The 57,316-nt window shown below is 60.0% G+C and carries 49 protein-coding genes (1 of these 49 running past the window's edge); 29 read left to right on the top strand and 20 right to left on the bottom strand.

Features of this window, described 5'->3' with window-relative positions:
• On the top strand, positions 1-864 hold the 3' portion of the coding sequence (locus FYJ85_RS13935; RefSeq protein ID WP_154419259.1) for a discoidin domain-containing protein. The gene continues 1,218 nt to the left of window position 1, outside the view; 864 of the gene's 2,082 nt are visible here — the last part of the coding sequence; its start codon lies beyond the left edge, outside the window; it ends in the stop codon at positions 862-864.
• Between the two features lie 95 nt (positions 865-959).
• Here FYJ85_RS13935 and FYJ85_RS13930 read toward each other — a convergent pair whose 3' ends face one another.
• Together FYJ85_RS13930 and FYJ85_RS13925 are read right to left on the bottom strand one after the other, a co-directional pair.
• Positions 960-4,196: a hypothetical protein gene (locus FYJ85_RS13930; protein WP_154419258.1), complete on the bottom strand. Its 3,237-nt coding sequence runs from the start codon at positions 4,194-4,196 to the stop codon at positions 960-962.
• Positions 4,197-4,207: 11 nt separating this feature from the next.
• Complete coding sequence (locus FYJ85_RS13925) at positions 4,208-4,939, bottom strand: DUF1559 family PulG-like putative transporter (protein WP_106051921.1); 732 nt, start codon at positions 4,937-4,939, stop codon at positions 4,208-4,210.
• Positions 4,940-5,172: 233 nt separating this feature from the next.
• Here FYJ85_RS13925 and FYJ85_RS13920 point away from each other — a divergent pair, with 233 nt between their 5' ends.
• A complete protein-coding gene (locus tag FYJ85_RS13920) occupies positions 5,173-6,243 on the top strand; it encodes a LacI family DNA-binding transcriptional regulator (protein ID WP_106051919.1) in 1,071 nt (356 codons plus the stop codon).
• Positions 6,244-6,402: 159 nt separating this feature from the next.
• On the opposite strand, the gene clpB is transcribed toward FYJ85_RS13920, so the two are convergent.
• Complete coding sequence (gene clpB, locus FYJ85_RS13915) at positions 6,403-8,982, bottom strand: ATP-dependent chaperone ClpB (RefSeq protein ID WP_106051918.1); 2,580 nt, start codon at positions 8,980-8,982, stop codon at positions 6,403-6,405.
• A 224-nt stretch (positions 8,983-9,206) separates the two neighbouring features.
• On the opposite strand from clpB, the gene FYJ85_RS13910 reads away from it, so the two are divergent.
• Genes FYJ85_RS13910 through mutY form a run of 3 tightly spaced genes read left to right on the top strand, consistent with a single transcriptional unit; the run spans position 9,207 to position 11,235 of the window.
• The gene (locus FYJ85_RS13910) at positions 9,207-9,536 is read left to right on the top strand and encodes a hypothetical protein (RefSeq protein WP_154419257.1); all 330 of its coding nucleotides are present in this window, start codon (positions 9,207-9,209) and stop codon (positions 9,534-9,536) included.
• Positions 9,530-10,192, top strand: coding sequence for a thiamine phosphate synthase (gene thiE / locus FYJ85_RS13905; RefSeq protein WP_106051915.1), 663 nt, complete (start codon positions 9,530-9,532; stop codon positions 10,190-10,192). Before FYJ85_RS13910 ends, thiE begins: the two co-directional genes overlap by 7 nt.
• Entirely contained in the window at positions 10,186-11,235 is a 1,050-nt protein-coding gene (gene mutY, locus FYJ85_RS13900; RefSeq protein WP_106051913.1) for an A/G-specific adenine glycosylase, read from the top strand. Before thiE ends, mutY begins: the two co-directional genes overlap by 7 nt.
• Positions 11,236-11,668: 433 nt before the next feature.
• Here mutY and FYJ85_RS13895 read toward each other — a convergent pair whose 3' ends face one another.
• Positions 11,669-13,339, bottom strand: coding sequence for a SulP family inorganic anion transporter (locus FYJ85_RS13895; RefSeq protein ID WP_106051911.1), 1,671 nt, complete (start codon positions 13,337-13,339; stop codon positions 11,669-11,671).
• Between the two features lie 322 nt (positions 13,340-13,661).
• On the opposite strand from FYJ85_RS13895, the gene FYJ85_RS13890 reads away from it, so the two are divergent.
• From FYJ85_RS13890 to FYJ85_RS13875, 4 genes are all read left to right on the top strand, one after another.
• Positions 13,662-14,216, top strand: a complete 555-nt coding sequence (locus FYJ85_RS13890; RefSeq protein ID WP_154419267.1) for a sugar O-acetyltransferase — start codon at positions 13,662-13,664, stop codon at positions 14,214-14,216.
• A 46-nt stretch (positions 14,217-14,262) separates the two neighbouring features.
• On the top strand, positions 14,263-15,009 hold the full coding sequence (locus FYJ85_RS13885) for an SAM-dependent methyltransferase (protein WP_106051910.1): 747 nt from the start codon (positions 14,263-14,265) through the stop codon (positions 15,007-15,009).
• Between the two features lie 269 nt (positions 15,010-15,278).
• Positions 15,279-15,674, top strand: a complete 396-nt coding sequence (locus FYJ85_RS13880; protein WP_154419256.1) for a hypothetical protein — start codon at positions 15,279-15,281, stop codon at positions 15,672-15,674.
• 128 nt (positions 15,675-15,802) lie between these two features.
• Positions 15,803-16,372 carry a hypothetical protein gene (locus FYJ85_RS13875; RefSeq protein ID WP_154419255.1) on the top strand — a complete coding sequence of 190 codons (570 nt, stop codon included), beginning with the start codon at positions 15,803-15,805 and terminating at the stop codon, positions 16,370-16,372.
• Between the two features lie 148 nt (positions 16,373-16,520).
• On the opposite strand, the gene FYJ85_RS13870 is transcribed toward FYJ85_RS13875, so the two are convergent.
• On the bottom strand, positions 16,521-17,348 hold the full coding sequence (locus tag FYJ85_RS13870) for a helix-turn-helix transcriptional regulator (RefSeq protein ID WP_206213191.1): 828 nt from the start codon (positions 17,346-17,348) through the stop codon (positions 16,521-16,523).
• Between the two features lie 91 nt (positions 17,349-17,439).
• On the opposite strand from FYJ85_RS13870, the gene FYJ85_RS13865 reads away from it, so the two are divergent.
• The 4 genes from FYJ85_RS13865 to FYJ85_RS13850 all read left to right on the top strand — a co-directional run bounded on the left by FYJ85_RS13865 (position 17,440) and on the right by FYJ85_RS13850 (position 20,972).
• On the top strand, positions 17,440-18,459 hold the full coding sequence (locus FYJ85_RS13865; RefSeq protein ID WP_154419253.1) for a DUF4838 domain-containing protein: 1,020 nt from the start codon (positions 17,440-17,442) through the stop codon (positions 18,457-18,459).
• 266 nt (positions 18,460-18,725) lie between these two features.
• Positions 18,726-19,328: a hypothetical protein gene (locus tag FYJ85_RS13860; protein ID WP_154419252.1), complete on the top strand. Its 603-nt coding sequence runs from the start codon at positions 18,726-18,728 to the stop codon at positions 19,326-19,328.
• Positions 19,249-20,028, top strand: a complete 780-nt coding sequence (locus tag FYJ85_RS13855) for a hypothetical protein (RefSeq protein WP_206213190.1) — start codon at positions 19,249-19,251, stop codon at positions 20,026-20,028. Before FYJ85_RS13860 ends, FYJ85_RS13855 begins: the two co-directional genes overlap by 80 nt.
• A 68-nt stretch (positions 20,029-20,096) precedes the next feature.
• The gene (locus FYJ85_RS13850) at positions 20,097-20,972 is read left to right on the top strand and encodes a hypothetical protein (protein WP_106051904.1); all 876 of its coding nucleotides are present in this window, start codon (positions 20,097-20,099) and stop codon (positions 20,970-20,972) included.
• A gap of 94 nt (positions 20,973-21,066) precedes the next feature.
• On the opposite strand, the gene dnaA is transcribed toward FYJ85_RS13850, so the two are convergent.
• Both dnaA and FYJ85_RS13840 read right to left on the bottom strand, forming a co-directional pair.
• Positions 21,067-22,464 (bottom strand): chromosomal replication initiator protein DnaA, encoded by a 1,398-nt coding sequence (gene dnaA / locus FYJ85_RS13845; RefSeq protein WP_158703713.1) that lies wholly within the window; start codon positions 22,462-22,464, stop codon positions 21,067-21,069.
• Positions 22,465-22,917: 453 nt separating this feature from the next.
• On the bottom strand, positions 22,918-24,279 hold the full coding sequence (locus tag FYJ85_RS13840) for a PHP domain-containing protein (RefSeq protein WP_154419250.1): 1,362 nt from the start codon (positions 24,277-24,279) through the stop codon (positions 22,918-22,920).
• A 189-nt stretch (positions 24,280-24,468) separates the two neighbouring features.
• On the opposite strand from FYJ85_RS13840, the gene FYJ85_RS13835 reads away from it, so the two are divergent.
• The 7 genes from FYJ85_RS13835 to FYJ85_RS13805 all read left to right on the top strand — a co-directional run bounded on the left by FYJ85_RS13835 (position 24,469) and on the right by FYJ85_RS13805 (position 29,678).
• Positions 24,469-24,855 carry a Fur family transcriptional regulator gene (locus FYJ85_RS13835; protein ID WP_106051900.1) on the top strand — a complete coding sequence of 129 codons (387 nt, stop codon included), beginning with the start codon at positions 24,469-24,471 and terminating at the stop codon, positions 24,853-24,855.
• 16 nt (positions 24,856-24,871) lie between these two features.
• Positions 24,872-25,255 carry a desulfoferrodoxin gene (locus FYJ85_RS13830; RefSeq protein ID WP_106051899.1) on the top strand — a complete coding sequence of 128 codons (384 nt, stop codon included), beginning with the start codon at positions 24,872-24,874 and terminating at the stop codon, positions 25,253-25,255.
• Positions 25,256-25,358: 103 nt separating this feature from the next.
• Positions 25,359-26,570, top strand: coding sequence for an FprA family A-type flavoprotein (locus tag FYJ85_RS13825; RefSeq protein WP_106051897.1), 1,212 nt, complete (start codon positions 25,359-25,361; stop codon positions 26,568-26,570).
• A gap of 35 nt (positions 26,571-26,605) precedes the next feature.
• Positions 26,606-26,767 carry a rubredoxin gene (gene rd / locus FYJ85_RS13820; RefSeq protein WP_106051896.1) on the top strand — a complete coding sequence of 54 codons (162 nt, stop codon included), beginning with the start codon at positions 26,606-26,608 and terminating at the stop codon, positions 26,765-26,767.
• Between the two features lie 20 nt (positions 26,768-26,787).
• Entirely contained in the window at positions 26,788-27,156 is a 369-nt protein-coding gene (locus tag FYJ85_RS13815) for a DUF3192 domain-containing protein (RefSeq protein ID WP_154419249.1), read from the top strand.
• Between the two features lie 71 nt (positions 27,157-27,227).
• Positions 27,228-27,680, top strand: a complete 453-nt coding sequence (locus FYJ85_RS13810; protein ID WP_154419248.1) for a YaiI/YqxD family protein — start codon at positions 27,228-27,230, stop codon at positions 27,678-27,680.
• 150 nt (positions 27,681-27,830) lie between these two features.
• Complete coding sequence (locus tag FYJ85_RS13805; RefSeq protein ID WP_154419247.1) at positions 27,831-29,678, top strand: hypothetical protein; 1,848 nt, start codon at positions 27,831-27,833, stop codon at positions 29,676-29,678.
• A 72-nt stretch (positions 29,679-29,750) separates the two neighbouring features.
• Here the strand turns inward: FYJ85_RS13805 and FYJ85_RS13800 are convergent, their stop codons facing one another.
• A complete protein-coding gene (locus FYJ85_RS13800) occupies positions 29,751-32,678 on the bottom strand; it encodes a fibronectin type III domain-containing protein (RefSeq protein WP_154419246.1) in 2,928 nt (975 codons plus the stop codon).
• Between the two features lie 142 nt (positions 32,679-32,820).
• On the opposite strand from FYJ85_RS13800, the gene FYJ85_RS23170 reads away from it, so the two are divergent.
• Positions 32,821-33,012 carry a hypothetical protein gene (locus FYJ85_RS23170; protein ID WP_106051889.1) on the top strand — a complete coding sequence of 64 codons (192 nt, stop codon included), beginning with the start codon at positions 32,821-32,823 and terminating at the stop codon, positions 33,010-33,012.
• A gap of 181 nt (positions 33,013-33,193) precedes the next feature.
• On the opposite strand, the gene FYJ85_RS13795 is transcribed toward FYJ85_RS23170, so the two are convergent.
• From FYJ85_RS13795 to fusA, 4 genes are all read right to left on the bottom strand, one after another.
• The gene (locus tag FYJ85_RS13795) at positions 33,194-34,534 is read right to left on the bottom strand and encodes a metallophosphoesterase family protein (RefSeq protein ID WP_177994830.1); all 1,341 of its coding nucleotides are present in this window, start codon (positions 34,532-34,534) and stop codon (positions 33,194-33,196) included.
• Positions 34,535-34,783: 249 nt separating this feature from the next.
• Complete coding sequence (locus FYJ85_RS13790) at positions 34,784-35,095, bottom strand: ferritin family protein (protein ID WP_106051887.1); 312 nt, start codon at positions 35,093-35,095, stop codon at positions 34,784-34,786.
• A gap of 88 nt (positions 35,096-35,183) precedes the next feature.
• Positions 35,184-37,034, bottom strand: a complete 1,851-nt coding sequence (locus tag FYJ85_RS13785; RefSeq protein WP_154419244.1) for a hypothetical protein — start codon at positions 37,032-37,034, stop codon at positions 35,184-35,186.
• 94 nt (positions 37,035-37,128) lie between these two features.
• Positions 37,129-39,144 carry an elongation factor G gene (gene fusA, locus FYJ85_RS13780; protein WP_154419243.1) on the bottom strand — a complete coding sequence of 672 codons (2,016 nt, stop codon included), beginning with the start codon at positions 39,142-39,144 and terminating at the stop codon, positions 37,129-37,131.
• Between the two features lie 136 nt (positions 39,145-39,280).
• Here fusA and FYJ85_RS13775 point away from each other — a divergent pair, with 136 nt between their 5' ends.
• Genes FYJ85_RS13775 through FYJ85_RS13765 form a run of 3 tightly spaced genes read left to right on the top strand, consistent with a single transcriptional unit; the run spans position 39,281 to position 41,032 of the window.
• Complete coding sequence (locus tag FYJ85_RS13775; RefSeq protein ID WP_154419242.1) at positions 39,281-39,460, top strand: hypothetical protein; 180 nt, start codon at positions 39,281-39,283, stop codon at positions 39,458-39,460.
• Positions 39,457-40,263 (top strand): histidinol-phosphatase, encoded by an 807-nt coding sequence (locus FYJ85_RS13770; protein ID WP_154419241.1) that lies wholly within the window; start codon positions 39,457-39,459, stop codon positions 40,261-40,263. Before FYJ85_RS13775 ends, FYJ85_RS13770 begins: the two co-directional genes overlap by 4 nt.
• Positions 40,208-41,032 carry a YdcF family protein gene (locus tag FYJ85_RS13765; protein ID WP_206213189.1) on the top strand — a complete coding sequence of 275 codons (825 nt, stop codon included), beginning with the start codon at positions 40,208-40,210 and terminating at the stop codon, positions 41,030-41,032. Before FYJ85_RS13770 ends, FYJ85_RS13765 begins: the two co-directional genes overlap by 56 nt.
• A gap of 25 nt (positions 41,033-41,057) precedes the next feature.
• Here FYJ85_RS13765 and tsaA read toward each other — a convergent pair whose 3' ends face one another.
• Positions 41,058-41,843, bottom strand: coding sequence for a tRNA (N6-threonylcarbamoyladenosine(37)-N6)-methyltransferase TrmO (tsaA, locus tag FYJ85_RS13760; protein WP_154419239.1), 786 nt, complete (start codon positions 41,841-41,843; stop codon positions 41,058-41,060).
• A 6-nt stretch (positions 41,844-41,849) separates the two neighbouring features.
• Positions 41,850-43,532, bottom strand: a complete 1,683-nt coding sequence (locus FYJ85_RS13755; RefSeq protein ID WP_206213188.1) for a putative manganese-dependent inorganic diphosphatase — start codon at positions 43,530-43,532, stop codon at positions 41,850-41,852.
• Between the two features lie 385 nt (positions 43,533-43,917).
• Between FYJ85_RS13755 and FYJ85_RS13750 the strand changes: the two genes are divergently transcribed.
• Positions 43,918-44,754, top strand: a complete 837-nt coding sequence (locus FYJ85_RS13750) for an MBL fold metallo-hydrolase (protein WP_106051877.1) — start codon at positions 43,918-43,920, stop codon at positions 44,752-44,754.
• Here the strand turns inward: FYJ85_RS13750 and FYJ85_RS13745 are convergent.
• Entirely contained in the window at positions 44,702-45,556 is an 855-nt protein-coding gene (locus FYJ85_RS13745) for an ABC transporter substrate-binding protein (RefSeq protein WP_206213187.1), read from the bottom strand. The two genes, FYJ85_RS13750 and FYJ85_RS13745, sit on opposite strands and share 53 nt — an antisense overlap.
• A gap of 374 nt (positions 45,557-45,930) precedes the next feature.
• Here FYJ85_RS13745 and FYJ85_RS13740 point away from each other — a divergent pair, with 374 nt between their 5' ends.
• Genes FYJ85_RS13740 through rffA form a run of 4 tightly spaced genes read left to right on the top strand, consistent with a single transcriptional unit; the run spans position 45,931 to position 51,993 of the window.
• Positions 45,931-49,233 carry a YfhO family protein gene (locus FYJ85_RS13740; RefSeq protein WP_154419236.1) on the top strand — a complete coding sequence of 1,101 codons (3,303 nt, stop codon included), beginning with the start codon at positions 45,931-45,933 and terminating at the stop codon, positions 49,231-49,233.
• Positions 49,230-50,165 carry a glycosyltransferase family 2 protein gene (locus FYJ85_RS13735; protein WP_106051873.1) on the top strand — a complete coding sequence of 312 codons (936 nt, stop codon included), beginning with the start codon at positions 49,230-49,232 and terminating at the stop codon, positions 50,163-50,165. Before FYJ85_RS13740 ends, FYJ85_RS13735 begins: the two co-directional genes overlap by 4 nt.
• Complete coding sequence (locus FYJ85_RS13730) at positions 50,162-50,863, top strand: GNAT family N-acetyltransferase (RefSeq protein WP_106051872.1); 702 nt, start codon at positions 50,162-50,164, stop codon at positions 50,861-50,863. The genes FYJ85_RS13735 and FYJ85_RS13730 overlap by 4 nt, the downstream gene beginning before the upstream one ends.
• Positions 50,863-51,993 (top strand): dTDP-4-amino-4,6-dideoxygalactose transaminase, encoded by a 1,131-nt coding sequence (rffA, locus tag FYJ85_RS13725; RefSeq protein ID WP_106055662.1) that lies wholly within the window; start codon positions 50,863-50,865, stop codon positions 51,991-51,993. The genes FYJ85_RS13730 and rffA overlap by 1 nt, the downstream gene beginning before the upstream one ends.
• On the opposite strand, the gene FYJ85_RS13720 is transcribed toward rffA, so the two are convergent.
• From FYJ85_RS13720 to FYJ85_RS13700, 5 genes are all read right to left on the bottom strand, one after another.
• Positions 51,974-53,809: an outer membrane protein assembly factor BamB family protein gene (locus FYJ85_RS13720; protein WP_206213186.1), complete on the bottom strand. Its 1,836-nt coding sequence runs from the start codon at positions 53,807-53,809 to the stop codon at positions 51,974-51,976. The genes rffA and FYJ85_RS13720 overlap by 20 nt on opposite strands.
• A gap of 29 nt (positions 53,810-53,838) precedes the next feature.
• On the bottom strand, positions 53,839-54,654 hold the full coding sequence (locus FYJ85_RS13715) for a tetratricopeptide repeat protein (RefSeq protein ID WP_154419233.1): 816 nt from the start codon (positions 54,652-54,654) through the stop codon (positions 53,839-53,841).
• Between the two features lie 57 nt (positions 54,655-54,711).
• Positions 54,712-56,310, bottom strand: coding sequence for a flotillin family protein (locus FYJ85_RS13710; RefSeq protein WP_106051868.1), 1,599 nt, complete (start codon positions 56,308-56,310; stop codon positions 54,712-54,714).
• A 207-nt stretch (positions 56,311-56,517) separates the two neighbouring features.
• A complete protein-coding gene (locus FYJ85_RS13705; protein ID WP_106051867.1) occupies positions 56,518-56,706 on the bottom strand; it encodes a hypothetical protein in 189 nt (62 codons plus the stop codon).
• A 12-nt stretch (positions 56,707-56,718) separates the two neighbouring features.
• Entirely contained in the window at positions 56,719-57,303 is a 585-nt protein-coding gene (locus FYJ85_RS13700) for a hypothetical protein (RefSeq protein WP_154419232.1), read from the bottom strand.
• Positions 57,304-57,316: the final 13 nt, after the last annotated feature.

Here is a 57,316-nt window from a genome sequence, read left to right as displayed (position 1 = left end):
GAAGCCGGCTACAGAGGACCTGTTGCCGTCAATTCGGCATTGATTGATTTCGAATGGACCGAAAAGATTCTCGGAGCCGGTGTCGGCAATGTGATCGATACGTTCAATTTGCATATTTACAAAGAACAGCCGCGATGGATCATCATGCCGGAAATGGCAGGAACATTCATGGTGAACGGGGAACGCCACTGGCCTTCCGAACAGCCGTATTCTGACTTCGGCGAAGAGTTTTCGGCATTTCGTGAACTGGTGAAGAAATTCAATCCTGATATCAATTTTCAGGTGACGGAGGCGAGCGTCAACGCCTGTGAAATTCAAAAGGGCGCAAGCGGTCCGTTCTCCGGCACATACGGGGTTTCCGAGCAAGCTCAGGCGAAATTCCTGATTCGGCTGTATCTCTACAACCAGATGCTCGATCTCGGGCCGACCTTCTGGTGGGTGCTGGAGCCGTTCATCCTCCAGACTCCGTGGGGATTGATCGACGAGCTTGGCCGGAGGAGGCCTGCGTGGTACGGGCTGCGAAATTTTTCAAGTGTTTTCGATACTTCGCTCAGACAATTGAAAAATCCCGAAAGAATCGTTTCCGTCGAAGGGAATGCTCCTGATCTTTTCTGTGCCGTTTTCGAGAAGAGTACTGGCGAATGGCTTGTCCCGCTGTGGTGCGCCGTACCGATGTGCGATGAGAACAGGGGCGAGGTTATCCATTTGACGTTTGACGGAATCGCGCTGAAGGAGGCGGAGGCTTACGATCTGCTTTCCGGTACGAAACAGCGGCTGAACTTCAGCAACGGCAGTGCGGGAGCGAAGATCGGCGATTTCATCATTCGCGATTACCCGGTCGTTTTGAAACTGCGGAGAAAATAAAGTTTTTTGCTGCCGGCCGGGCTGTCTTCGAGCAGGTTCCGGGGGAGGCACCCCCGGCCTCACACGCCTCTTCGGAAAACGCTTCGAGAGAGCGTTTATTCCCGATGCGCGCTGTTTCCTTCCTGCACGATGATGCGGCGTCCCCACGGGGCTCCTCCGAACGGCGCAATTTCAACGGAGGGGGCATACGGGCCGCCGGCGTCCGCCGCCGATTCCCATGCGGCGGAACTGCCGTCCGTATGTTCGCTGCCGTCATGCATGGTGAGTTTCAGAACCGCATGAAAGCCGCACGGCACGGCGCCCCCGTCCCAGGCTTCAAACTCCAGCAGGTTTTTTCCGGCATGCATCAGCGGAGTCAGATCGTAATGCTCGATTGAGTTCCAGCCGCCGCGGAGGTATCGGCCGGGCTCGTCACTGCCGGCCGGCCGGCCGTTCAGGCGGAAGCGGTAGAAATCGTCGGCTGTGACGTAGAGTTCCGCTTTCCGCACCTTTTCTCCGTCGAAACTGCGGCGGAAGAAGCTCCGGGAACCGGCCGGAGTTTCACATTTCCGCCAGATCCAGCTGCCGTGTTTCAGGAGCGCGCTTTCGGCATCCTCCTCCGCCGGGGCGTTGTAGGGACGCATGCCCTCTTCCCGGTAGATTTTTTCGCGCGGAGCGAACGGCTGCGGCGAAAGCACGGCGACTCCGCGGGCCGGAAGATCGAGCCGGAAGGCTCCGCCTTTCACCGGAATCTTTCTTTCGTCTTCCAGAAGCACATGCAGTTCGGCCGCTTTCGCCGGAAAACCGGCGAAGTTCGCCGAAACCGGAAGGCGTCCCTCGTTGGTTATGATGAGATAATCGTTTCCATTCAGCTTCTTATGCAGGAAACGGATGTTCGCGCAATCGGTTTTCAGCGGAGAATCGAAACAGGTATCCGCCGTAATGATGTCCGAGGCGTAATTCAGTTCGCGCGTAACCCGGCGCAAATCCCGCCAGAATTCTTCTCCCAGCACTTTCGCATACGGCAGGTAGTGGTAAATGATTCCCGTCGCGCCGTGCGTGATTGCATTGTAGGCCATGAAGCGGCTTTGTTCCCAGGTCGGATAGACCGCCTGTTCGGGCGGCAGCTCCGGATTGTGGCATTGTCCCCATGCGAATGCCTGCAGCACCATCCATACCGGTTTGCGGTGATCGACGACCCTGCGGCAGATGTCGGTGAACTTGCCTACCGCTGTAAGGCCCCGGTCCTCTTCGAGCGAACCGTGCGCTCCGCCCTCCGGGACCGGATAGATGTCGATGCCGCCGATGTCCGCCGCCTGCGAGTAGCGCCTGAGATCCCGCAGGTTGGTCACGATCGGAGCTTCGTTGATCCAGGACGGATGCCACGGGTCGACACTGCGCGTCAGCTCGTAAACCTCTTTCAGTCCGTCGAATGGAACCCCGATCCAGGCCGGTTCGTCCGCGCCGAAATAGCCGAGCAGCGCCGGGTGCGAGCTCTGCAGTTCGATATCACGCTTCAGCAGCTCGCGCATGGCGGCGCGCTGTTCCGGGGTTTTTCCGGCGATGGCGAGAGGGAGCGAACGCAGGATCTTGATTCCGTGTTTCTGCGCGGCATCGAGTATCGCCGGAGTTGCCTGAAGGGAAACGGTGTTGAATCCCGCCGCCGCGAATTCCCGGAACTCAAAGTCGAAGCCGCCGCGCCCGGTTGTTTCCGTATGGCCGATCGGGAAGAACCGTTTCCCTCCGACGACGAGATATCCGTCCCGGGTGAAGGCCACTTCGTTCGGGCGGTGCGGATAGATGTGCAGCGTTTTGGAACTGCGGGCGATTTCACCGCCTTTCTCATCGAACAGGATAAGTTCCAGCGGGAACTGCGTTTTCCCGGCAGGGGGCGTGAACTCGAATCGTTTTCCCTCCGGCTGAATACTTTTTCCGGCGGCAAGGAGGGTCCACTTTGCCGCTTTCGGGGTATTGATTTCGATTGTGCCGGAAATCTTCCGGTCCGGTGTGGTCGAAAAGATTCCGTCACGAAATGCAAACGGCAGATCCAGTTTGATTTCTCCCGGCGCTTTCCGTTCGACGACCTCTTCCAGTCTGAAATGATCGAAGGCAACGGCGGCCGGCCCGCGCACTTCCACCGCAAGCGTGATGGTCTCCCGGCGCGGCGGCACGACGAATTCGATGCTTTTGCGCTGCGGGTAGTTCATACAACTCTGGAACTGTTTTTCCGCTTCGCCGGAGGGGATTTCCTCCGGATAGACGCGGAACCAGTGGAAGGCGTTCGCGTCCCCCGCGCCCGTGCCGCGCACATCGTAGGAGATGCGGTAACGCCGGGAGGATTCGACCGGAATCGCATACTGGCGTACCCGGCGGACGACCCCATTCTCCCGGACCGCGACATGCAGTTCTCCTGCTTCGATTGCTCCGGCTTCGCCGAGCTCCCACGAAGCCGCGCCGCGCGAAAAATCGCCGTTCCGCAGTTTGCCGGGGGGAACCGGCTCCAGCCCGGTCAGCCGGACGCTTTCAAGTTCCAGTTCTCCCCGGCCGGTGAACTGGCAGACGAAATAGGAAGGCGCGTCCGGTTTTCTGAAGGTGAAATATCCGCGGAAGACCCGGCTGGAGCCGTCTCCGTCCGCTTCTGCGATCATGACATTCTGCCAGACGCCGTTCGACGCATTTTCAATGTACATCCGGTAATGGGTGCCGGGGGTGCTTCTGACCCGGACCACGCATTCGTACGGCTGCATATCTTTTACGGCGAGGTTGCCGAGCACCGCCGTTCCCGGCGCGTTCATCGTCAGTTTTCCGTCACGGATTCTGCCGCTGCCGGCCGGCTGAATTCCCCAGTCGGGAGCCGTTGTTCCGCCGAGAAATTCCCGCGGTTCGCCCGGCTTTTCCGGCGGGGCCGGCTCGATCGTCAGTGAACGCAGTTCGGCATGGCCAGCCCCGAGCAGTTGAAAGACTGCGTGCGACGGAGCTGTTTCCACGTCGTGGAATGTGAACGAGCCGCGGATTTCGCTCCACTCGCCGTCTCCTGTCGCGGGACCGAGCAGTTTGTTTTCCCATTTCTTCGGATTTTCGATATAAATCCGGAATTGCGTGCCGGGAGCGGCCTTGACCCGGGCCGTCAGAATGTAGGTGCAGCCGTTTCTGAGCCTGATTCCGCCGATGCTCGCATACGGCGTCTGTCCGGCTTCCGGCGAATCGAGGGAGAGGACTCCGTTCTGTCTGCTTCCGTATTTTTCAATCAGGAAACTCCATTTATCCAGATTCGCTTTGCCCGCATACTCGGCGGCGGCCAGAATCATGCTGCCGCCGAACAGGGCGGCGGCAATCAGAGAGATGCGCTTCACGGAAAACCTCATCAGTAATGGGACCAGAACGGATATTGCGCTTTTGCCCAGACATCGATGTACGACAGCTCCGCCCACCGGCTCTGGAGCACGGACTTCGCATGGCCGTCCAGATACAGAATATTCATGCTGCCGGTGTGGGAAAACTTGGCCCATGCCGGAAATTCGAAACAAATCCACGGCGTCGGTGCTCCTTCCGATTCAAGCAGATAACCTGCCTGGGAGGGCGATTTGACCGCCGTCAGTTTGCGGCCGCTGCCTTCCTGCCCGGCATTCCCCGTGAAATAGGCGATGTCGAGGCTGCTGTTCTGCGCATAGCTGTTCGACTGGCCGTAGCGCTGGAGATCGTCGCCGGCGACATAGGCTTCCTGCGTGCTCGACGGACAGTGGAACACCTTTTTCTTCGAGTTGGCATCGTCGATGAGCCCGCTTTCGTTTGTCCCGTAGCCGACATAGGGGGCAAGCTGCACGGTCCAGGGCCAGTAAGAGGCGGAACGCCCGGAATAGGTGATGTGGTCGCTGTTGTTCGAAGCGTAGAAGGACAAACCGACTCCGAGTTGTTTGAGGTTGCTGCGGCAGTTGCTGCCTCTGGCTTTTTCCCGGGCCAGGGTCAGTGCGGGCAGGAGCATGGCGGCCAGGATTGCGATGATCGCAACGACCACCAGCAGCTCGATGAGCGTAAAGGGTTGATGACTCCACGGATGGCATGTTCGGGGTAGGGGGATGCCGGCTTGTTTCTTCATCGCTTTCTGTAAGGACTCCTGAATTTTCTTGATAACCGTACAGAAAACTATTTTACCATTTTTTTGCCGGAAATGCAAGATTCATCCGGGAAAACTTCATTACAATCAGGCAATGTTTCTGCCTCTTCCGGTATGCTTCCCGCCTTTTACTGTAAAAATCCGGGCGGATTTTTACGCATTCCTCCTTGCAAAGCGGGGCTGGTGCATGTATACTCGCTGTCAAACGGAAGGAGATGGCAGTGTCGATTACGGAGATCGCCCGGCTGGCGGGCGTCAGCACGAGTTCGGTGTCGAACTATTTCAACCGGCCGGAGCGGGTCGGGGCGGTGACCGCCGCGCGCATCCGTGCCGTCGTCGGCCGGACCGGCTACGTGCCGGATGAACGGCGGCCCGGCCCCAAGACCGGCGACCGGATCGGTGTCCGGGCCGGCTGCGTGCTGCTGCTGGCCGTCGGCTGCGGCTCCCTGCGGGAGTTTCTGGCGCAGTCCGGCGCCGTGCCGTTTCTGGACGGTGTCCGGGAGGGGCTTCGCGCCCGGGGGCTTTCGCTCCTGATCGATTTTGCTTCCTCCGCGAACGGATTGCCCGCCGGTTTCGATTCCCGGAAGTATGACGGCCTGATTCTGTTCGGCGGTTTCGCCGATCCCGCCGATGACCGGCTGCTGGCCGGCCGGATCGGCGCGTTTCCGGCCGTGCGCTGTTTTCCGTACGGCGGCGCTTTCCCGGAGGAAATTGAACAGGTCATCTGCGACAACGGGGCGGCCGGCGGCGTCGCAGCCGGATTCCTGCACCGGCAGGGGCATCGCCTCGTCGCCGTGTTCAATCCGGACGGCGGTGCACCGGAGCTGGTCGAACGCGCCGACTGCTTCCGCCGCGCTGCGGAGGCGTTCCGGATGGAGGTCGTCGAATTCACCGTCCCCCCCTTCCGGATCATACCGCCGCGGCTGCGCGGCGTGCGCGGCCGGCTGCTGGCGGAACAGTTTCTGCGCAGTCCCGCTGTGCCGTCCGGCGCATTTTTCTGTACCGACGACTCGCTCGCCGGCGTCTGGCTGGCGATGGGAGGGCGCATGAAAAGCCTCGACCCGCGCCATCTGGTCGGCTGCGGCGCGGACGAGTGGGTTCTTTCGCTGCTCGATCCCGTCCCGGCGACCGTGGACCCCGATACGGCGGAACTCGGCCGCCGCGCGGTCGAACGAGTGACCGCGCGTCTGCGCGGGGAGCAGCTCGCACCTCCGGTCCCGGTCCGGCCGCGGCTGCTGCCGGGGCGTTTCGGCGTTTCCGAGAGAGCGTTTGCTCCCCGGAGGTAGGGCGATACCGCTTTCAGGACAAGGCCGTTTCCGCTCTTCCGGGCCGGGATGCGATGCCGGATAAGGCTGCGGCGATAAAAAAAAGCGCGGCATTCACCGCGCTTCGTTCCGCCGCCGGCAGGTCCGGTCAGGCATTCCGGCCTGCCGGCGCCCGGAAGATTATTTGTCCGTAAACGTGAGTTCGTCGCCCTTGCGGTCGATCACGAGCTTCGTATCCGGCAGGATTTCACCGCCGATGATCTTGCGGGAAACCGGCGTTTCGACCAGCCGGATGATCGCCCGCTTCAGCGGCCGGGCGCCGAACGACGGGTCGTACCCTTCGTCCGCCAGCAGGTTCTTCGCCTCGGGCGTGACTTCGAGCGCGATATCCTGGTCGGCGAGCCGCTTCGACAGGTTCCGGAGCTGGATGTCCACGATCTGCTTGATCTCCTCTTTGGTCAGGGCATGGAAGATCAGCGTTTCATCGATCCGGTTCAGGAACTCCGGCCGGAAGTGGCGCCGCAGCTCGATCATCAGGTCCTCCTTCAGCGCGTCCACATCGCCCGAGGCGGCCAGAATCCGGTCGCTGCCGATGTTGCTGGTCATGATGATGATCGTATTCTTGAAGCTGACCGTGCGTCCCTGCGAGTCGGTCACGATGCCGTCTTCGAGGATCTGCAGCAGGATGTTGAACACATCCGGGTGCGCCTTTTCGATCTCGTCGAACAGCACGACCGAATAGGGCCGGCGGCGGACCGCTTCGGAGAGCTGGCCGCCTTCCTCGTAGCCGACGTAGCCCGGAGGCGCGCCGACGAGACGGGAGACGCTGAATTTCTCCATGTATTCGGACATGTCGATGCGGACCATCGCACGTTCATCGTCGAAGAGATCCGCCGCGAGCGTCCGCGCCAGCTCGGTCTTGCCGACGCCGGTGGGGCCGAGGAAGATGAAGCTGGCGATCGGCCGGTTCGGGTCTTTGAGCCCGGCCCGGGCGCGCAGGACGGCGTCCGAGACGGCCGCGACCGCTTCGCTCTGGCCGATCACGCGCTCATGCAGCCGGCCGCTCAGCGCGAGCAGCTTCTCTTTTTCGCTCTGCACGAGCTTCGCCACCGGAATGTGGGTCCAGCGGCTGATGATCGCCGCGATGTCCTCTTCGTCGACCTCCTCCTTCAGCAGCCGCGATTCGCCGGATTCCTTGATCTTCTTTTCGGCTTCGGCGATCTGGCGCTCAATGCCCGGAATCACGCCGTGCTGGAGCTTGGCCGCCTCTTCGTAATTGTAATCGCGCGTGGCTTTTTCGAGCTTGGCGCGGGCGGTGTCGAGCGACTCGCGCAGCGTGCGCAGGTCGGTGATCGCCTTTTTCTCGTTCTCGTAACGGGCGCGCAGCGTCTTGCCCTCGGCCTTCAGCTCCGCGACTTCGGCTTCGAGGTTCTCGCGGCGCTTGACCGAAGCGGCGTCCTTCTCGTGCTTGAGCCCGGTGATCTCGATTTCGAGCTGCATGACGCGGCGCTCGTTTTCATCGAGTTCGGTCGGCGAGCTGTCGATTTCGGTCCGCAGCGCGGCGGCGGCTTCGTCGACGAGGTCGATCGCCTTGTCCGGCAGGAAGCGGTCGGAAATGTATTTGTCCGACAGCACGGCGGCGGCGACGAGTGCGCTGTCCCGCAGCTTCACGCCGTGGTGCAGCTCGTAGCGCTCCTTGAGTCCGCGCAGGATCGAAATCGTGTCTTCGACGCTCGGCGGATTGACCAGCACCGACTGGAAGCGGCGTTCGAGCGCGGCGTCCTTTTCGATGTATTTGCGGTATTCGTCGAGCGTGGTCGCGCCGATGCAGTGCAGTTCGCCGCGCGCGAGCATCGGTTTCAGGAGATTGCCGGCGTCCATCGAGCCCTCGGAGGCTCCGGCGCCGACGACGGTGTGCAGCTCGTCGATGAAAAGGATGACCTTGCCTTCGGCGGCGGTGACCTCCTTCAGCACGGCTTTCAGCCGCTCCTCGAATTCGCCGCGGTACTTCGCGCCGGCGATCAGGGCGCCCATGTCGAGTGCGACGACCTGGCGGTCCTTCAGGTTTTCGGGAACGTCGCCGCGGACCACGCGCCGGGCGAGTCCTTCGACGATGGCGGTTTTGCCGACGCCGGGTTCGCCGATCAGGACCGGGTTGTTCTTGGTCCGGCGCGACAGGATCTGGATCACGCGGCGGATTTCGTCATCGCGGCCGATGACCGGATCGAGCTTGTCCTGCATCGCCATCAGAGTGAGGTCGCGGGAATATTTTTTCAGCGCTTCGAAAGTCCCTTCCGGGTCGGCCGAGGTTACCCGCTGGTTGCCGCGCACGCTCTGGAGCGCCTGCAGCACCTTGTCGGCGGTGAGCCCGGCCTTGCTCAGCAGTTCGAGCGCGCCGGAACCGGTCGCTTGGAACATCGCCAGCAGAAGGTGTTCGACGCTGATGTATTCGTCCTGCATCGATTCGGCCTGCTTGGCCGCGTCGACGAGCAGCGTGCTGAACTCGCGCGACTGGTAGACCTGCTGTTCGCCGCCCTGGACGGTCGGCAGCTTGGCGAGCGCCTCATCGACCTGTTTGCTGAAGAGCTGGCGGCTGACGCCGAGTTTTTCGAGCAGCGACGGAACGAGGCCGTCCTCCTGGCGCATCAGGGCGGCCAGCACATGAATGTCCCGCAGCTCGGTATTGCGGTTGCCGACGGCGATGTTCTGGGCTTCGAGCAGCGCTTCGCGGCTTTTGTTGGTGAGTTTTTCCATGTTCATAATCAATTCTCCTTTTCATGCATGAAAGCAATAACGGGAATATAGCACGAAACATGCCAACAGCCGGCCTTGCAAAATACGGATTCGGGTGTACGTTATCCGGATGAAAAAGGCAGGCGCCGCCGGGACAGAATGTCCCGGTCGCCGGGACAAAGTGACACAGGAGCAACGCCATGCAATCCGGAGATTCGGTTGATTGCCCGCATTGCGGGGAAAAAACGATTGTGAAAACGAAGAACAGGAGGGACGGTTTTGCCATCGTCGGGAGCTGTCTGGTCTGCGCGCTCTGCGGCGCGGAACTCGGCGGGGCGGAACCGGCCTCCGGCGACGCCGCCGGACAGAAGGCGGCCGAACGGTTGGCCGCGCTGCTGGGGGAGGGAGCCGCGCCGGAGGCCGGGGCGGACCTGACTCCGGACGCGGATTACGGCCGCTTCTGCCGGAACTGCATTCATTTTATCGAACACCCGTTCAGAACACTTTGCGGACGCGACGGCAGAACTGCCGACCCGATGGGGGAATGCGGCCATTTCAAAAGGAAAGAGTACTTATGCTGAAATCCTGTTTCCGGACGCGCGCAGAAAAGGCGATCGCGTTCGACTCCGCCGACATTTATCCGGTGATTTCGTCCGAGTTCTGCCTCGGCCGCCCCGTGCTCGACATTTTCCGCGCGGTGGCGGAGGGGGGGGCGAAACTCGTGCAGCTGCGTGAAAAGCACCAGGGCAAACGGGTGCTTTTCGACCTCGCCGTCGCCTGCCGCCCGATTGCGAACGAGTACGGCATCCTGCTGATCATCAACGACCATGTCGATGTGGCGCTCGCGGCGAATGCGGACGGCGTCCATCTCGGGCAGGAGGATCTGCCGCTCGCGGCTGCCCGGAGCCTTTCGGATACGCTCTGGCTCGGCAATTCGACTCACAACCTCGAAGAGGCGCTGCGGGCGCAGAAGGAGGGGGCCGACTGCATCAACATCGGGCCGCTGTTCCCGACGCAGACCAAGGAAGTCGGCTGTTCTCCGCTCGGGCTGGAGACGATGAAGCAGGTTGCCGCGCAGATTGAACTGCCGTTCTCGGTCATGGGCGGCATCAAGGCGCGGCACATTCCGGAGCTCGTGCGCTCCGGTGCGAAGCACATCGCGATGGTGACCGAAATCACGCAGGCTCCGGACGTCGCGGCGAAGGTCCGCGAGCTTCGCGCGCTGTTTCGATGCTGACGGTGCCGGAAGAGGCGGTCGCGCCGCTCCTCGGCTGGTACGGTGCGAACAAGCGGTCCCTGCCGTGGCGCGATAATCCGACGCCGTACCGGGTCTGGATTTCGGAGATCATGCTCCAGCAGACCCGTGTCGAGGCGGTCAAGCCGTACTACCGGCGGTTTATGGCCGAGCTGCCTGACGTGGAGTCGCTTGCGGCGGTCGATGATGACCGGCTGATGAAGCTGTGGGAGGGGCTCGGCTATTACAGCCGCGCCCGGAATCTGAAGAAAGCCGCGCGGCTGGTGGTCGATGAGTACGGCGGAGTGTTTCCGCATTCGCGCGGGGAATTGCTGAAACTGCCCGGAGTCGGCGATTACACGGCCGGGGCGGTCGCTTCGATCGCGATGAACCTTCCCGAACCCGCCGTGGACGGGAATGTGCTGCGCGTCGTTTCGCGCCTGACCGGGAGCCGGGAGGATATCGCGAAGCCGCAGACGAAACAGGCGTTTTCGGATGCGCTGCGGAAGATTTATCCGCCCGGACGCTGCGGCGACTTCACGCAGGCGCTGATGGAGCTCGGCGCGACGGTCTGTCTGCCGAACGGCGAACCGATGTGCCTCGTCTGCCCGTGGCGGGGGCTTTGCGTCGCCTGCCGCGAGGGGAGCACGGACGAAATTCCGGTGAAGGCCGCGAAAAAAGCGCGGAGCATTGAAGAGAAAACGGTTTTCCTGCTGCGCTGCGGGGAAAAAGCCGCATTCCGCCGCCGTCCGCGGGCCGGGCTGCTGGCCGGAATGTGGGAGCTGCCGAACGTGGAAGGCGTGCTGCCGGCTGCACAGGCGTCGGCGCAGGCCGCGCAGTGGGGCGCCGAACCCCTCTGTGCCGTTCCGGCCGGAAAGGCCGTCCACGTCTTTACCCATAAGGAGTGGCATATGCAGGGCTTCCGCATCGAATGCGGCCGTGAGGCGGAAGCGTTCGCCTGGATGACCAGAAGCGAATTCGAGGCGGCCCTCGCCCTCCCGTCGGCCTTCCGGGGATTTCTCGATTTTCTGTGGCGCGGGCGATAAGAATCGGGGGCGGCAAACCATCTTATCTTTGAAACGGGAGGTCGGGGGGCATGGATATTGTTGTCGCATGTAAACGATGGGGGATCGCTTGGGCCGGAGTGTTCCTCTTCTGGCTGGCATTCATTTTTGCAGTGGAGACTGTTTCAATCTGCGATGCGGAAAGTTGGAGGCCGATCGATATTACTCTCGGGGCCGTTTTTTTCTGTTTGTTCTTGCATTCAGCTATTCCAGTTGGATTTGCCTGGAAATCAGCCGAAAGGCCGGACTCGACGGCTTGTCGGATTGCTGGAGTGCGATTATCCTGATTCCTGATGATGTCCGGGAGCAAATACCTGCGGCTCGGTATCTGCTCCATCGGATTTGCCCCTGATCTCACCACATTCGGGTGGAGGTACAGCGGACCGCTTTCATAATATTCGGAATTTGGTCCGGATCAATCGTTTTTTTCCGCCAGGATCGCGTTGACGCGGACCAGCGCTTTGTCGATGTTTTCGCAGACATTCTCGGGGCCGACCTCATTGCTCACGCCGTACTTGTGGAACTGCCGGAACGGCTGCGGGCGGACGCCGGAGAGCACGAGCGGGATGTTTTCCCGGCGGCAGCGCTCCGCGAAGTCCGAAATCACGTGCAGCCCGGTCGCGTCGATCGTCGGCACATGGCGCAGCCGCAGCACGATCAGCTTCGGGCGCCCGCTGCGGAGCATGCCGAGCGCCATCTCCTGAAAGCGGTTCACCGCGCCGAAAAAGAACGGTCCCTGCACTTCGAAAACGGCGACTCCGGCCGGAATGTGCTTCTCGCGGGTCGCGTCGGGGTCCGGCTGCTCGCTGCATCCGTCGTAGCCGAGTTCGCCGGTGATGAGCTTGATGTCCGCGGCCAGCGCCATGCGGCGGATGAAAAGCAGCGCCGAAAGCAGCACGCCGACTTCGACTGCCGCCACGAGATCGACCAGCACGGTCACGAGAAAGGTGATGACCATGACGATCCAGTCGCTTTTCGGCCCTTTGAACATCCGCACGAAGACGTGGCATTCGCTCATGTTCATGCAGACCACGATCATGATTCCGGCCAGCGCCGCCAGCGGGATCAGCTTCGCCTGGGAGCCGAACAGCAGCAAAATCACGGTCAGCGTGACGGCGTGGATGATGCCGGCCACGGGAGTCCGCGCGCCGCTGCGGATGTTCGTCGCGGTGCGGGCAATCGCTCCGGTGGCCGGGATTCCGCCGAAGAGCACCGAGCCGATGTTGCCGATTCCCTGCCCGATCAGTTCCGTGTCGGGACGGTGGCGGTCGCCGGTCATGCCGTCGGCGACGGTGGCGCTCAGCAGCGATTCGATTGCAGCCAGGAGCGCGATGGTCATCGCCGGGACGAAGAGCTGCGGCAGTTCATTCCAGCGGAAATCCGGCAGGGAAGGGGAAGGGAGCGCCTGCGGCAGTTCTCCGAACCTCATGCCGATCGTTTCGACGTCGAGGTGGAAAATGACGGCGGCGACGGTTGCCGCGAGCATTCCGATCAGCATGGCGGGAAGGCGCGGGAACAGTTTGCGGCAGCCGAGGATGACCGCCGTCGTACCGAGACAGAGCAGGAGCGCGTGAAGGTTGGTTTCCGACAGGTGTCCGGCGCAGAATTTGAGCTTTTCCAGGAATTCCGCCGGCAGATCGGCCTTGAGCCCGAGGATCTCCTTGAGCTGGGTCGAGAAGATCACGACCGCGATGCCGGAGGTGAAGCCGGTCACGACCGGGAACGGCACGAATTTGATGAGTCCGCCCATGCGGAATAACCCGAGCAGGATCAGGAATACTCCCGCCAGCAGCGTGCTGACCGCCAGTCCCCCGAGCCCGTGCTGCGCGACGATCGACGCGATGATGATGATGAATGCCCCCGTCGGCCCGCCGATCTGAACCCGGCAGCCGCCGAAGAGCGAGATCAGGAATCCCGCCGCGATGGCGGTATAGAGCCCGCGTTCCGGCGGCAGTCCGCATGCGATGGCGAACGCCATGGCCAGCGGCAGCGCCACCACACCGACGGTCAGCCCCGCGAAAAGGTCCGCGCGGAACGTCTGGAAATTGTAATGCTTGAGATCGGAGAAGAGAACGGGCCTGAACATTTGCTGCACCTTGACACCTGGCCGGGAACCAGTCCCGGAAATTAATAAAAAATAAGGTATATAATATAACCTCCGGCCGCATCATTTTCAAGGCGTTTTCTGCAGTTTCGTCCCTGAACGGCTGCCGCATGGCTTCAGGCGGCGCTTCGGCCCGGTTTCCGCTTTAACGGCGCCGGGGGAGGGGCGGCGGGGAGAAGGGACCGGAATTCGGACATTGTTCCCCTGAAATCAAATTTGCACGGCATTTCCGTTTGCATCGGTTTCATGCGAATGCTATATTCGTTACCATGCAGTTGAAAGATATCAGGAAAGGGAGAAGATGATGACGGAGAAAGAAAAATCGCATGCCGGCCTGCTGTACCAGCCCAATGATCCGGAGTTGAGCGCGGACCGCGATCTCACCGTGAAGAAACTGTACGAGTACAATCATATTCATCCGCTCGACCGCGAGGCGCGTCAGGCGGCGATCCGCAATATATTCGGAAAGGTCGGCGAGAACTGCACGGTGGAGCAGCCGCTGTTCTGCACCTACGGCTACAACACCACGGTCGGCGATCATTTTTTCCTGAATGTCAACTGCAAGCTTATGGACAGCGGGAAGATCACCATCGGCAGCCATGTATTCATCGCTCCGAATGTCTGCATCATCACCGAGGAACACGCCATGGACGTGGAGCAGCGCCTGGCCGGGCTGGAGTACACGCACCCGGTGAATATCGGCGACAATGTCTGGATCTGCGCCGGCGTCATCGTCCTGCCGGGCGTGACGATCGGGGCGAACAGCGTGATCGGCGCCGGCAGCGTCGTCACCAGGGATATTCCGCCGGACAGCCTGGCTGTCGGCAATCCCTGCCGCGTGATCCGTTCCCTGCCGTAATTCAACTGCCGCTGGAGAGAGGCGGCGCTAAACAGGAGTTTCCGCTTTGGACATCCCTCGTATTTTCACGATTACCGAAAGCGCTCATCGCATCCATAACCCGTTTACGGAGGAGAAACTGGCCACGCTCGGCGCTGTGCTGCGCCTGGCGCCGGGAACCCGCGTGCTCGACCTCGGCAGCGGTTCCGGCGAAATGCTGTGCACCTGGGCGCGCGATTACGGAATCCGCGGCCTCGGCGTCGACCTGTGCCGGTTGTTCACCGAACAGGCGAAGCTCCGCGCGGAAGAGCTCGGAGTCGCCGGCCGGGTTGAATTCATCCACGAAGACGCCGCCGGTTACGTCGCTTCCGAAAAAGCCGGGGTCGCGGCCTGTCTCGGCGCCACATGGATCGGCGGGGGAGTCGCCGGTTCCGTCGAATTGCTGGCGAAGAGCCTTCTGCCCGGCGGAATCATCCTTATCGGCGAGCCTTTCTGGCGGCAGGTTCCGCCGACGGAAGAGATTGCCCGGTCGTGCTTTGCAAATTCGATATCCGATTTTCTGACTCTTCCGGACCTTGTCGCGTCCTTCGGCGGCCTCGGCTGCGACGTCGTGGAGATGGTGCTGGCGGATCAGGAGGGGTGGGACCGGTACGAGGCGGCCAAGTGGCTCACCATGCGCCGGTGGCTCGCCGCGAATCCCGGCGACGACCTGGCGGCCGAAGTCAGGGAGCTGCTGACTTCGGAACCCGGACGCTACGTCACCTATACGCGCGAATATCTCGGCTGGGGAGTGTTTGCGCTGATGATGCGCTGACGTGGCGCATCGGAGCGGACCGGCGGGAGGCGGCTTCTGCTCCGGCTTCTGCCGTTATCCCTGCCGCCGGATTCAACCGGTCCGGCTTTCCGGCGGCAAGATATTTGCAGGATCTGATTTTCTGCGCGGCATATCTTTCCCTTCGTCTTTTTTTGTTGTTCTTTGTTAAGTCATTGATTGTTTTAATAAAATAATTTTACTTGTTGAAATATTATTATGATTGAGATATATTATATGACATGGAACACTTCATCTAATGAGGGAAATGTATGTTTCTGCTGAAAACCTTCGGCTTGATATGTGCCGCATACGGCATACTGTCGGTCTTAACCGGCTGTGATTCCACGGTGGGTTTTAAATCCCAGGTCAGAACGGAGACTTGGGAAGCTGTCGTTATTCTGGAGAATGAGCCCCGAGTGCCGGATGCGGACCAGCCGTCAATCCAGACCGCCGGTCAGGAGAATTCAATCTCCGTGCCGGATGTCGCGCTTGAAAATATGGCTGTGGATAAATCGGAGAAGACGGTGTCCCGAAAAAGCGCCGGTCGTGAACCGGTGAGAAGTTCTGCGGCATCCGCTCCGAAAGCTGTTTCTGCGTCGCCGGCCGCGAATGAGCCGAAAGCTTATTATGAGCTGGATGAAATCGAAGAACCTGAGACGTTCTAGCATGTTGTAACTCGAATATGCGGCAGGAGTTGCTGACGGGCTGCAAATGCAGATTCCCTGAGTGATGCAAGGTCCGGGTCAGTTGTCCGCCGGTTGCGAAAGATTCGAAAAGTGAAAGGAAAGTCCGAATGATGAAACGAAATCCGATTTTTGTCATGCTTGCCGTTTTGTTTGTCGCTTTCGGGGCCGCGGGCGAAGAGAAGGAGACCGTCAAGGTCAAAAGCGGAGCTTTGCTTGAGGTATGGCAGCTCCCTAAAAACTACCGGTGGGGAACCCGGCCCCAGACTCCCGCAGTCGGAAGCATTGTGGATAACGGCAATGGCTGGTCCGTGAAAGCACTGGCCGATTCTGAAGAATTGGCGCCAATGCAGTCTGCCCGCAATCTCATGCTGAAGTGGTCCGGACTCCTTGCCGTCAAGAAGTCCGGAGAGTGGAAGTTTTCGATCGTCGGACCGACCAGGGGAGATTATTCGATTCTTCTTCTGGTTGACGGTAAGGAGCTGGCTAAAATCGTGTTCGAAAAGCGGGGACAGGAATTCACGGCGATTGGAAAAATTCAGCTGAAACCGGGGTATCATCCGATTTCAGTTTACGCGGCAGGGAAAATCGGGCGTTTGATTGCCCCGTCGATTCTTGTTTTCGAACCCGGGGAATCCCAAAGCCGTCCTCTGACTCCCGGAGAGTTGTTTCATCGGTAGTTTGATTCAAGTGTGGGCAGATATCCTGCTCTCAGCGATGTTGTATCCGCCCCGGCCCCGATGGCCGGGGTTTTTCTGTTTACCGGGCCGCCGTCTGCCGGGGCATAACCGGAATTCCGTTCGGGATGCCGGAATGCGGAAGGGAATGCTACAGCTGCCGGAAATCGCGGGGCGAAATTCCGTAATGGCGTTTGAAGATGTTCGAAAAATAATAGGCGTCTGAGAATTCGAGGGTGAAGGCGATCTCCTTGACGGATTTCCCGGTATTTCGGAGCATGACCGCCGCCAGTTCGAGCTTCTTTTTCAGGAAATACTGATAGGGCGTCTCCCCGTACTCCCGCTGGAAGATGCGGATCAGCTGGGAAGGGGAATAGCCGAATTTCCGGGAGAGTTCGGGCAGCGAGAGCGTACGGACGGCGTTTCGCTCGATCCAGCTCTTCAGCTCGGCGGCGATCGGATTCCGGCAGGCCGGGGCATCCGAATAAAGCTGCCGGGCGATTCCGTAAACGAGCTTGTGGGCGACCAGCGTCGCCGTTTCGTGGGCGCTGCCGGTATTGCCCTGCATCTGTTCGAGACAGCCGCGGAAAAGCTCCTCCTGCCCGGAGTTGGGGATGTATTCGACATGCTCGAGGCGGTAAAGGCGGAGCAGGTCGTCGATCAGCGTTCCCTGGATATTGAACCAGATTTTCACCCAGCAGTCATCGGGATCGGTCCGGTAGCTGTAGGTCGATCCGCGGTGCGCGATGTAGATGTCTCCCTGTGCCGGGAAGCAGCGGCAGCGCTCGGTGGTGAATTCGCCGCGCCCGCTCACGATATATTCCAGCACGCATTCGCGCGAAGCGCGCCGCCCCAAGGCGTAATTCGGCCGGCAGTAGGTCATGCCGCAAAGCGGCATATAGAGCCGTTCATCTCCTTCGAATGGAAAACAGACCACGCAGAGTTCGTTGAATTGTTCGATTTTGCGCAAAATGCTCATCTTTTTTCCAAATATTCCATTCCCGCGGAGCGTGTTGTTGTATATAATATACCGATAGAGAACAAACGTCAACAACCGGGAAAGGATTATCATGAATAAAAGAGGCATCGTGCTGACCCCGCCGGATTTTTCCGGCGTGGACTGGAAATCCGGGCTGGCGGAGCTGCGGTTGAATACGCTGGGGGTTCATTCCGGCGGCGGCGCGAACCATGATGTGCTCCGGCAGCTCGGCGCGACGGCGTCGGAGGAGTTCCGCCGCGATTTCCGTTCTGCCGGAATCGAGTGTGAATACGAAGTTCACGCTGCGGCGTCGCTGCTGCCTGTCTCCCTGTTTGAAAGCCGCCCGGAATATTTTGCGCTCAGTTTCAGGGAGGAGAGCCGGAGCGCGACGGCGAACTGGTGCGTCACGAATCCGGACGTTCCCGCGATTCTGGCCGCCAACGCCGGCCGCCTGGCGGAAAAGCTGCGTTCGACGACGCACCGCTATTACTTCTGGGGCGCCGACCGGGAGGACGCATACTGCCACTGCCGGGAGTGCTCGAAGTACACTGCGTCGGAACTGAATCTGCTGGGCGTCAACGCGATTGCCGACGGAATCCGGCGCGTCGACCCGCTGGCCGAGGTCGCCTGCCTGGCGTACCTCGGGTGCTATGAGGTGCCGGAACGGGTCGAGCCGCGCGAAAATGTGTTTCTCGAATTCGCCCCGTACGTCCGCTGCTATCATCACGCGCTGAACGATCCGGCGTGCGCGGTGAACCGGAGGTTTTTCAATGCTTTCCGGGAGCTGGGCGCTTTCTTCGGGATGCGGAATACCCACATCCTCGAATACTGGCTGGATTCGTCGCTGTTCAGCGGCTACCGGAAACCGGCGCGGCGGCCGTTCGTCCGCCCGGAGCTGCTGCGGCGCGATCTGGATGCGTACGCGGGCGCCGGAATCCGGAACATCACCTCGTTTGCCGTCTACATGGACGGCGAATACTTCTCCGCCCACGGTACGGCCGCCCTCGAGGATTATGCGGCGGCGCTGCGGGAATTCCTGCCGGACGACGGCAGTGTCCCCGGGGCCGGAGCCGTCAGGCCGGACTCGGAAAATCAGGTTCCGTGCTATTGAAAATCCGGAAAGGAGTGACTGATCATGAATGAGAGAATCCGTTTCACGCTGAAACATCCAGCCGGGCTACCGGCACCCGGGCACGAACACGGTCTGGCGGGGGGCTCTGGTTCCGCCCGCGTTGCGCGATGCGCGGATCGCCGCCTGGAACGGGGCCGGGACGCTGGAGTTGAACTTTCCGGACCCTGTGCGGTACGGCGCGGCCGATCTGCGGAGGCTGGACCATTTCGGCGGCCGGGACGACTGGGCCTGCGCGGTCGTTCTGTTTGAACCGCCGTGCGGGCGGCGGCATCCGCGAGTGGCGTTCTCCGGGCGGTTCGCCGCTGATCCGGGATTGCCGCTGGGGGACCGACCGTGGTTTCGGCCGGCAGTCGCGGCCGGCCTGCCGGCCGGACTTCGCCGAGCTGGACACGGAGACGGAGTGCCTTGTCCGCAGCCGCGACGGTTCGCTGCCGCTGCGATTCGCCGGCAGGTTGCGCTCATACTCGTTGTGGCGGGCCAATGCGGCGCCGATCTGGTTCGTCCGGGACTACGAGTTCCGTCCGGACGGTTCGGTCCGCCAGCGTGCGGAGCTGCTTGCCGACGGGGCTCCGCTGGCGGATGAGTGGCGTCTCTTCCTGCGCTGCACTCTCCCCGGCGCGAACCGGAGTGAATGGAAGGATGAGTGCCTGACCGTTCAAAGCGGTAATCCTTGCGATATGCGGGCTGACCTTGCTGCCTGCGGCGGGAGTCCCGGGTTCCGGGACCGAGATCACGCTGTCGGATTACGCCGGCCACCCCGCGTTTGTGATGGACAACGGCCTGGTGGAGCTGATCGCCGTGCCGCGTTTCAATCGGATTCTCTCGTTGCGGCTGAAGCCGGACGGTGAGAATCTGCTCTGGAACAGCATGGAAGAGGTCTTCGCCGGCTGGCGCAACTACGGCGGCTCCAAGCTTCTTCCGGCGCCGCAGAGCGCATGGCCGAAAGGCTTGTGGCCGCCGCATCCGGAACCGGACCAGCTTCCCGGCACCCATGAATTTCGAGGAAAGGGACTGCTGCTGCGCATGCCGGACTCTCCTCACTACGGCATACGCTTCGAGCGGCTCGTCATGCTGGCGGAAAGCGAGCCGGAGATTATTTTTCAGGATACCATGATCAATGTTTCCGACCGGCCGCAGCGCTGGGCGATCAGGGAGATCATCCAGTTCCGGAACGGCGGAGAGGTGATGATTCCCGACGGACGCGACGGAGCCGTGCCGGAGATCCGGGGCGGTGAATCCTTCAGGCCCGGCCGGGAGACGGGGCGGATAAAGCTTGCCGCCCGGCGGGAGAGGGCCAAAGCGTTCATTTCGTCCCCGGCCGGGGGGATCGGCTGCCGGCTGGGCGGTGTCACCGCATGGCACACGCTTTCTCCGGAGCAGCCGGTGCTGCCGCGGCCGGCGGGGGAGGCGCCGTTCAGCATCTATTACTGCCGGAAGTACTTTGAAGTGGAGATGGTCGGCCCGGAGTGGACCCTGTCGCGGGGAGAGTCGAAAACGCTCGTGCATCGCCGGCGCCTCGAAAGACAGGATTTGATTTTTTCTCCATGATCACGTATATTGAAGGAGCGTGGATGCAGGGAATCCACTCCTGTCAACAACCCCATGGAGACATCGATATGAAAGTGATCGGAATTCTCGGAATTGCCGCGGCAATCCTGGCTGCGGGCGCTGCTGAGGTTCAGGTTTCGGACCTGACCGGCAACGCGAAGGTGAGCAAATTCAAAATCTACGGGAAAAACCGGGTCGTCAACGCCGGATTCCCGATTACCGCTCTGCCGGCGGATCTGGCGGGGGAGACGTTTGTCTCCGTTCCCCGCGGTGCGGCCGGCCAGCCGGGAGCCGCTTATTCGGTTTCGGTCGACCGCCCGGCCAGGATTTATCTGCTGGTCCAGAATCGCGGCACCCCCGCCGTTCCGGAGGGGTGGACCAGGCTTCCCGCCACCGTTTGCTGGGGAGACAATTTTACGGATTCCGTCTACCTGAAGCAGCTTGATGCGCCGGGGAAGGTGGAGGTGCCGGCCCATGACGGCAGGCAGGGCGGCAACTTCGGCATTCCCAACGCGCTGGTGATCACCGATTCGGACAGGGACGCGCTCGCTTCCCCGGCGACGGAAAGCCGGATGCTGCCCAAAAACCGGATGCGGGTCGTCGGAGGAAATTTCGTTTTCGGCGAATTTCCGGCTTTTCTGAAGGATCTGCCGCTGATCTCCGTTCCGCGCGGCGCCTCGAACCGGCCCGGCGCGGGCTACTCCTTCGTATTGAAGAAGCCGGCGAAGCTTTATCTTCTGGTTCAGGACCGCGGCACTCCCGCCATTCCGGAGGGGTGGAGAAAAGAGGAGGGAAAGACCGTGTGGAGCGCCGGTTCCGCCAGATTTACGGATTCGATTTATTCGAAGCAGTTTCCGGCGGGAACCGTTGAGATTCCCGCCCATGACGGAAAGCAGGGAAATTCCTTCGGCGTGCCCAATGCGGTGGTGATCCGTTATCAGTAAGCCGGATTGATACGACAGCCGGCCGTTCTCCGGGAGGGGAACGGCCGGTTTTTGCATCGACGGGCAATTCTGCCGCCGGGAGGGGGGATGCCGCTCAGCCGCGCTGCAGCTGGCGCTTGATCTGGGAGATCGCCCGGCGCACGCCTTCATTGGCTTCGCAGAGCTGCGGCACCTTCTTCTCCGCATGGAGCACCGTCGCGTGGTTCCGGCCGAAGGCGGAGCCTACTTCGTTCGACGAGCTTTTGGTCAGCTCGCGGCATAGAAACATGGCGATCATGCGCGGTTCGGCAATGCCGCGATTGCGCTTCTCGCTCAGGATGTCGGTCATCGTGACGCCGAAATGGGAAGCGACCGTACGCTGGATCGACTCGATCGAAATATCGCGGGCCGAGCTCTCCTGGGCGAGCTGGCTCTGCAGCAGCTCTTCGGCCTGGCTGATCTCAAGCTTGCCTTTGCCGCTGAACGATGCGTAGGAGGCGAGGCGGATGAACGCGCCGCGCAGCCGCCGCACATTCGAGGCGATGTTGGCCGCGAGAAACTCCAGCAGCGAATCGTCGAGGATGCTCTGTACGAGCGTCTCGCTGCGCATCATGCGCAGGATCGACAGCCGCGCTTCGTATTCGGGCGGACAGACCTCGGCGGTCATGCCCTGCTCAAAGCGGGTTTCGAGCCGCTTGTCGAGATCGGCGATCTCGCACGGCTGCCGGTCAGAAGTCAGCACGATCTGCTTGTGCTGGTTGTAGAGCATGTTGAAGACGTTGAAGAATTCGACCTGCATCTGCGTCTTTCCGGAGAGCATCTGGACGTCGTCGATCAGCAGCACGTCGACATTGCGCAGATTCGAGCGGAAGGTGTTCAGATTCTTCTTGTCGAGCAGATTGTAGTAGAAATCGTTCAGCAGTTCGTCGCAGGTGGTCGAACGCACGACCATCCTGTCGGAGTTCCGGCGCACCGTCGAGGCGATCGCGTGCAGCAGATGGGTCTTGCCGACTCCGCTGACACCGTAGAGGAACAGCGGGTTGTAGACCTTGCCCGGCGCTTCGGCAACGGCGCGCGCCGCCGCATAGCCGAAACGGTTTTCGGCGCCGACCACGAAATTCTCGAAGGTGTGTTCCTCGAGGCTGATCGGGGCGGATGTGTTTTTATGTTCCGCACTCCGCGGCCGGACCGGTTCGGCCGCGGCCTGCGCCTTTTCGTTTTCTGCGGCCGGGCGGATGTTTTCTTCGAGAACGGGTTCATGGCCGGGTTCGAGTTCATAGCTGTAGCTGACTCCCCCGATTCCGGCGAGCGCCTCAAGAATCAGGTCGTCGTACTGATCTTCGATGATGCTCGCGAAAAAATCGTCCGAAACACCGAGTTTCAGTGTCGCTCCCTCTACGGCGAGGGGGGTGATCTTCCGGAACCACTGACGGTACAGATGCTTGTTCTGCTCCATCAGACGATCCGCGGCGACAGACCAGATTTTCGCCACGCGGCTCTCTTGCGAATCCATAACTCCAATATACCTGTTTTTTTGCTTTAAGCCCATTTCAAAAACATCCGCTTTCAGGGATGCATGCGCGACTGCTTTTAAAATGGACTCAAACTGCCCTGCGGCCGATTGACCTCTTTCCCGTACCATGCCGATTCATTGCAAGGCAGTTGCGAACCGAATCCGCGCCTCCCTCTGCGCCGGGTGGAAAATCCGCCGTTTTTGAGCGGAAATTCCACGATTCAACACCATTGACAACTCATCAACAACTTATTAACAACCCGCCTCTTTCGCTTGAGGCGCAACACTGATCAATTTAGCCGCGGTACGTCAATAATTCAAATCGGAATCGCGATCTTTTCATGAAAAAAAGTTCGAAAAAAGACTTGACAAAATCGGGACAATGCGCCTCAGAAAAGGCGCGGGAAACGGCCGGAAGCCGACAGCTTCCGGCCAATGAACGAGTTACGGGAATCAGGCGGTCGGTTCGATGGAATCGATCATGGATTTCACCTTTTCGGCGCTTTCGGGCCACTCCCGCACCGTCTCGAAGCGGGACGGCGTCAGGCATTCGCCGAGGCGCGCATAAAAGGCGTTCCGCTCCCTGCGGCCGGGCAGCTCGCGTTTGGCCCAGTCGCTCAGGTAGCCGCGGCTGAGCTTCGAAAACAGCGTATGACCGGCGAGAATCCGCGCGCCGGCGATGAAGGTTTCGGCGTGCTTGCGCAGCCCTTCGCAGTTGATGTCGTCGACGAGCTTGAGGCCCGGCGCATTCATTTCCGTGCCGATGACGACCGGCAGGTCGCGTTCGACGCAGGCAGCCACCACGCGGTCGAGCTCGGCGAGGTGGCGGGCGGTACGGGCCGGGTTGTCCGGATAGCAGTTGCGGTCGGGGATGATGTTCAGCATCGCCGCGCCCTTGCCGATATGCAGGTCGAGCAACCGGTCGACGTCGGCCTCTCCGCCGGAGAGCCCGTTGAGCCACGCGATGGTCGGGATCGCGCCGCATTCGAGAATGAAGCTGTTGAAGGCTTCGAGCGGCGGGAAGGATTGCGGCGTCGGCGCGATGTAGCCGACTCCGCCCTTTTTCATGGTCGCGGAACGGATCTTCGCTTCGAGCTTGACCGGGTTGTCGATGAGCTTGACGGCCTCGGCGGCCGGAATGCCGAGCTTGGCGCTCCAGAATTCGGCCAGCGTCTCCCGACGGGTGAAAAGCGCTTCGGCTTTTTCGCGGTAGGCCTGACAGAGATGGCGTTCGGTCGCATTTCCGGCCGGGGTCAGTGCGGTGACGTCCTTTTCGAAGTCGAGCCGGACCGGGTCGAGTTTATCGTTCACAAGGCCGATGATTTTTTTGATGCGCGCGGCCGCCTGCGCGCGCATCGTGTGCGCGAACTCGCGGGCGCAGGGCGGAATTTCTCCGGTGTCGAAGCCGAGCCCGAGATGGTAGGCGATGCCGGGTTCTCCGGGAGAGTTGATCGATACGTCGGCCAGCTCCTTGAAAAACACGCGCGTTTCGATTCCGCAGGAGTAGTTGATGTCGAGTTCCTCGGCGCTTTCGCGGAACTCCTCGACGGCGTCGAGCACGTCGAAGTCGATGATCCCGGCCGCCAGCCAGCCGGACTTCTTCGCGAGGTAGGCGATATACGCCGGCGTATAGTTGTAGCCGTTGTAGCTGTAACAGGTGTGACAGTGCATGTTGTGCAGCGTGCCGGCCGGTTCGGACGGCAGCTGGCGGTTGCGGCACAGTTCGGCGATTTCGGCAAGTGCGTTTTTCCGGATCGCGCGGTCGGGCGAATTGAGTTCCAGTTCAAGCGGCCTGAGCTCCTCTTTGCTGATCATCGGCATCCTCCTTTTCCATATTCGCTGTGTTGTACAATCGCATGATGAAGCTAATATAGCGGCGGGGCGGCGGGTTTCAACTCGAAAAATCGGGTATTTTTCCAAAAAAATGCTTGCATCGGGACGGGAGCCCGTGTATAGTATGAAAAGAAGGAATGATTATCAAATATTGGCAGGAGGAGAGCGGCCATGAATCGAACAGCCCAGCGGGAGGCGATCCTGAAGGAGTTGCGTTCCGTCAAAACCCATCCGACCGCCGATGAACTGTATGCGGCGCTGCGCGTCAAGCTTCCGACCATCAGCCTCGGGACCGTCTACCGGAATCTGGAGCAGATGTCTCAGGCCGGGATCGTGCGGAAGCTGGAGACTGCCGGCAAGCAGAAGAGATTCGACGGCGATATATCGGAGCATCATCACATGCGCTGCACGGTCTGCGGCGCGGTCAGTGACGTCTCCCCCGCCGTGTTTTCGGGAATCAACCGTGAAATACGGTCCGTTATGGAAGAGCTGGATTGCGACTCGTTCTATCTGGAACTGAGCGGCAAATGCCAGAAATGCAGAAAACAGAAGGCTTGAAGAGGAGGAAGAGAAAATGCAGCTCGAAAAGAAACAGTTTCTGAAGTGCAGGCTCTGCGGAATGGTCATTCAGGTGCTCGACGCCGGCAACGGCGCGCTGCCGCTCCATTGCGGCGCCGAGATGGAAGTGCTCGAGGCCGGTACCGTGGACGCTTCGAAGGAGAAGCACATTCCCGTGATCGAAGAGCAGAATGACGGCATTCTGGTCAAAGTCGGCGAAATTCCGCACCCGATGGAGGAAAAGCACTACATCGAGTGGATCGAGGTCGAAAACGGCAACTACCTGAACCGTTACTACCTGAAGCCCGGCGACAAGCCGCAGGCGTCGTTCTACGTGCCGAACCAGCCGGGCCTTGTCGCCCGCGAATACTGCAACATTCACGGCCTCTGGAAGAAATAATCGGGCTTTTTTCAGGAAATTGCGCCGGAAAGAGCTGGACACGGCTGTTTCCGGCGTTATATTTTATGCAGAAGAAAACAGTTCAATAGCGGGATTGTGAAGCATGGAAGAGTATTTCAAAGCAGTAAAAGTAACCGAGAACGTCTACTGGGTCGGCGCGATCGACTGGAGCATCCGTAATTTTCACGGCTATGAGACGGGCCGCGGGTCGACCTACAACGCGTTTCTCGTGCTCGATGAGAAGATCACGCTGATCGACTCGGTCAAGGGGCCGTTCGTCGGCGAGCTGCTGGCGCGGATTCGCTCCGTGATCGGCGATGTTACGAAAATCGACTATATCGTTTCGAACCACGCCGAGCCGGACCACTCCGGCGGGCTGCCGGCGACGATCGAGGCGATCAAACCCGAGAAGGTGTTCGCTTCCCCCGTCGGGCAGAAGACGCTGACCGCCTACTACGGCGATCTCGGCATTACCCCGGTCAAGACCGGTGAGGCGATCAGCATCGGCAAGGGAAACATCGCGTTCGTCGAAACGAAGATGCTGCACTGGCCGGACAGCATGGTGACCTATCTCGACTCCGAGAAGATTCTGTTCTCGCAGGACGCTTTCGGGATGCACCTGGCCGGCAGCCGGCGTTTTGCGGACGAATACGCGCCGTTCATCCTCGAATACGAGGGACGCAAATATTTTGCGAACATTCTGAACCATTTGGCTCCGAAAGTGATCGAGCTGCTCGACGCGCTGCCGGGGCTGAATCTCGACATTCAGATGATCGCGCCGGACCACGGCCCGATCTGGCGCCGTCCGGAGGATATCAGGTGGATTCTCGACCTCTACCGCGATTGTGCGATGCAGCTGCCGAAGCCGCGCGCGGTGGTCGCTTTTTCGACGATGTGGCATTCGACCGAACGGCTCGCCGAAGCGCTGGCCGACGGCATCCGCTCCGCCGGCGTCGAGGTCAAGGTTATGGACCTGCATGTGAACGACCGCAGCGCGGTCATGACCGAGGTTGCGAACTGCGGGCTCATGGCGTTCGGCGCGCCGACCATGAACAATCAGGTGTTCCCGGACATGGCGGACATCCTCTGTTATGTGAAGGGACTGCGCCCGAAGAACAAGATCGGCTTCGCCTTCGGTTCTTACGGCTGGAGCGGGGAGGGCGGCAAGCAGATCGCCGCCGAGCTGACCGCGATGGGCGCCGAGCAGCCGTGCGAGCTGTTTCAGGTCAAATACATGCCGACTGCCGAGGATATGAAGCGGATGTTCGAAAACGGTGAAAAATTGGGCCGGCTCCTGTTGGAGCGGGTGAAATAAAGAGAAGAAATCCGAGTAAAAGAGGAGGTATGAACATGAAAAAGTATGTGTGCGATGTTTGCGGTTATGTCTATGACCCGGCGGTCGGCGATCCGGACAACGGAGTTCCGGCCGGCACCCCGTTCGACAAACTTCCGGACGAATGGGTCTGCCCGGAGTGCGGTGCGGGCAAGAGTGAATTCTCCCCGATGGACTGACCGCAGAAACGGAGTTTCGCATGGCTGTTTTCCGTAGAACCGTCCTGGTGTGCGCGGCGGCGCTTCTGCTGTCCGGCGCGTTTGCCGGCTGCTCTTCGATGCCTTGGAATGAGGCGGCGCGCAACATCGAGAACTCGAAGCGGCTCCGGGTCGGCATGACCAAGAGCGAAGTGCTCGGCGTGATGGGCGACCCCGTGTCGGACGAGCTGTTTTCCACGCCGGATGTCTGGTACTATTTCATCCAGACGGTCTGGATGGACGGCCTGACAACCGAGGATGAGTGCATGCCGCTTGTTTTCGAGGACGGCAGGCTGGTGGGGTGGGGCAACCCGTTCTACACGCAGTACCGTATCGAAAAGAAGAAGGGCGGGAAAAAGCTGGAGCTGTAAAACTCCGGTATTTCGAAAAAGGGCGGCCGTCCGGCCGCTCTTTTTTTATCGCCGGAGCCGGAGGGGAGTTCATGAAGGTACTGGTTGATGCGGACGCGGTCCCGCGCGCGATCCGGGAGATTCTGATTCGGGTCGCGGAGCGGGAGAAGCTGCCGTGTGTTTTCGTTGCCGCGCGCATGCCGCGCCTGCCGGAATCCGCCTGTGTCCGCGGCATCGGCGCGGGGGATGCGTTCGACGGCGCAGACGACCGGATCGTCGAGGAGCTGGAGCCCGGCGACCTGGTGATTACGGCCGACATTCCGCTGGCGTCGCGCGTGCTGGCAGGCGGGGCGGAGGCGCTGAATCCGCGTGGAGAGCCTTATACTGCGGCGGGAATCGGCAATGCGCTGGCCATGCGCGAACTGCTGGCCGAGCTGCGGATCACGGGTGAGGTCACCGGCGGCGCACCGCCGTTTTCAGCGAAGGAACGCGAACGGTTCACGAATGCGCTGAATCGGATGCTGACCCGGATGCGGAAGCGGTAAAACGCACGGTATCCGGGAAGCTGCCTTCAGGTTCCGGCGTATTTTTCAAAAAAAGCGGCGCACGTTCCCTCTGCGGCTTGTTTTTTTCATTCCGCCGACATATTTTAACCGGGGAACGGAGTTCGGAAACATTACGGAGAAAGCCAGGTCATGAAAAGTTTCAGGGACATGCTCGACATCTGGAAGTGCAACTGTTACCCGGCGGCGGCCGGGCTGACCGTCCTCCTTACCGCAGTCGGAGTCGCCTGGAACTGCGAGCGGGGCCGCCAGGTGAATCTGCTGCTGCCGGCGCTGGCGGTTGCCATGCTTGTCTGCGGCTTGTTTTTCTCTCGCGGGGAAAGGTACGGAAAAACCGGCAGGTTTCTTGCGCTGTTTCTGCCGCTGCTTGTTTTCTCCTGCCTGATCGGAGGTTTCTGTGTCGATTATTCGGAGATGCCCTTTACGGTGAACGTGGAAGGCCGGATACTCCAGTTCGGAACTTCCGGCAGGGTTTATTCGGATAAGGCGCGGATCGTCATCCGGGCGGTCACCCTGAGTGTGTTTTTTGTGGCCGGGCTTTACGGTTGTCTGGCCGGAGTCGCCGGCCGGAGAATCGGTAAAACGACTGCCGTCTCCATTCCGGCCGGGGTGATCCTGTTCTTGTTCACCGGGCCCCTGATGGCCGGTATTTCCGCGGCCCTGTTTCTGATGCTGCCGTCTTCCCGGCTGGATTACATGTACATTCCTTATTGGAGCGGATTCATTCCGGCGATTCCGGCACTTGCGCTCTGGTGTGTCCTGCTCTCCGGACGCGGTGCGAAAAACTCCATACGGCGCGCGTTGACCGATTACGGTGTCATGATTGCGGTTTCTCTGCTGGTCTTCGGCGCTGCATACGGTATGACCGTGGTCCGGGCCTGGAACGCCCTTGCTCTGGCGGAGAAGTCCGGCCGAAAACTTTCATTCGCTCCGCCGCAGGATGAAGAGGGCGCCGCGGCCTGGAGGAAGCTCGGCCGGGCCTCTGCCGATTGGATCAGGTACGACGATCCGGAGCGGCCCCGTCCTGAAATTCCGCTGGAGTCGGTTTATTCCTGGACGAACCCGGACAAAAACGGTATTTCGGAAGAGGACAAGGCGTTCGCCCTGGCCGCAATCCGCACCCCGGAAGCGGCGGAATTCCTCGCCGCCGTTGCGGAGCTCGGAAAATACCCGGCGTTTTACAGCGGGGAGTTCGACAACATTGCGCATCTGTCTGAATTGAACCGGGTCCGCAGTCTCATGCGCAAGCTATGCGGCATTGCCGCCATTCACCACTATTATGGGGAACACGAACAAATACTGCCGGTTCTGAAGCTGGGGTTGAACATATCGAAGGCGGCGGCGGCCGGCCCCCCCACCACGATCAACGGGCTGGTCTGCATTGCCGTCGATTCCATACTGGCGGATTCCATCGTCTCCCTCGGGCCGGACGGGCCGGAGCATGCCGATGATTACCGTGAGTTTCTTGATTACTTCAATACGGATTATTCCGTGCCGGATGATTTGGAACTCACGGCCGATTATCTGAAGAGGGCGTTGGAACGGCCGGAAGAGATGAAATATATGTTTTCGGACCAGAAAGTCCCCCGCCTCCTGCGCATCTTCTATATTTCGGATCTTTCCGGAATGGTGCGGGAGCGGGCGGAGGCCCAGCCGCAGATCGGGCTTCTCCGGAATTCGGCGAAGCTCGAATATGACGGCGGCGGGTATGTCGGGGAGTTCGTGCGTGCGCTCCGGAAGGAGAAACACCGCAACGGCTTGTTCCGGACGGCGGTCGCCCTGAAGCTTTACCGTTCTTTGCACGGGGCGTATCCGGAGCATCTCGACGCGCTTGTTCCCGGAATATTGCCGGTTCTTCCGGCCGATCCCGTGACCGGCAGGCCGTATGAATACCGGAAAGACGGCGATGACTTTAAACTCAGTTACCGCGTATCGCCCGCAGGGCTTGAATCCGGCATCGGCAGCAGGGTCGGTTATTGAGGCGCCTGCCGCCTGTTCCGCTCTGCCCGGACCGGCTGCATTGACGGGGCCGCCGGGCCGGAGCGGTTACGATCAGGAGGCTGCGGTGAATAGCGGCGCCGGCCGTCTGCCGGTCTCTGCACGGTCGAGCAGTTCGGCAGCGGAGAGCTTCAGTTCCGCGTCAAGCCTGAGCGCGCGGCAGAACGCCAGCGGATCATCCACGAGTCCCGCTATCGCCTGTACGCCGGAATCGAACCCGGCAAGCTGTGCCACATCCGGGAGCTCCTGATTGAGTTCCGCCGTCGGAAGGTCCGTTTTGATCGTTGCCTTTCCGTTTTTGGGCTTGCTTTCGTTGCCTTCCGCATCCACGGCAATGAGTTGATACTGGTAAGACCCTTTGGCGATTCCGTCAATCCGGAAGGCCAGTTTATCTGCCGCCAGGAACTCGGAGTGTTCGAGATTGGCGCCGTGTTTCAGAATATAACCGGTCACGCCGACGTTGTCTTTCGGCGTCTTCCAGCTCAGGAGCAGGCTGTTTTCTTCGACCTTCGCCTTGACGGAGACATTTCCCGGTGCGGTCATGTCCCTGACGGTGAAGGTCTGAACTTCGCTCCACTCGCCGACATTCTTGTCCTTGTCGACGGCGCGGACTTTATAGGTGTGTTCACCGACCGAAAGGTTGCTGACGTTCAATGTGGTCTTGCCCGATTTCAGGATTTTTCCGTTGTCGAGCAGGATTTCGTAGTTCGCCACTTTGCCGGAGTTGTCCACGCCGGTGTCCCAGGAGAGCGTCGCCTTGTATTTGCCGTCCACGACCGGAACGGCAAGGCCGGTCACCCGTTCCGGCGGAGTGGCATCCCTGACCGTGAAGCTGACCTTGGTTTCCCTGCTTGCGTTTCCTTCCGCATCGTAGGCAACGACATAGGCGGTCTGCTTGCCGACTCCGAAATCGCTCAGAACGGCGGTGGAGGTCGTGGTTTGAGTCTTTTTGTCGCCGCAGGTAACCACGTATCCGGCGATACTGCCGGAGTTGTCCTTGCCGGAGAGCGCGAAGCTCACGGTGTAACCGTTGACCGTCGCTCTGGCCTTCACCGAGGTCGGTGCGGTCATGTCCCTGACGGTGAAGGTCTGAACTTCGCTCCACTCGCCGACATTCTTGTCCTTGTCGACGGCGCGGACTTTATAGGTGTGTTCACCGACCGAAAGGTTGCTGACGTTCAATGTGGTCTTGCCCGATTTCAGGATTTTTCCGTTGTCGAGCAGGATTTCGTAGTTCGCCACTTTGCCGGAGTTGTCCACGCCGGTGTCCCAGAAGAGCGTCGCCTTGTATTTGCCGTCCACGACCGGAACGGCAAGGCCGGTCACCCGTTCCGGCGGAGTGGCATCCCTGACCGTGATTTTCACCTTGCCGGTCTTACTTGCATTGCCGGCCGCATCGAAGGCGGTTACTTCCGCATGATATTTGCCGACAGCGAGATGGTCGAACTCCACGGAGGTTCCGGTTGCGGTTTTGACCTGACCGGCGCAGCGCACTTCATAGTATTCGACGCCGACATTGTCGGAGCCGTTCCACGAGATTACGCCGGTGTAGCCGTTGACTGCCGCCGTCACTTTCCCCAGCTTCGGAGCTGTCACGTCGGCCACGGAGACCGTGTACGATTCGCTCCATTCGCCGGCGTTTCCGTCCGGAGCGATCACGCGGACGCTGCCGGAGTACCTGCCGACCGGAACGTTCTTGAAGGTGAACTTGTTCGACTTCGTCACCACGCTTCCCAGGCCGTCGACCAGAAGCTCGTATGTACAATTCCGGATGGACGATTTGTTCCATTTCACGGTGACGGAATACTGTTTGACCTGCGCAGCGAGTCCGTCGATGTTGTCCGGCTCCATCGGAGCCGCCCCGGAATCCGCCGGCAGCCTGATGGAGCTCAGGCGGTCTTCGGCCTGGTCGCGTAGCATGACCGTGGAGTTGTCCTTCCAGAACAATGTCAGGTCGAAACCGCTGATCGCCTGCTCGTGGATCAGCTTCCACATGTCGCCGGAGATTTCGTAGACGGAAAGGCGGTTGCCGCCTTCCTGATCCGAAGCCAGCAGCGCAACCCGGTTCCCCTGCAGGTCGATTTCGGACGCCTGGTAACCGGACGGAAGCGAAAGGGGAACATCCGGCAGGCGGCTGACATTCCCCCGGGAGTCGATCCGGTAAGAGATCATGCTGTCTCCTTCATACCCGTAGGAAACGGCATATTTCCCCGAAATCGTCAGCTCGCCTGCATCGGGGAGGGGGAAATCGAATGTTCCGGCCAGTTCCGGTTCGGTCCCCGCAATCCGCCAGACGCCGGAATCGGTGACGGCAATTTGCGAATTCAGGAAATAGATTTCGGGCCAGCCGCCGGAGCTGGGCAATGTGAACAGTCTGACCGCCCTGCCGCCGGAGTAGCGGTAAACCGTGGTGTTGAGGCTGAATAATCCGGAAGAATCGGCCGACATCCGGGGGGAGATGTTTTCGCTCTGCATTAGGGTGCCGTAAAAATCATACCGGCTGCCGTTTTTCACATAAAGTTCTCCGTCCATCAGCAGCAGGGTGTCATCAAGGGCGAGGTTCGGCCACGGATCGCTGCAGCGAAACGATACGATGGGTCTGGTGTACTTGTCGGGATGCGCCAGGTAGTAGTTCAACGGCGCGGAGTCATTGTGGAAATCCTGAGTCATAACCATGCAGATCAGATTCGGGGAGAGGGCGGAAATTTCGTACCACTCCTTTCCTTCGCCGCCGAACCAGATTTCCGGACTCCGCTCCGAGGCAATGACGTTTCCGGCCGCATCCAGCGCTTCCACCTGCCATGTGCAGAAATCTTGGTTATGAATCGTTTCCGTATGAGTTTCCCCCGTGACGACTCCGGATTTGACAACACTGCCGCGTTCATCGATCAGGCTGAAACGGTAAGAGGCCGCGCCGGCAGCGGCGGTCCATTGGAACGTGAATTTGTCTTTTGAGTTGAAAATCAGTGATCCCAGTTGCATGTGCATGTGTCTCCTCAGTTTGTTTTTTGTCGTTCGGTTCCGGGACATGAAAAGGCACATCCCGAATGATTATCCCGCAAGAGGCACTAGCAAGCCCACACGACGACAAACACGGAATGTGCCTAAAAGGAAGACACACTTCATGCAGTCGGCCGTCGTGATTGAAATTGCTAGTTTCCTTGCGGGGCCGTTCTACGATTTTAATTTTTCAGTTCAGATTCAGTTTGTTTCTACGGTTTCACATCCTTTCCGGCTGGTAAACTTTCATTTTAACATAGTTCCTCGAAACCGAAAAGTCAAACCGGAAACGGCAATCGCGCATGAAGTTGTTTGATCGTCGCAGGGCCTGCCGGTGCCGGTTTCTACGGCTTCGAGGTCCGATGAGGGAAAAACGCGGAATTGCTTGATTCTGCGATTGCGGGGGGAGTATGACGGCAATGGCGTGCCGGATGGACTTTGCCCGCCGTTTTCTTTGCCGGCGGCGGGCCGCCATCCTGTCGCGTTTTACTCGGCGGTCAGTTCCGGCCGGATTTTTTCTCCGGGGTGGTAAAGCCGCACTCCAGGGGGACGCTGCTGCGCTTCCCGAAGGATTCGATCGCGTAAAGCTTCGCGCGGTATTCGGTGTTCGCTTCCAGTTTCTCCCCGGGAATTTCAAAAAGCGGCCGCGCCAGCATCCGGTTGACCCCCTGGGGGAAGTCGGAGAAGAAAAGGATTTCCCCGGCAGGTTCAAAGTTCCCGGAAGGATTCCGCTTTTCCAGAACAAGCGCGTAGGAGTGTACGAAATCCTCGTGCTTCGCCGCGTCGAAGGTCAGCAGCGCCTTGTCAAAGGGCACCGACGGGAAATAGATTCCGCACTCGGAGCCGCCCGGAAATTCAGGCGCGCCGCGCCGGGCGGCGCGCTCCGCCGTATACCGGAAGCTTTTTCTGGCAAGCGGGAGCGGCAATACCCAGCGCGCTTCCGGCTTGACTTCTTCGCCGTTCTTGTCGAAGCGGCGGATTTCCATGCGCTCCGGATACACGTCGACGATCAGGTACCGCCCTTCGTCTCCGCCGTAAGCCGGAACCGTACCGGGCGTTTTCCCGCTTTCGAGTTCGGCATAAGAGAGGCTCTGTGAGGCGACTGCGGTGAAATCCTGCTGAAAGATCGCACGTTCATCTTCGATGGAATAGTGGGTATGGCCGGAAAAATTTACAATCTCGGGATAGTTCCTGAAGAGTTCGACCAGATCGGAATTGCCCCAGTCATCCGCACCGTAAACCGTATTCCTGGGGGGATGATGGGTCACGATGAAAACCGGTTTCCCCGGCTGTTCGCGATGCGCCTTCTCCAGAATCGGGGCAAGGAATTTTCCGGATTTCCCGGCCGTGTAGGTGCCGTGAAGCGAGCCGTCTTCGGGGCTCAGGCCGATAAAGGTGAAGCCTTTGATCTCCTTATGCACATCCGGGGATTCCTGGCCGATGTTCCTGGCGAAATTCTTCCGGGCTTCCCCGGCGGGGAGACCGTTCCAGTAATCGTGGTTGCCCATGATCAGAATCTGCTCCGGCGGAGTGCTGCCGAACTCGTGGCGCATGATTTCCCGATAATCCGCGTAAACATGGGGATTGCCGTTGTCGGAGATGTCGCCGCCGTAAATCAGGACGTCGATCTGCGCCTTATGCAGGTTGGCGAGCGCTTCCTTTAAAAAAAGTTGCCCGTGATTGTTTTCATCCGGATAGCTTTGGGTATCGCTCAGGACCCCGATGCGGATCAATGGCTGACAATCTGTTTCAGTTGTTCCGACTCCGCAGCAGCCTGCGACCAGCGCCAATGCCGCGCCCAGCAGCATGTTTTTCCATTCGTGACCCGCTTTTCTCAATTCTCCGCTCCTTTCTTCTTCCGGCATCTTCAGGGATACCGGGCTTTCTTTCAACCGGATCTGTCAAAAATATCCGGCAGACAGGAATATTATATCTCCCGGACACAGATATGGCAACCGCTGTGTTTCCGATTTCAGGACAATCCGGCAAATTTTCCGGCATTCCGGCCGCCGATCTTGCGCTGAGATGAAAAAACGGCCGGAGGCGTCGCCGCTCCGGCCGTTTCGTCTTCGTTCCGGTGGGGAACGCTACTTTTTCGCGGCGAGCTTCTTCATCATCGCCTCGACCTCTTCGCCGCCTTCCTTGTAGAAGTCGAAATCGGTCGGGCTGATCTCCTTGAGCACGCGGAGCAGTTCGCCGACATGCTCGAGCTCTTCGTCGGCGATGTCCTTGAGGACCATCTGGACGAGTTCGTTGTCGGTGGATTCGGCGAGCTGCATGTACATCTGGTTGGCCTCGTATTCGGCCGCGATGTTGAAGCGGACGGCGCGGACGACCTCGGACGGGCTGAGTTTCCGGTCGCAGCGGTTGCCCTGGAACGGATTGCTGAATTCAGGCATGATCTCTTCTCCTTCTTTTGAATATTACTCTTCTGCGGTCTCCCGGCCGCACACCTTAATGTAGACGCTGTCGCGGAGAAGTCAAGCGTTATTCGGAAGAAACTTCGGGAGAGGCATAAATGCGGTATGCTTCACGCCCCCAGTCGCAGAGCGCCCGCAGCAGGAGCAGCGCCAGAAGTCCCGCCAGCAGATAGGCGTGTCCCGCGAGGTAAAGGAGCGGGAAAAGGATGCAGAGCAGCGCTCCCTGCTTCCGGCCGGTCCGCAGGAAATGGAACCCGAGCGGCAGCAGGCCTGCCGGGAACAGGCAGAGGAACGCGCCGAGCTCCTGCAGCGGCAGCATCGGCAGCTTCACGCCGAAGGGCGGCACGAGGAACAGCGTCAGGAGGATGAGTACGCATACTGCGGCGGCTTCGCGGCGGGAGAAGGTGCTCCAGCATTCGATGGCGGCGAATGCGCCGAGCAGGGCCGGAAGCGAGGCAAAGAGAAAGCGGCGCGCGTCGCAGAACGTGTGACTGTATCCGAAGAAGAACCAGATCAGCGGAATCGCCCAGAGCGCGAACAGGGTGCGCAGCTTCGCATTCCGGAGCAGCACGAGCCCGGTGATGCCGAGCGCCCAGAGCGCATGGTTGGCCCCGGCGAGGAAGCGCGTGTGCGTTCCGGCCAGGAACGTGCGCAGCGTGAAGCCGTTGGCGGGACGGAGCCCGTCGGCGACCTCGGGATAATGCAGAATGTAGCCGAAGGTCAGCGGGCTGCCGAACTGATGGAAGTTGATCCAGAGCTGAAAGCCGAAGACGGCGAGGAATCCCGCGGCCGCGAGCGCAGTCAGCGCCAGGAGCGTTTTCCACCGCTTCAGCTCCGGCTCGAAGCGGTGAAATGCGATGTAGGCGAGCGCCGGGGCAAGCAGGATATAGTTGATCCGGAGCAGACAGGCGAAACCGTACAGCAGCCCCAGCAGGAGGACGGACCGCTTCCGGGCCGGCATGTACAGCGCGAACGCGATGCAGCCGAGGATCGCGCAGACTCCCGGCGTGTCGCTCATGGCGTTGAAGCCGGAGTTGATGAGCGCGCTGTAGAAGTTCCACCACTGGCCGGAGATCGCGCGGATCATGAAATAGGACTGGAAAAAGTTCGCATCCCAGTTCTCGATATGGAAATGGACGAACGGCCAGACCGCCCAGCAGGCGATCGGGAGCGCGGCGCGCAGATTCGAAAGGCCGAGACGGCGCAGGATCGCAAAACCAAGCACCAGCGCTCCCGGCGCGAGGACGAAGGCCGAGAAGTACGAGAACGGAATCGCAATGTCGTAGAAGCTTTCCGCACCGGTCGTCAGCAGGAACGGCAGGTAGAGCAGCCCGGTTCCGACCGTGAATCTCCACGGACCGGCGAAACGCCCGTGAAGCATGTCGAATGCGGTTTCGAAGTATCCGGTCTCATCGGCCGCGGCCGCAACGACATTGTTCCATTCTGTCAGCAGATTCAGCAGGAACAGCAGCCGGATGAGCACGATTGCGGCGATGAAAAAGCAAGCTTCCGTCTTTGAATCGAGCGGCGGCGCCTTGGAGCTTTGGCGCTTGACATAGCCGAGCAGCACGAGCGCCAGCGCGATTCCGGTGACCGCGACGAGGGCGATGCGGATATACGGCGGATGCGCTTTCCGGACGATGCTGCGGACGCCTTCCTCATCCGTGCGGTAGACGAGTTCGGGGGAGGCGTATCCTCCGCCCGGCAGCGGATAATAGGCGTGATAAGCTGCGAGCGGATGCCGGACCGTGTAGCCGGTGACCGGTTGAACCGAAGCCGGAATCCGGGCAGCTTCGATGCTGCCGATGATGTCCGAGCTCCGGTCCGGCTTCTCAAAAACGGGGAGGCGTTCCCCGGAAACGGCGCCCCCCGCGCAGAAGGCTGCCAGAAACAGCGTGAGCCAGAGAATGATTCGCATATCCGTCCGTCCTTTCGTAAGCCGATGGAAAAAATACACCGCGAAGGCGGCAATTGCCACTTCCGCGGTGTATTTTTCGAAAGAAAACAACCGGTTACTGTTCGGCTTCGAGCTCCGCCTGATGTCTGGCGATGATCTCGGCCGCCACATTCGGCGGGACCTGCTCGTAACGGACGAAGCTCATCTCGAACGAGCCGCGCCCCTGCGTCATGCTGCGCAGTTCGGTCGCGTATTTGCGCATTTCGGCGTACGGAACTTCCGCGACGACGACCTCCATGCCTTCCTCGACGTTCATGCCGAGAATGCGGCCGCGCTTGTGGTTCAGATCCCCCGTGATGTCGCCCATGTACGCATCGGGAATGTGGACTTCGACATGCATGACCGGCTCGAGCAGAACCGGATTCGCCTGCGTCATCGCCTCCTTGAACGCCATGCGCCCGGCGATCTTGAAGGCCATTTCGTTCGAATCCACCGGGTGGTATTTGCCGTCGTAGACCGATACCCTGACCCGTTCGACCGTGCAGCCGACCAGCGGACCGCTCTCGAGCATCTCCGCCACGCCTTTTTCCACCGCGGGGATGAAGTTCTTCGGAATCGTTCCGCCGACTACGTCGTTGGAGAATTCATAACCGGCTTCGTTCGGCGCGATGCGGAGAAAGACCTCCGCAAACTGCCCGGCGCCGCCGGTCTGCTTCTTGTGGCGGTAGTGTCCTTCGCCCGGCGCGGTGATCGTTTCGCGGTACGGCACGCGCGGCGTGTCGAGGACGGCCTCGACCTTGAACTGGTCCTTCAGCCGCTTGGCGACGATCGCCAGGTGCTGGTCGCCCATGCCGGAGAGCAGGAATTCGTGGGTGACCTCGTCGCGGCGGAGCCGGACGGTCGGGTCGCATTCGCGGATTTTCGCAAGGCCGGCCGAGATTTTTTCGTCGTCACCGGACTTCGCGGCGGTCACCGCATACGACATGACCGCGTCGGGGAAGACGATGCCCGGCAGCGGGGTTTCGGTCTGAACCGCCGAAATCGTGTCGCCGATATGGGTGTCCTTCAGCTTGGCGACGGCGAAGATCGCGCCGGGACCGGCCTCCTTGACCGGCGTCTGGCTCTTGCCGTTCATGAAGAGCAGCGTCCCGAAGCGCTCCTTCGCCCCCGAACGCGACAGGTTGAAGACGTCGGTGTCGGATTTGAAGACGCCGGAGACCGTGCGGATGAAGGTCAGCTGCCCGCTGAACGGGTCGTTGAGGCTCTTGAAGACGATGCCGATCGGCGGGCACTCTTCGCCGATCTTGCGTTTGGCCCCGTCGACGGTGACATAGTTGAGGGGGGAGGGGAAAAGCTCGACGATCGCATCCATGAGCTCCGTGATGCCGATATCCTTGACGGAGCTGCCGGCGAACACCGGAATCGTGCGCCCGGTCTTGATCGTTTTCAGCAGCCCGGTGTGGATCTCTTCATCGGTCAGCTCCTCGCCGTCGAGATAGCGCATCATGAGCTCGTCGTCGGTTTCGGCGACGGCGTCGAGCCAGAGGGCGCGGCACTCGGCCACGTCTTCGGCGATTTCGGACGGGATGTCCTTGTCGAAGAGGACGTTCACGACCCGGCTGAAATTCGCCTCCTGCCCGACCGGCCAGTAAAGCGGGATGATGACGTTTTTGCCGTGGTTGCGGCGCATCTGCTCGAGCGTCGCCTTGAAATCGGCGCGTTCGCGGTCGAGCCGGTTCACGATGCCGAACCGGGGAATGCCGCGCTGCTTCGAGAGCTTCCACGCGCGCGCCGTGCCGATCTGGGGGCCGTCGACCGCGTCGACCACGACCAGCGCGGCGTCGGCTTCGCGGACCGCCGCGACATATTCGCCGACGAACTCCCCGTAGCCCGGCGTGTCGATGAAGAAATATTCGTCGCCCTTCCATTTGCAGTTCATGACCGTGGAATAGATGCTCGAGCCTTTTTCCTGTTCATCGGCCATGAAGTCGGAAACCGTATTTTTTGCGTCGACGCTGCCCGGCCGCGGAATGGCTCCGCCCTTGAAGAGCATGAGCTCGCAGAGCGTGGTTTTTCCGCTGCCGGAGTGTCCGGCGACGACGAAGTTTCTGCACTCGGTTGCTTTGGTCATAGATCCCCCTCCTTATTGAAAGTTCGGTTCATGAATCCATAAAAACAAAATGCCTGCGGCTTCCGCCCGGAGCTCCCCGGGCTGCTTTAATACTAGCATATCCGTTTTGAAAATACAACCCGGATTTCAGGTGAAAATGAAAAAAATTCATATTTTCCCGGAGCGCTTTACAAAAAACGGAAAACGTGCTATTTTATCCGGATATTCCGCGGAGCCGTTCCGCATCCGCATCTTTCGCGCGTGTGCGCGATTTCGTCATTGTGGAGCGCGGGCGGCCGGCCGCCGTGTTGATACAGAAATGAAGGATCGATCATGAACTTCGCAGAACGGGTGAATCTGCACACCCATACCGCGCGGTGCGGACACGCATCGGGAGCCGTGGAGGAGTACTGCCGCGAGGCGGTGAATCAGGGCGTCGCCGTCCTCGGGTTTTCGGACCATGCGCCGTTTCCGGACGGGCGCTACCCGGAGTCCCGCATGGACTATTCGGAGCTCCCTGCCTATCTGGACGATATTGAACGGATGCGTTCCCGGTTTCCGGAGCTCGTACTGCTGGCCGGGGCGGAAGTCGATTATCTGCAATCGGTCGGCCGGGCGTTCTATGAAGAGACCTATTCCGCCGCGAAAGGCTTCGATTACCGGATTCTGGGGCCGCACTTCATCGAGCCGCAGCTGGATGCGGCGCTCTTTCCGCATGAACGGCTCCGGGCGTACGCCGATGCGACGATCCGGGCGATGGAGACCGGGTTGTTCGATTATGTCGCGCATCCCGATATGTTCATGAGCGGCTGTCCGCGCTGGACGCCGGAGCTGCGGGCGCTTGCCGCCGAAATGGCCGCGGCTTCGAAGGCGCTCGACATTCCGTTCGAAATCAACGCATACGGACTGCGCAAACCGTGGGTCGATACGCCGGAGGGGAGGCGCCCGCAGTATCCGTGGCGCCCGTTCTGGGAGGTCATGGCCGAACACGGCGTCCGGGTCGTGGTCGGAGCCGACGCGCACCGTCCGCAGGATGTCTGGGGCAATGCGGACGATGCCGTCGCCTTCGGGGCGGAACTCGGCCTTGTTCCAGAGAATGCCGCCGTCGCTGCCGCCATCCGCAAACGCACGGGCCGGTGAAACGATGCTGCTGACCCTGAAAAAACTCATTGCCAGGCTGTTTTTCCCGGTTCCGTTCATTTTCCTGCTGCTGGCGGCGGGGCTGGCGCTGCTGCTCTGGCCGAGGCTCGGCCGCCGCTGCCGCCTGGCCGGGAAAATCCTGCTTTGCGCGGGGACCGCCCTCTTCCTGCTGCTGTCGGTCTTCGGCGGGGGGCTGCTGAAGACGCTGACTTCGCAATATGTTCCGCTCGACCCCGAAACAGTGCCTGCCGAAGCCTGCACCGTGGTGGTGGCCGGCAGCGGTTTCGGCATGGCGGAGTCGGTGCCGCCCGAGCTCTGGTTCAATGACGGAATGCTGCTGCGGCTGCACGAAGCCGGCCGGATCGCCCGGGCGCTCGCCCGCCGCGGCATCGACTGCGCCGTCGCCGTGTCGATGGTCGGCGAGGACGGCACGGAGCCGAAACGCCGGGCGCTCGAGGCGTTTCTGGGTGCTTACGGCGTGTCGCCGGAACGGATTGGCCTGATCGAGGATGCGCTGAATTCCCGGCAGGAGGTCATCGCTTTTTCGAAGCTGCCGGGCAGGAAGATCCTGGTTTCGGAGGCGTTTCACATTCCCCGGCTTATGATGCTTTCGCGGCGTTACGGGCTCGATGCGCTTCCGGCGCCGGCCTCGCAGGGGGGCGGGCGCGGCGGCGGGGCGCTGTTCGTCATCCCCTCCGCCGAACGTTTTATGGAAGGGGAACGCGCCGTCTACGAATATCTCGGCATGCTCGAGTATCTGCTCTTTTAAGCTCGATATTGCTTCCGGGCCGGTTTCAAGACGGTTTGGGAAAGCCGCTCTTCTGATAAAGGCGGTGGAGTGCTTTGTCACCGTACGGGTCCGGCGCTTCCGGCCGCAGCTCCGCGGCCGTGTAGCCGGACGCGATCGCGAGGACGCGGGGCGTCTCCGCCGTTTCGAAGAGGAACCGCCAGGTGCGGAAGGCGAGCATGGCGCGCCGTTCGTCGACCCGGACCAGCCGCTGCCGTTCCGGATCGGGCATGCGCGTGCCGAGCTGTACGCGGGCCGCATTGGCCAGGTCGGGGCCGCCGTGAGCGAGAATCCATTCGGCGGCTCCGGCCGCTTCGGGGGTGAACTGCACCTCGCGGAGCGTCTGGGCGGCCTCTCCGCGCCAGCCGGAGCGGGAGGCCGGAAAGGCGTCCGCTTCCGGGATATACGGCTTGATGTCGAGAATCGGGGTTCCGTCCAGCAGGTCGAAGTTGCGGATATGCACGCTGCGCCCTTCGATCCGGAGCAGTTCCACGGCGGAAAGCCCGACCGGGTTCGGCCGGTGCGGAGAACGCGTTGCGAACACTCCCCGCTTGCGGCTGCTCCCGTCCGGCGGCAGAACCTTCGGTTTCCAGTTCCGGTTGCGGTCGAAGACGAAGACGAGCCAGATGCGTTCGAAGCCGGCGAGATCCTCGAGCGCCTGTTCGAAGTTGCGGCCGGGCAGGAGTTCGATGATGCCTTCATTCGATGCGAAGGCGGCCTGCCGGGGAGCCTCCTGCGGGTAGGTCCCGCCCCCCGACTTTACGAAACCGATCGGTTCGAAACGGAATTCCATCGCCGTTCAATCCTGCTGCAGCGCCGCGGTGACCGCGAGAATCTGCGGCAGAAGCTGTTTCTTGCGGGAGAGGACGCCCGGCAGCGCGAAGAGCTCCGGTCCGGCCGGTTCGTACGGCAGATTCCGCATGATGTCGTCACTGCCGACGGCGAGCAGTTCGGAGTTCTCGCGCACCGCGTCGGTGACAAGCAGTCCGAAGAAGTCGAGCGCTTCGGCCTCGATGCGGCGGCGGATTTCGGCGGCGAGCTCGTCGCGCCGCTGGTGCAGAAGTTCGAGATTCGTCTCCTCCACCTGCGAAAGCGCGAATTTGAATTTCCCGTCGGTGTAGGTTTTGCAGTCGCCGCCGATCACCTCTTCCGCCGGTTTGACCGCGAGCGGGGAGTCGATCTGCATCAGCTCGTTCATGAGCTCCTCGCCGGTCGTTCCGGAGAGCTTTTCGAGCCACTCGCACATGCGGCGGTCGAGCGGCGCGGTGGTCGGCGACTTCAGCAGCAGCGTATCCGAGACGATTCCGCCGAGCAGCAGGCCGGCCAGCTCCGGCGTGAGGCTCTCCCCGCAGCTGCGGTACATCATGGCGATCAGCGTGCAGCTGCTGCCGACCACGTCGCCCGTGAAGCGGATCGGCGTGGCGGTCGGCAGCATGCCGATGCGGTGATGGTCGACGACTTCGACGACCGGCAGCTCTTCGACGCCCGGAATGCTCTGGTCCGGCTCGTTATGGTCGACGAGGATCATGCGGTACGGCGGCGGAGCCGAAAGCTGTTTCTTGAGGACCACTCCGGCCAGATGCCGCCCGGAATCGAGCACCGGCACGATATCGGCGGGGGAGGCGAGAATCCGGCTTCGCTGGTCGCGCAGCCGCTCGTCCGGTGAGAGAGTCAGTTCATCCTGCGGAAAATGGATGAATTCGACCGGGGTGCTGAATTTGAGCCGGCGGATCACGGTCGCCGAATCGAGCCCGGTTTTCAGGATCGAAACCCGGTGCGAGGCCGCTTCCTTCAGGATCAGCGGATCGACCGGGCGGTTGCCGGTCACGATCAGCAGTCTCAGTTCGCGGTGCAGCGCGCGCAGGTGGATTTCGGGCCGGTCGCCGACGATGAGCGCCAGGTTCCGGTTGTCTGCCGGGATATGCTCCTCGAAGCTGTCGAGCCCCATGGCGGCGACGTAGACGTCGAATTCCTGTTCTTCGGCGGTGTCGCCGCCGGTCAGAACTTCGGCTTCGAGTACGCCGCGGATCAGGTCGATCGAGCTGTGGATGCGCCGTCCGGCCAGGTCGCTGCCGTCCGAGCTGCCGATATTCAACAGCTGCGAAAGCAGCGCGAGCGAACTCAGCATTCCAAGGAATCTGCCGTCGCGCCCGATTACCGGCAGCCGCAGCATGCCGGTTTCGCGCAGCAGGTTTACGGCTTCGAAGAGCGTGGTTCCGGCTTCGATGACCGTGCAGGGCTCGAGAATATCGCGGATGCGCAGATAGATGTCGTTCCTGCTCGCCGGCGGCTTGAGCCGGAAACGGCGGAACAGATAGGCGGCGCGGTCCGGCAGGATGCCCGGGCAGAGCGGTGTGATCGGCGTGCCGCTCTGGCGGCGGCGCAGCTCGGCGAGGGCGTAGGCTCCGGCGATGCTGTCGATATCGGGGTTGCGGTGGCCGGAGACGAAAATGTGTTTCGGTTCGTCGGTATCTGGTTTCATTCCTTCCTTTTCTCCTGTTCTCCTAATATACGGTCGGGCCGGGCGGAATGCAAATGAGAAAATGGTGAGAGTTTTCCGGCGGACGGGGAAATTCCGCGGCGCCGCGCCGCGGGTTGGAATGTTTTTGCCGATTTGTCGATAAGCTTCGGATTCACCGCTTGACATTTGATGAAACCCAAATTATGTTTCAGGAACGGTCCATTAAGAAAGAAGATGGTATATCAATACCACCGAAACATTAACAATGCCTTTCTCAGAGAGCGAGGCCCCCGAAAAGTATCATCCGTCGCGCAAGCGCTGTGGATGACAGGCCAGACTTGTCTACCGCAGCCTCGGCGAAGGAGGAAGGGTGCAGCTTTTCGGGGAACATAGGAGCTACGGTCCGATGAAACTGACTTTTCTGGGGACAGCGGCGGCGGAGGGCATGCCGGCGCTGTGGTGTGAGTGTCCGACCTGTGCGGAAGCGAAAAAACTCGGGGGGAAAGAGATTCGCCGCCGGTGCAGTTACCTGCTCGACGGCGATACGCTCATCGATTTCGGCCCGGACGCCTTCTGGCAGAGCATCGAATTCAATATCGACCTCACCGCGATCGACCGGATCGTTTTCACGCACGCGCACAGCGACCACCTGACTCCGGCGGACCTGCACTGGCGGCGCTCCCCGGGGTATTCGCAGTTGAAGAAGCAGTTGACCGTGATCGGCAGCCGCTGGATTTTCGGCACGATCATCGAGCATACGGCGCGGGTCGAGGCTGTGACCCGGCTCGAGGAGCTGAACATCCGTCCGGTTGAAGCGCGGCCGGGGGAGAAGATGACCGACGGTACGCTTGAGCTGCTGCCGCTGCGCGCGAATCATGCGCCGGGACTCGATGCGCTGATCTACGTGTTCCGCCGCGGCGGGAAGAGCATCCTCATCGCCAACGACACCGGCTGGCTCTGCGACGAGTCATGGAAGCTGCTCGAAGGGATGAAACTCGACGCCGCCGTGATCGAATCGACCGGCGGCACCAGATTCGCCGACTGGCGCGAGGGTCACATGGGGGCCGACACGAGCATTGCGTTCCGGCGGCGTCTCGTCGACATGGGCTGCCTGGCGCCGGAGGCCCCGGCGGTCGTGAACCACTTTTCGCACAACTGCGGCGCGCTCCACGGCGACCTGGTCGACTATTTCACTCCGCACGGGATTGCGGTTGCGTATGACGGACTGACGCTGGAGGTCTGAGGATTTCGCGCAGCTGCGCGATTCCGTCGAAGGTGCGCGGGCCGAGCCGGTAGGCGAGGTCCGCATCGAAACCGGTGACGACGCGTCCGTTCTTCACCGCCGGCAGCAGATCCCAGCCGGGAGATTTTTTGAGTTCCCGGAGCAGTTCGGGCGAGAGCCCCGGCGCGAGGATAACCTCCGGCTGCCAGAGCACGATCTGCTCGAACGAGCAGCTGAAATAGTTTTTATCCACCTTGCCCGCGACGTTGCGGCCGCCGGCAAGCTTGATCAGCGGGGTCAGAAAGCTGTTTTTTCCGGCGGTGACCACCGGGGAGACGCCGATGATGACGAGTACCTTCGGGCGCTCCTTCTCCGTCAGCGCCGCATCGTCGGCTTTCCATGCCGCGATGAGCTGCTTTGCGCGCCCGGCTTCCTCCCGTGCCTCCTTCTCTTTGCCGAGGAGCGCGCCGAGCCGGGCCAGATTGCGGAAATAGTCGTCGACAGTGACGGCCGGAAACGCCTCCAGGCGGACGCCGAGTTCACGGAGGCGCTCCGCATCCGCATCGTTCCGCAGCGTTTCGGCGATCACGAGCGTCGGGCGCGTCGCGAGCAGCGGTTCGAGCGCCGGGACGCCGAACCGGCCGACCACCGGCAGTTTCCGGACCGATTCGGGGTAGTCGCAGGCGCTCGAACGCCCGACCAGCTGATCCTCCGCCCCCAGCCGCACGACCGTCTCGGTCAGGTTCGGGCTCAGCGAAGCGACCCGTTCCGCGGCTGTCGCGGAAACGCAGATTGTCAGGACAATCCAGAATAATGGTTTCATAGTGAATGGGATCCTGTTGAGTGTATGGGAATATACACTTTTTTTACTGGAATTCAATTCCGGCATAAGCGGTTGCGATAAAATTCCGCAATGCTTTTTTCGGGGCGGGGGGAGATTTTGGGAACAAAGCGGAGAAGCACGGTTGCAAAAAACATTTTATGTAGTATAATAATAAGGTTTGAGTTCTCCACATAAAAATGCAGGAGCAGGAAGTTTTTTCGATAATTTTATTGCGGCCGCCCGGAGGGGCGTGTGAGGCCGGGCGTTAACCCCCCCGGGACTTGCTTCGGGGACAGCCTGACCGGCTGCAAAACTTTATTCCCAAGTCTGCTGAAATCTGAGCGACTGGTGAATATCTGGCGAAAGATTATGGCATGAATAACCTGTCTGCCCGGCATTTTTTTCAAAAGCTCTTCTCCTTGAAGTGGGAGTGTATCGGCCTCGCGTGTGTCGTTTTTCTGAGCATCATGATTTTCAGAGCGGCCTCCTTAACGGAAGTGTCGGTTGAAATATCTTCGTCCCGGAAGACATCAGTTGAGATTTTTTATCTCGATACGCACATTTCTGCAGATAACTATTCATTGAAAAATTGGATTGCAGAGGTCTGTCATTCTCCGGGCAAATTCGCAGAACTCCATTATCTGTTGCCCGGGGATGCCAAATACCGCCGGCTCCGATTCGATTTCGGTAACAGGGGCGGGGTCGCGTTCGCAATTCGGGAAATTCGTATCAGACGTTATTTTTTTCTGGAGTATCGCATCCCGGCGGAGAGGATTTTTCAGATTTTCACTCAGCAGAAAGAGATGACCAGTCAGAGCTGTGCTGAGAATGCGGCGGAATTTACTTCCGGCGGAACCGACTGCTATTTCGTTTCTGACCCGGGTGCTTTCGCGGAATTGGCTCCGCCCCGTGTTTTGTGGGGACGGCTGGCAATCGTATTGCTGGTCGATGCCTTGGTCGTGTTTCTGCTTTCCGTCTGTATCAGATGCCGGGGAAGGGTGCGGCAGAGTGCGGAGAAAGTTACGGAACATTTTGAGAAGCACACTTTGTTGTGGATTATTGTTTCGGTTGTCGTGGCTTTTGCTTTTCTTTATCGGGAATTTATTTTCGGGTCTGCGTATTATTGTTATCGGGATGTAGGATCGGATACCATCCGGAGCTACTTGCCGTCTTACCGTTTTCTGTGTGAAAATATCAGGGCCGGATCCCTGCAGATGATGCTCCTCCAGCTGGGACTGGGAGTCTCCAGCTATACATTGAGCATGCAGATGCTGGATCCGTTTTTCCTGCTTTTGCTTTTTGTTCCGCTTTCCAGCTTTATGGGGGCGATGATCTGGGTTGCCTTTGCAAAATATCTGGTAATCGCATTTTTTTCCTGGCTTTATTTCAAGCGCTTTACCCATCGTTCCTGGTTGATCTGGATCGGAGTGCTTTTGTGGACATTCTCCAGCTATAATGTTTTATGGGGGCAGCATTATCAATTTCTGTCTGCAATGGTTTTCTTTACAATAAACATGTATTTGCTGGAGCTTCTGCTTGCAGGCAGGCGGGGCAGCTTTATCTTCTGTGTGCTCAATTACGCATTGCTGAGTATGTTCTCAGTCTATTTTTTCAGCATGATCGGAATTTTCTCTGCTGTTTATCTGTTGGGGCGCTCGATCATCAGCGGCTTCCGGTGGAAAAAATGCTTGATGGATGAACTGCAGCTGCTTTTGAACGGACTTCTTGGATTTATGCTCAGCGCATGGATCAGTTTGCCGTGGCTGTTCCTTTTTTGGGGGTCCGGGCGCAGCGATGCCGGTTCCAGGACCCTTGCAAATTTGTTCTCCATCAGTTCTTTTGAGGACATTCTGATTTTTCTGGGACGGATTGTTTCGAATAATTACTTTGGCGTTTTATCTCATTTTGTGCGACATAATTATTATGAAACAACCGTTTTGGCAAGCAGCCTTCTGATTTTCTGGGCGGTCTCTTATTATCTTTTCTGCAGGACGAAGTGGCAGTATTGGCTGATTGCCGGGATGATGGCACTGCCGTTGGCAATACCTCTTTTTTGTCAGATTTTTTCCTACAGATGGACTTTTGTTCTGGTTTTTTCTGCCGTTGTCGTTATTGTGAGTTTTCTGGAGCGCTATTTGAAGGAGCCTGTCGCCGACCGGCAGATGAATGTTTTTGCCGTGATGTTTCTGATATTTATTCCGGTGGTTTTATATGCATATTTTTCGGTATTGTCTTCTGTTTTGTTCTCTGTCGCTGTTTTATCTGGAGTTTATCTGCTGTTTTTTTCCCGGCCTTCCGGGAGCCGAATTCGCCGCTTTCTTCCGCTTCTGCTGATGGCGACAGTCGCTGTTGAGCTTTTTCTGATGCACAATTCGACGATTAATCAACGGATACCTTTGCGGGAGCAGGATTTCCTTTTTCAAGTTTTCGAGGGGGATATTTACCGTAAAGTCAAGCCGCTGGCGGGGAAATCGATTACCGATGGCCGGACTCTGTTTTTTCCTTCGGCTGATCCCACTCAGCATTACACTTTGCCGCTGATTTACAATTATCCGGGAGTCAGCGCCTATAACTCACTCTTGCCGGCGACGATTGAAAAGTATTCCCCGGAAACGGTCGATATCCAGAATTCGAATCGGTACTCCTTTTATCCTGAACCTGCAACGGAGCTCTTGCTGGGAGTCACTACGCAGATCTCCATCGATTCCGGGGCCCGGTTATTCGGCTATCAAAAGCCGGAGGAGCGGAACGGGGTATGGAAATTCTTCCGCCGATCAACTCTGCCGTTCGGTTATCTGTATACACAGCGGATTACAGCCGGTGAACTCAAGCATTATCCGAAAGATGAGCTTTCCCGTTTGCGTCTCTCCCATTTCCATTTTATGGATAAGGCGGATGAGTCAATGGCGGAGAGCTGGTTTCCGGGATCCCTTCCGAAACGGGCGAAAGCGGTACAGGAGGCGGTTCCGTTGATGAGAGACGGCAAAGCGGTGTCGGCAAAGGGCGGGGAGAAGATGTTCCGGCTGGTTTCCCGAAAACTCTCTGCCAGCCATAGCGTATCCATCTCAAGCGCGGATCCCCGGTCCGGATTTCATATATTGGAGATTGAAGGGAAATTCAGCCGGAAACAGAAAATCATGTTGAATTGCGACGGACATATGAGGATGTTGCAGGCTTTGCCGGGGCACCGGACATATCGGGTCCCATTGCCGCAGGAAAAGGTTTCTGAGATTTCATTCCGGGTGAATCCGGCAGTGGTGAAGTTGATTTCGCTGTCCCTGCTTCGCAGGCAGGGGGTAGATGAGGAAATCGATGCAGCCGCCGCGGAATTGAAAAGCTCCCCTGTGACGGATATCAGCTACGCGCATTCCACCTGGCGGGGGAGGGTGGACAATCGTTCGGGGAAGATCGGGATGCTCTGCATTCCGATCACCTGGCAGGAAGGATGGCGGGCAACCGTTTCCGGCAGGGCGGAAAAGGTTTATGGGATCAACAACGGCCTCCTGGGCGTCCCGGTCCCGGCTGGAGTTCATGAGGTTACTGTGAATTGGAGTCCTCCATATTATGGCCTTGGCGTTGTTCTTTCGGTTTCCGGGGGAGCATTGACATTGCTGCTGTATTTCTTTATTTATCGGAAGAGTTCGCGGAAGCGGATTGATGAAGGAACGGTATTATGAAATTATCGGTGGTGGTTCCTGTATATATGGGAGAGCGTTTTCTCGAAGAACTTTATACCCGGATCCGGCAGGTGGCGGAGAGTCTGACCGGCGAATGGGAACTGATCCTGGTGAATGATTCAAGCCCGGATGGCAGTTGGCGGGGGATTGCAGAGTTGGCCGGACGTGATGCCAGGGTCATAGGCTTGAATTTGTCCCGGAATTTCGGGCAGCATTATGCGATTACAGCCGGTTTGTCGGCCGCATCAGGAGACTGGGTGGTCGTGATGGATTGCGATCTGCAGGATATGCCGGAAGAAATTCCCGTTCTTTATGCCAAGGCGCAGGAGGGATTCGATTCCGTATTCGCGCAACGGGTGGAGCGGCAGGATGCCTGGATTAAAAAGGAGTGTTCCAAACTGTTTTACCGGGTATTCAGTTTCCTGACCGGGACGAGAATGGATGCTTCGATTGCCAATTTTGGAATTTATCATCGAAAGGTGATCGGCGCGATTCTGAGTCTCGGAGATTCCATCCGTTACTTTCCCGCAATGGCACAATGGGTGGGATTCCGGCAGGCAGTCTGTCCGGTCCGTCATGCGGCGCGTTCGGAAGGGGAGTCTTCTTATTCCTGGAAAAAGCTCTTCCGTCTGGCTTTGGACAATATGATTGCATTTTCGGATAAACCGCTTCGCATAACTGCGTTGACCGGACTTTGCATTTCGGTTTTGGCCGTTCTCGTTACTTTGTTCTATCTGTGTCTGGCATTGAGTGGATTGATCAAGGTAATGGGGTATGCGAGCCTTATCCTTTCAATTTGGTTCAATACGGGAATCATGCTCATGACAATCGGAATGGTCGGTATTTATGTCGGTAAAACTTTTTCCCAGACCAAGCGGAGGCCGGTATTCATTATTGCCGACAGCTTGAATCTGCCGGAGAATCGAAAATGATTTACAGGGATCTGCCCTGGGATTCTGATTTTTTCCGGGTTTCTGTGGGGGCGTTGACTGTTGAAGCTGGCGATACGGAAGATGATCTCGTATCGGCATTGTCAAAATGGACTCCGGAGGTCTGTTACATATTTATGCCGTACCGCTCCGGGGCCGTCTTTTCCGAATGTTTGAAAGCCATGGGGGCAAAATGCTATGATTGCAAAACTGTTTTCTCAAAGCTGCTGACGGGAACTGTTTCGGTCTGCCGCCCGGTGGAAGTCGTGGAAGTTTTTTCCAAAGATTTCAGGAGTGTGAAGCTGGCTGTTGACAGTGGCTGGCATTCCCGATTTCAGCGGGATGAGCATTTTCGGCCATTTCAGGCCGCATTGTATGAACGCTGGCTGCAAAACTGCTTTGACTCCCCCGCCGGCAGAGTTTGGATCGTCCCCGGAGAAGAAGGAGGGGACGCAGTACTTTGCGCTTCGGTAAAGGACAATCAGGGAAAGATCGAACTGGTGGCGGTCGATGAGAAATGCCGCGGCCGGGGATATGGAAAAGCTTTGATGAGCAGGGCTGAGGAATATTTCAGAATATCGGGAGCTGCATCTGCTCAAGTCGTTACCCAGTTGGACAATGAAAGGGCCTGCCGATTGTATTGCTCTTGCGGGTATGAGATCAGTAACATCACGGAGGTTTGGCATTTATGGAGGAGTTAGTGAAAATTCCGTTTAACAAGCCGTTCGTTGCCGGCAAGGAGCTGTATTACATGGCTCAGGCGGTGCAGAACGGGCATTTGTCCGGAGACGGACCGTTCACCGGACGCTGCAGCCGCTGGCTGGAAGAGCATTTCAACGCGAAGAAAGTTCTGCTGACGCACTCCTGCACGGCGGCTCTGGAGATGGCGGCCATTCTGTGCGATATTCAGCCCGGGGATGAGTTCATCGTTCCTTCCTACACATTTGTCTCCACGGCGAATGCCTTCGTCCTGCGGGGCGGCGTGCCTGTTTTCGTCGATATCAGGCCGGATACCATGAATATCGACGAGAGTTTGATCGAGCAGGCGGTCACTCCCCGGACCCGGGTGATCGTTCCGGTTCATTACGCCGGCGTCGGCTGCGATATGGACGTGATCATGGATATCGCGCGGCGGCATCGGCTGCTGGTCGTCGAAGATGCCGCCCAGGGAGTCTGCGCGACCTACAAAGAACGTTATCTCGGGACGATCGGCCACCTCGGCTGTTACAGCTTCCACGAGACCAAGAACCTTATTTCAGGCGAAGGCGGCGCGCTGGTCATCAATGACGAACGGTTTCTCGAACGGGCGGAGGTCATCCGGGAAAAAGGTACAAACCGTTCCCGGTTCTTCCGCGGAATGGTCGACAAATACACCTGGGTGGATATCGGATCCAGTTACATTCCGAGCGAATTGATTGCCGCTTTTCTTTACGCCCAGCTCGAGCAGGCCGACCGGATCACCGGGAAGCGGCTTGCCATATGGAATCGATATTATAAGGAGCTGCTCCCGCTGCAGCAGGCGGGAGTGATCCGGCTGCCGGTCGAGCTGCCGGAATGCAGGCACAACGCGCATATGTTCCATATTCTCCTGAAGGACCTGGCGACCCGGTCGGCATTGATCGAATTTCTGAAAAAAAGGGATATCCACCCGGTTTTCCACTACGTTCCGCTCCATTCGGCGCCGAAAGGGATGGAGCTCGGCGGAGGCAGGTTCCGGCTGCCGGTGACGGACGACTGTGCCGGCCGGCTCCTCCGGCTGCCGTGCTATTACGAACTGCAGCCGGAGGAGGTCGATTCGATTTGTGAGCTGATCAGGGCATTTTTCCGCTGATCCGGTAGATCCTGCCTTCGATCAGGGTTGCGTAGACGCTGCCGTCCGGCCCTTTCGTGAAATCGTTCACGGCCGAGTCGCCGCCCCGGTAGCGCCAGAGCAGTTTGCCGGTGGCGGCATCGACCGCCGCGATGACGCCGTTGCGGCTGCCGGCATAGACGACGCCGTCCGCTTCCAGCACGGGGCAGGGGGCGTGATCGTAGCCGAAGCCGAGATCGCAGAGCCATTTCTCCGTATATTCCGGTTTGCCGGTTTCGACTGCGACGAGCTCCCCGTCCATGGTTTTGGCGTAGGCGGTGCCGCCGTCTTCGCTGCCGCCGAGCGCTTCGCGGAACTTGTGCGCGTTGGCGCGCCAGAGCTGCCTGCCGGTTTTGAGGTCGAGCGCGGTCATGTACCGGTCCGGCGCGACGATGACGACCTGGCCGTTGCCGATGACCGGCCGGACGTTGCCGGGGGAGAAGAGCACCTGCGACTTGCCGTTGTTCCACTTCCAGCGCAGTTCGAGCGTCTCCGCATCGAGCGCGTAGAGATTCGTATCCCAGGCGCCGAAGACTGCGACGCCGTCTTTCACGGCCGGAGCCCCCTGCATGGTGCCGAAACGGACGGTGTCGTTTTTTTCGTATCTGCCGGCGGAATCGATGCGCCGGAACTCTCCGGCTCCGGCGCCCATGTAGAGCCGTCCGTCCGAGGCGGTTCCGCTGCCGATGACCGGTGCCGGCGCGGGGAGGAAGAGTCCGCCGCGCTTGTCGCCGCTCTTCGGCTCCGGAAGAAGCGCGATGCCGCCGGGAGCCAGGCCGCCGGGCATACCGGTCAGGCCGACGGCGATGACGCCCTCGAACGCGGCCGGGGTCGAGTAGAAGGGGCGTTTGAAGTTCCGCTCCCACGCCGTTTCCCCTTCCGGCGTGAGTGCGACGAAGCGCCCGTCGCTGGTGCCGTAGTAGATGCCGCTTCTCGTTACCGCCGCTCCGGTGAACACCGAGGCGGGATCGGCATGCAGCAGCTCGACCCTGACGTTTTCCGGCAGCGGCTCCTCGGCCGGGAACGGCTGTTCCGCGACCGGCTCCCGGTTTTCGACCGGCAGGATGTCGCCGCCGAGCCGTTTTTCAAAGGCTTCGAGCTTTTCTTTGCCGTCGAAGCGGAGCAGGTTGTAGCCGTGTGTCCCGTCGAAACCGGTCAGCGGACGGCAGACGATGCTGTCGAGCCCGTAGATCGTCCGGCGGAACTGGCTGTGCGTGTGGCCGGAGACGACTCCGACGACGTTGTAGTCCCGCAGAATCCGGGCGATGGCGGCGCCGTTGCCGAGCTCGTCGGCGAGCGGGTAGTGGCAGAAAACGATGACCGGTTCGCCGTTTCCGGCCAGCTTCCGGAGCGACTCTTTCAGGAAGGCGACGTCTTCGCTGCGGACGTAGCCGTCGCCCATCTTCAGATAGGGGCCGGTGGAGAAACCGATGAGCGCGACGCCGTCGCGGACAATGGCGAATTTTTCATCTCCCCACAGGCGGACGAAGGTCTGGCCGGCGCTTTCGGACCAGTTCGTTTCATGGTTGCCGGGAATGGCGTGAAGCTCTTTCCCGATGCCGGAAAGCACGTTATGGATATGCTCCAGTTCGCGGTCAGCGCCGCGGTTCGTAAGGTCTCCGGTCACGACGACGAGGGCGGAATCGTTCGCATTGACCTCTTTGACGACATCGGGCATCAGCTTGTCGTTGGCGTTGCCGGGCGAAACGTGAATGTCCGACAGCACGGTGATTTTCAGTTCTCCCGCCGTCAGCAGCGCGGAGAAGGAGAGCAGGGTGAGGAGCGGCAGGATGCGCATACGGAGGACTCTCTTTCGTTCGGGATTGATTACGGCAGTTCGACCTGAAGATCGAGCTCTTCGACTTTGTCGGCCGGGAACAGCTCTTCGGTGCCGGCCGGCGGAATCCGGTTGATATCTTTCCAGTAGAATGCCTTGCTGCGGTCGACTTCGACGCCGAGGCCGGTCCGGTAACACCATTCGAGATTGCGGCGCGACTGTTCCGTGCCGCGGAATGCCGCCATGCGCAGCAGCCGGACCGCCGCCGCTTCGTCGGCCGCGATGCCGGAACCGTTCATCAGGCAGACCGCCAGATTGTGCAGCGCGGCCGGATGTCCCTGCCGGGCCGCCGCCGCGAACAGGCGGACCGCCTCGGCGTTGTCGACTTCGACCCCCATGCCGAAATAATAATATGTGCCGAGCCGGTTCAGGGCCGGAGCGACACCGGCTTCCGCCGCCTCCTTCACGAGCTTCAGCATCTGGCGGCGTTCCAGCACGGCCTGCCGGGCGGCGGCCGTGTAGTATTTGGCTTCCGGGCTGCCGAGCTGGGCGGCCCGGGCGATCCAGAGGTCGGCGGGGCTCCAATTCTCCGGCCGGATGCCGAACGGGACGCCGTTCGGAAACTCCGGCTTCTCCACGGGCTGCCGGCTGTTTTCGGCGAAGAGCAGTTGGAGCCCGTAGCGGAACGTTCCATCCGGGTCGCCGGACGCGGCGAGTCTGCGCAGCGGTTCGACAGGCTCCGGCCGTGCCGGAGTCTGGGTCATTTTTTCAGCCGGGATCACCCCTTCCGGCAGCGGAATCGAACGGCAGCCGGCGGCCAGCAGCAGCGTCGCGGCGGCGAGAAAAAGAAACATCCGGGTCTTCATGGCTCCTCCATATGGAAAACGCCCGGCGTCGGCCGGGCGTCAGGTTGTGTTTTCCGGTTATGCCTGACCGGCCGGTTCCGTTCCGGTTCCGGTTTCGGCCGTGTCGCGTTTGTCGCTCTTCACCTTGCCGAGATAGCCAGGCAGGTCGAGCCCCGCCATTCCGGCCACGTCGTGCAGCGGCGGCAGGCTCTGCAGCATGCCGGAGAGGAAGTTCGCCGTGGTGGTCTTGCCGTCGGCGGTTTTGCCGCCGCCGTCCCAGACGGTGACCTTGTCGATCTTGATGCCCTTGATCGCTTCGGTCTGCAGCGCGACGATCTCCTGGAGCTTCTCGATGAGCAGCATCTTCGATGCGGCGTTCGAATCGTTTTCGCACGCTTCGATGATGGCGCGGTAGCCTTCGCCTTTCGCCTTCAGGATTTCGTAGTTGCCGCGCGCTTCGGCCTCGAGCTTCGCGTAGATCGCGTCGGCTTCGCCTTTCGCCTCGCGGCGCAGCTTTTCGGCCTCGGCGTCGGCCGCGATTTCGACCTGGCTCTTCTGGATCTCGGCCGGGACGATGACTTCGGCGCGCTGGCGCTCCATCTCCATTTTGGCGCGGGAGACCTGCGCGTCGGCCTCGGCTTCGTATTTCGCCTTTTCGATCTGGGCGGCCGCGACCTGGCGGGCCGCTTCGGCGCGCCGGTAGGCTTCGGCCTCCTGTTCCGAACGCGTCGCGTTCGATTTGGCGATTTCGATCGCCGAGACGTTCTCGCCCTGGGTCGCGGTCGAGTCGGCCTGCTTGACGGCGATACGGCGGTCGCGGTCGGCATCGGCCTCTCCGGCGGCGGCGGCGGCTTCGGCCTGCTTGACGGCGATGCGCTGGGCGCGGTCGGCGTCAGCTTCGCCCGCGATGGCGGCGGCTTCGGCCTGCTTGACGGCGATACGCCGCTCACGGTCGGCGTCTGCCTCGCCCGAGGCGGCTTCGGCTTCGGCCTTGGCGACGGCGACGCGTTCGAGCTTGTTCGCTTCGGCTGCGCCGATGCTGCCCTTGCGCTGTTCCTCGGCCACGTCGACCTTCGCCTTGTTGATGGCGCCGGCGGCGGCGCGCTGCCCGATGGCCGCGATGTAGCCGGATTCGTCGGTGATGTCGGTGATGTTGACGTTCAGGAGCTCAAGGCCGATCTTCTTGAGTTCCTCCGCCACGTTCGCCTCGACCGCGCGCAGGAAGGTTTCGCGGTCGGCGTTGATCTCTTCGATCATCATCGAGGCGATGACGAGGCGCAGCTGGCCGAAGATGATATCCTTCGCCAGCTCGGCGATCGCCTCCGGGCTCTGCCCGAACAGGCGTTCGGCCGCGTTGCCCATGATCTCGGGACTGGTCGAGACGCCGACCGTGAAGACCGACGGCACGTTGATGCGGATGTTCTGTTTGCAGAGCGCGTTGTCGAGATTCACGGCGATCTGGAGAGGGCGCAGCGAGATGTAACCGTAATCCTGCACGACCGGCCAGACGAATTTGGCGCCGCCGTGGATGCATTTCGCCGCCTGGTTCCCGCCGGTCTTGCCGTAGATGATCATGATGCGGTCGGACGGGCACTTGCGGTACCAGGTGACCAGCGAGATGAAGATCATCAGGAGGACGAACCCGGCGAGCGTTGCGATGATGATGACTGGTGACATTCTGTATAACTCCTTATTGGGGTTGAAAATGAATCGGATTTATTGGCGGCTGTCTAAGATTTCAGCTTCCGGCATGCGATGACTCCGATCGTGCAGAACAGCAGCATGACGACTGCTCCGGCGCATGCTCCGAGGACAACGATGACTGGCATTCGGTTGAACTCCCTGCTGTTGAAGGTGATGTTTCGCGTCATCCGGTTTCCGGCGTCAGTATTTTTTCCTTTTCTTCTTCTCCGCGTTTTTCTTTTTCAGGTAACAGGTCAGCAGGAATCCGGCGAAAACGCCTGCCGTGACGCCGATTACGGCCGGAGCGGCGGCAATGATCACTTTGAATACCGTTTCCAGAGGCGTATCGGCAGCCGCGGCGGCGGCAAGGGTGAAGGGGATAACGGTCATTGCGGCTCCACTTCAGCTTTTGACCACGAGGAAGCTGCCGCCGCCGAGGTTTTCGGAGATGACAACCGCCGTGCCGGTTTTGAGTTCGTCGTCGGCCCGGGCGCTGACCTGCCGCGTGCAGCCCGGCAGCGTCACGGTCACCATGCCGCCCGGGGCGCGCCCGGCCGGCACGGTCAGATAGACCGTGCCCCGCTGCCCGACCAGCTCGGCGGGCGTGATGTTGCCGGACTGCTGCATTTTGAGCAGCAGCGAGACCACCAGCGCCGTGAGAAACATCATGATGAGTCCGCAGCCGAACGCAATGGCCAGCCCGGTCCAGCCGAGATGGCCGTAGAAGTAGCCGCCCCAGCCGAAGAAGGTCACGAAAGCCACGATCGCTTTCAGCGAGAAGAAGTTCAGTCCCTGGATGTCGCTGATGTCGTGCGAATCGACGTCGAAACCGGCGCCGTCAAGCTCGACGTCGGAGTGAATCCCGGCGACGGTCATGATGAACTGGAGCGCGAAGATCACGGAACCTGTCACGGCGATGAACAAATAGAGATTGCCCGCGCCGGCCAGAAACTCGCCGATGCCCGTCAGAAAACTGCTGTTTTCCATGATTCACCCTCCT

Origin of the sequence: Victivallis lenta, assembly GCF_009695545.1 — a bacterium.
Taxonomy (GTDB): Bacteria; Verrucomicrobiota; Lentisphaeria; order Victivallales; family Victivallaceae; genus Victivallis; species Victivallis lenta.
Note: the sequence above shows the minus strand (reverse complement) of the source record. Positions and strands in the feature narration are given on the sequence as shown.

Bases quoted from the DNA above. Each gene is read 5' to 3' on its own strand.
- FYJ85_RS13925 (WP_106051921.1), bottom strand. From the start codon at position 4,939: ATGAAGAAACAAGCCGGCATCCCCCTACCCCGAACATGCCATCCGTGG.
- FYJ85_RS13920 (WP_106051919.1), top strand. From the start codon at position 5,173: ATGGCAGTGTCGATTACGGAGATCGCCCGGCTGGCGGGCGTCAGCACG.
- clpB (WP_106051918.1), bottom strand. From the start codon at position 8,982: ATGAACATGGAAAAACTCACCAACAAAAGCCGCGAAGCGCTGCTCGAA.
- thiE (WP_106051915.1), top strand. From the start codon at position 9,530: ATGCTGAAATCCTGTTTCCGGACGCGCGCAGAAAAGGCGATCGCGTTC.
- mutY (WP_106051913.1), top strand. From the start codon at position 10,186: ATGCTGACGGTGCCGGAAGAGGCGGTCGCGCCGCTCCTCGGCTGGTAC.
- FYJ85_RS13895 (WP_106051911.1), bottom strand. From the start codon at position 13,339: ATGTTCAGGCCCGTTCTCTTCTCCGATCTCAAGCATTACAATTTCCAG.
- FYJ85_RS13890 (WP_154419267.1), top strand. From the start codon at position 13,662: ATGACGGAGAAAGAAAAATCGCATGCCGGCCTGCTGTACCAGCCCAAT.
- FYJ85_RS13880 (WP_154419256.1), top strand. From the start codon at position 15,279: ATGTTTCTGCTGAAAACCTTCGGCTTGATATGTGCCGCATACGGCATA.
- FYJ85_RS13875 (WP_154419255.1), top strand. From the start codon at position 15,803: ATGATGAAACGAAATCCGATTTTTGTCATGCTTGCCGTTTTGTTTGTC.
- FYJ85_RS13870 (WP_206213191.1), bottom strand. From the start codon at position 17,348: ATGAGCATTTTGCGCAAAATCGAACAATTCAACGAACTCTGCGTGGTC.
- FYJ85_RS13865 (WP_154419253.1), top strand. From the start codon at position 17,440: ATGAATAAAAGAGGCATCGTGCTGACCCCGCCGGATTTTTCCGGCGTG.
- FYJ85_RS13855 (WP_206213190.1), top strand. From the start codon at position 19,249: ATGGACAACGGCCTGGTGGAGCTGATCGCCGTGCCGCGTTTCAATCGG.
- FYJ85_RS13850 (WP_106051904.1), top strand. From the start codon at position 20,097: ATGAAAGTGATCGGAATTCTCGGAATTGCCGCGGCAATCCTGGCTGCG.
- dnaA (WP_158703713.1), bottom strand. From the start codon at position 22,464: ATGGATTCGCAAGAGAGCCGCGTGGCGAAAATCTGGTCTGTCGCCGCG.
- FYJ85_RS13840 (WP_154419250.1), bottom strand. From the start codon at position 24,279: ATGATCAGCAAAGAGGAGCTCAGGCCGCTTGAACTGGAACTCAATTCG.
- FYJ85_RS13835 (WP_106051900.1), top strand. From the start codon at position 24,469: ATGAATCGAACAGCCCAGCGGGAGGCGATCCTGAAGGAGTTGCGTTCC.
- FYJ85_RS13830 (WP_106051899.1), top strand. From the start codon at position 24,872: ATGCAGCTCGAAAAGAAACAGTTTCTGAAGTGCAGGCTCTGCGGAATG.
- FYJ85_RS13825 (WP_106051897.1), top strand. From the start codon at position 25,359: ATGGAAGAGTATTTCAAAGCAGTAAAAGTAACCGAGAACGTCTACTGG.
- rd (WP_106051896.1), top strand. From the start codon at position 26,606: ATGAAAAAGTATGTGTGCGATGTTTGCGGTTATGTCTATGACCCGGCG.
- FYJ85_RS13815 (WP_154419249.1), top strand. From the start codon at position 26,788: ATGGCTGTTTTCCGTAGAACCGTCCTGGTGTGCGCGGCGGCGCTTCTG.
- FYJ85_RS13810 (WP_154419248.1), top strand. From the start codon at position 27,228: ATGAAGGTACTGGTTGATGCGGACGCGGTCCCGCGCGCGATCCGGGAG.
- FYJ85_RS13805 (WP_154419247.1), top strand. From the start codon at position 27,831: ATGAAAAGTTTCAGGGACATGCTCGACATCTGGAAGTGCAACTGTTAC.
- FYJ85_RS13800 (WP_154419246.1), bottom strand. From the start codon at position 32,678: ATGCAACTGGGATCACTGATTTTCAACTCAAAAGACAAATTCACGTTC.
- FYJ85_RS23170 (WP_106051889.1), top strand. From the start codon at position 32,821: ATGCAGTCGGCCGTCGTGATTGAAATTGCTAGTTTCCTTGCGGGGCCG.
- FYJ85_RS13790 (WP_106051887.1), bottom strand. From the start codon at position 35,095: ATGCCTGAATTCAGCAATCCGTTCCAGGGCAACCGCTGCGACCGGAAA.
- FYJ85_RS13785 (WP_154419244.1), bottom strand. From the start codon at position 37,034: ATGCGAATCATTCTCTGGCTCACGCTGTTTCTGGCAGCCTTCTGCGCG.
- fusA (WP_154419243.1), bottom strand. From the start codon at position 39,144: ATGACCAAAGCAACCGAGTGCAGAAACTTCGTCGTCGCCGGACACTCC.
- FYJ85_RS13775 (WP_154419242.1), top strand. From the start codon at position 39,281: ATGAAAAAAATTCATATTTTCCCGGAGCGCTTTACAAAAAACGGAAAA.
- FYJ85_RS13770 (WP_154419241.1), top strand. From the start codon at position 39,457: ATGAACTTCGCAGAACGGGTGAATCTGCACACCCATACCGCGCGGTGC.
- tsaA (WP_154419239.1), bottom strand. From the start codon at position 41,843: ATGGAATTCCGTTTCGAACCGATCGGTTTCGTAAAGTCGGGGGGCGGG.
- FYJ85_RS13755 (WP_206213188.1), bottom strand. From the start codon at position 43,532: ATGAAACCAGATACCGACGAACCGAAACACATTTTCGTCTCCGGCCAC.
- FYJ85_RS13750 (WP_106051877.1), top strand. From the start codon at position 43,918: ATGAAACTGACTTTTCTGGGGACAGCGGCGGCGGAGGGCATGCCGGCG.
- FYJ85_RS13745 (WP_206213187.1), bottom strand. From the start codon at position 45,556: ATGAAACCATTATTCTGGATTGTCCTGACAATCTGCGTTTCCGCGACA.
- FYJ85_RS13740 (WP_154419236.1), top strand. From the start codon at position 45,931: ATGAATAACCTGTCTGCCCGGCATTTTTTTCAAAAGCTCTTCTCCTTG.
- FYJ85_RS13735 (WP_106051873.1), top strand. From the start codon at position 49,230: ATGAAATTATCGGTGGTGGTTCCTGTATATATGGGAGAGCGTTTTCTC.
- FYJ85_RS13730 (WP_106051872.1), top strand. From the start codon at position 50,162: ATGATTTACAGGGATCTGCCCTGGGATTCTGATTTTTTCCGGGTTTCT.
- FYJ85_RS13720 (WP_206213186.1), bottom strand. From the start codon at position 53,809: ATGCGCATCCTGCCGCTCCTCACCCTGCTCTCCTTCTCCGCGCTGCTG.
- FYJ85_RS13715 (WP_154419233.1), bottom strand. From the start codon at position 54,654: ATGAAGACCCGGATGTTTCTTTTTCTCGCCGCCGCGACGCTGCTGCTG.
- FYJ85_RS13710 (WP_106051868.1), bottom strand. From the start codon at position 56,310: ATGTCACCAGTCATCATCATCGCAACGCTCGCCGGGTTCGTCCTCCTG.
- FYJ85_RS13705 (WP_106051867.1), bottom strand. From the start codon at position 56,706: ATGACCGTTATCCCCTTCACCCTTGCCGCCGCCGCGGCTGCCGATACG.
- FYJ85_RS13700 (WP_154419232.1), bottom strand. From the start codon at position 57,303: ATGGAAAACAGCAGTTTTCTGACGGGCATCGGCGAGTTTCTGGCCGGC.